This is a genomic window from Rhizobium aureum, assembly GCF_030182495.1.
GTDB lineage: Bacteria > Pseudomonadota > Alphaproteobacteria > Rhizobiales > Rhizobiaceae > Rhizobium > Rhizobium tropici_C.
This window is the reverse complement of record NZ_JAQJCI010000012.1, coordinates 112841-170511: the sequence shown is the minus strand read 5'-3', so window position 1 is coordinate 170511 and position 57671 is coordinate 112841. Positions and strand designations below refer to the sequence as shown.

Annotated in this window: 50 protein-coding genes and 1 tRNA gene (1 of these 51 cut by a window edge); 36 read left to right on the top strand and 15 right to left on the bottom strand. The window is 60.6% G+C overall.

The features are described 5' to 3' along the window. Positions 1 to 17 precede the first annotated feature (17 nt). The 5 genes from PH552_RS24005 to PH552_RS23985 all read left to right on the top strand — a co-directional run bounded on the left by PH552_RS24005 (position 18) and on the right by PH552_RS23985 (position 5635). The gene (locus PH552_RS24005) at positions 18 to 1034 is read left to right on the top strand and encodes a carbohydrate ABC transporter permease (RefSeq protein ID WP_183763207.1); all 1017 of its coding nucleotides are present in this window, start codon (positions 18 to 20) and stop codon (positions 1032 to 1034) included. A 1-nt stretch (position 1035) separates the two neighbouring features. Continuing rightward, entirely contained in the window at positions 1036 to 2190 is a 1155-nt protein-coding gene (locus PH552_RS24000) for a carbohydrate ABC transporter permease (RefSeq protein ID WP_112344320.1), read from the top strand. 34 nt (positions 2191 to 2224) lie between these two features. Further along, positions 2225 to 3877, top strand: a complete 1653-nt coding sequence (gene bglA, locus PH552_RS23995; RefSeq protein ID WP_113250984.1) for a beta-galactosidase BglA — start codon at positions 2225 to 2227, stop codon at positions 3875 to 3877. A gap of 21 nt (positions 3878 to 3898) precedes the next feature. After that, on the top strand, positions 3899 to 4987 hold the full coding sequence (locus tag PH552_RS23990) for an ABC transporter ATP-binding protein (protein ID WP_112344322.1): 1089 nt from the start codon (positions 3899 to 3901) through the stop codon (positions 4985 to 4987). Positions 4988 to 5281: 294 nt separating this feature from the next. Next, the gene (locus tag PH552_RS23985; RefSeq protein ID WP_112344408.1) at positions 5282 to 5635 is read left to right on the top strand and encodes a hypothetical protein; all 354 of its coding nucleotides are present in this window, start codon (positions 5282 to 5284) and stop codon (positions 5633 to 5635) included. A gap of 47 nt (positions 5636 to 5682) precedes the next feature. On the opposite strand, the gene PH552_RS23980 is transcribed toward PH552_RS23985, so the two are convergent. Next, positions 5683 to 6279, bottom strand: a complete 597-nt coding sequence (locus tag PH552_RS23980; RefSeq protein ID WP_112344323.1) for a TetR/AcrR family transcriptional regulator — start codon at positions 6277 to 6279, stop codon at positions 5683 to 5685. A 204-nt stretch (positions 6280 to 6483) separates the two neighbouring features. On the opposite strand from PH552_RS23980, the gene PH552_RS23975 reads away from it, so the two are divergent. Then, complete coding sequence (locus tag PH552_RS23975) at positions 6484 to 7404, top strand: DUF3313 domain-containing protein (RefSeq protein ID WP_183763209.1); 921 nt, start codon at positions 6484 to 6486, stop codon at positions 7402 to 7404. Between the two features lie 41 nt (positions 7405 to 7445). Here the strand turns inward: PH552_RS23975 and edd are convergent, their stop codons facing one another. The 5 genes from edd to PH552_RS23950 form a co-directional block, all read right to left on the bottom strand. Next, positions 7446 to 9269: a phosphogluconate dehydratase gene (gene edd, locus PH552_RS23970; RefSeq protein WP_183763211.1), complete on the bottom strand. Its 1824-nt coding sequence runs from the start codon at positions 9267 to 9269 to the stop codon at positions 7446 to 7448. Between the two features lie 169 nt (positions 9270 to 9438). Continuing rightward, positions 9439 to 10137: a 6-phosphogluconolactonase gene (gene pgl, locus PH552_RS23965; protein ID WP_112344326.1), complete on the bottom strand. Its 699-nt coding sequence runs from the start codon at positions 10135 to 10137 to the stop codon at positions 9439 to 9441. Positions 10138 to 10152: 15 nt separating this feature from the next. Next, complete coding sequence (gene zwf, locus PH552_RS23960) at positions 10153 to 11628, bottom strand: glucose-6-phosphate dehydrogenase (protein ID WP_112344327.1); 1476 nt, start codon at positions 11626 to 11628, stop codon at positions 10153 to 10155. Between the two features lie 131 nt (positions 11629 to 11759). Continuing rightward, positions 11760 to 13058 (bottom strand): NAD(P)/FAD-dependent oxidoreductase, encoded by a 1299-nt coding sequence (locus PH552_RS23955; protein WP_285166319.1) that lies wholly within the window; start codon positions 13056 to 13058, stop codon positions 11760 to 11762. Between the two features lie 11 nt (positions 13059 to 13069). Next, complete coding sequence (locus tag PH552_RS23950) at positions 13070 to 14506, bottom strand: glutamine synthetase family protein (RefSeq protein ID WP_112344329.1); 1437 nt, start codon at positions 14504 to 14506, stop codon at positions 13070 to 13072. A gap of 137 nt (positions 14507 to 14643) precedes the next feature. Here PH552_RS23950 and PH552_RS23945 point away from each other — a divergent pair, with 137 nt between their 5' ends. From PH552_RS23945 to PH552_RS23930, 4 genes are all read left to right on the top strand, one after another. Continuing rightward, complete coding sequence (locus PH552_RS23945) at positions 14644 to 15825, top strand: BaiN/RdsA family NAD(P)/FAD-dependent oxidoreductase (RefSeq protein WP_183763216.1); 1182 nt, start codon at positions 14644 to 14646, stop codon at positions 15823 to 15825. Between the two features lie 72 nt (positions 15826 to 15897). After that, positions 15898 to 16410: an ankyrin repeat domain-containing protein gene (locus PH552_RS23940; RefSeq protein ID WP_112344331.1), complete on the top strand. Its 513-nt coding sequence runs from the start codon at positions 15898 to 15900 to the stop codon at positions 16408 to 16410. A gap of 153 nt (positions 16411 to 16563) precedes the next feature. Continuing rightward, positions 16564 to 16707, top strand: coding sequence for a hypothetical protein (locus tag PH552_RS23935; RefSeq protein WP_183763219.1), 144 nt, complete (start codon positions 16564 to 16566; stop codon positions 16705 to 16707). Positions 16708 to 17035: 328 nt separating this feature from the next. After that, the gene (locus tag PH552_RS23930; protein WP_183763222.1) at positions 17036 to 19573 is read left to right on the top strand and encodes a methyl-accepting chemotaxis protein; all 2538 of its coding nucleotides are present in this window, start codon (positions 17036 to 17038) and stop codon (positions 19571 to 19573) included. On the opposite strand, the gene PH552_RS23925 is transcribed toward PH552_RS23930, so the two are convergent. Further along, positions 19549 to 19806, bottom strand: a complete 258-nt coding sequence (locus PH552_RS23925; protein ID WP_112344333.1) for a hypothetical protein — start codon at positions 19804 to 19806, stop codon at positions 19549 to 19551. The two genes, PH552_RS23930 and PH552_RS23925, sit on opposite strands and share 25 nt — an antisense overlap. A gap of 87 nt (positions 19807 to 19893) precedes the next feature. On the opposite strand from PH552_RS23925, the gene PH552_RS23920 reads away from it, so the two are divergent. The 5 genes from PH552_RS23920 (at position 19894) to PH552_RS23900 (ending at position 25046) form a co-directional block, all read left to right on the top strand. Further along, the gene (locus PH552_RS23920; protein WP_113250979.1) at positions 19894 to 20766 is read left to right on the top strand and encodes a LysR family transcriptional regulator; all 873 of its coding nucleotides are present in this window, start codon (positions 19894 to 19896) and stop codon (positions 20764 to 20766) included. A gap of 193 nt (positions 20767 to 20959) precedes the next feature. Then, positions 20960 to 22048, top strand: coding sequence for a polyamine ABC transporter substrate-binding protein (locus PH552_RS23915; RefSeq protein ID WP_245430451.1), 1089 nt, complete (start codon positions 20960 to 20962; stop codon positions 22046 to 22048). A gap of 122 nt (positions 22049 to 22170) precedes the next feature. After that, on the top strand, positions 22171 to 23313 hold the full coding sequence (locus tag PH552_RS23910; protein WP_112344336.1) for an ABC transporter ATP-binding protein: 1143 nt from the start codon (positions 22171 to 22173) through the stop codon (positions 23311 to 23313). A 2-nt stretch (positions 23314 to 23315) separates the two neighbouring features. Continuing rightward, positions 23316 to 24227, top strand: coding sequence for an ABC transporter permease subunit (locus PH552_RS23905; RefSeq protein WP_112344337.1), 912 nt, complete (start codon positions 23316 to 23318; stop codon positions 24225 to 24227). 3 nt (positions 24228 to 24230) lie between these two features. Further along, positions 24231 to 25046: an ABC transporter permease subunit gene (locus PH552_RS23900; protein ID WP_112344338.1), complete on the top strand. Its 816-nt coding sequence runs from the start codon at positions 24231 to 24233 to the stop codon at positions 25044 to 25046. 28 nt (positions 25047 to 25074) lie between these two features. Here the strand turns inward: PH552_RS23900 and PH552_RS23895 are convergent, their stop codons facing one another. Further along, the gene (locus PH552_RS23895) at positions 25075 to 26979 is read right to left on the bottom strand and encodes an AsmA family protein (RefSeq protein WP_112344409.1); all 1905 of its coding nucleotides are present in this window, start codon (positions 26977 to 26979) and stop codon (positions 25075 to 25077) included. Between the two features lie 166 nt (positions 26980 to 27145). On the opposite strand from PH552_RS23895, the gene PH552_RS23890 reads away from it, so the two are divergent. Together PH552_RS23890 and PH552_RS23885 are read left to right on the top strand one after the other, a co-directional pair. Beyond that, positions 27146 to 29098, top strand: coding sequence for an acetoacetate--CoA ligase (locus tag PH552_RS23890; RefSeq protein ID WP_285166318.1), 1953 nt, complete (start codon positions 27146 to 27148; stop codon positions 29096 to 29098). Between the two features lie 354 nt (positions 29099 to 29452). Next, positions 29453 to 31372: a DEAD/DEAH box helicase gene (locus tag PH552_RS23885; protein WP_112344410.1), complete on the top strand. Its 1920-nt coding sequence runs from the start codon at positions 29453 to 29455 to the stop codon at positions 31370 to 31372. Positions 31373 to 31458: 86 nt separating this feature from the next. Here the strand turns inward: PH552_RS23885 and PH552_RS23880 are convergent, their stop codons facing one another. Next, complete coding sequence (locus PH552_RS23880; protein WP_112344340.1) at positions 31459 to 32481, bottom strand: class I SAM-dependent methyltransferase; 1023 nt, start codon at positions 32479 to 32481, stop codon at positions 31459 to 31461. Positions 32482 to 32817: 336 nt separating this feature from the next. Here PH552_RS23880 and PH552_RS23875 point away from each other — a divergent pair, with 336 nt between their 5' ends. The 3 genes from PH552_RS23875 to PH552_RS23865 all read left to right on the top strand — a co-directional run bounded on the left by PH552_RS23875 (position 32818) and on the right by PH552_RS23865 (position 35568). After that, on the top strand, positions 32818 to 33630 hold the full coding sequence (locus PH552_RS23875; protein ID WP_112344341.1) for a chromate resistance protein ChrB domain-containing protein: 813 nt from the start codon (positions 32818 to 32820) through the stop codon (positions 33628 to 33630). A 6-nt stretch (positions 33631 to 33636) separates the two neighbouring features. Next, entirely contained in the window at positions 33637 to 35040 is a 1404-nt protein-coding gene (chrA, locus tag PH552_RS23870) for a chromate efflux transporter (RefSeq protein ID WP_112344342.1), read from the top strand. Between the two features lie 126 nt (positions 35041 to 35166). Next, complete coding sequence (locus PH552_RS23865; protein ID WP_112344343.1) at positions 35167 to 35568, top strand: GFA family protein; 402 nt, start codon at positions 35167 to 35169, stop codon at positions 35566 to 35568. A gap of 20 nt (positions 35569 to 35588) precedes the next feature. On the opposite strand, the gene PH552_RS23860 is transcribed toward PH552_RS23865, so the two are convergent. After that, positions 35589 to 39242, bottom strand: coding sequence for an ATP-binding protein (locus PH552_RS23860; RefSeq protein ID WP_112344344.1), 3654 nt, complete (start codon positions 39240 to 39242; stop codon positions 35589 to 35591). A gap of 223 nt (positions 39243 to 39465) precedes the next feature. Here PH552_RS23860 and PH552_RS23855 point away from each other — a divergent pair, with 223 nt between their 5' ends. After that, positions 39466 to 39912, top strand: a complete 447-nt coding sequence (locus PH552_RS23855) for a phasin (protein WP_112344345.1) — start codon at positions 39466 to 39468, stop codon at positions 39910 to 39912. A gap of 221 nt (positions 39913 to 40133) precedes the next feature. After that, positions 40134 to 40210: transfer RNA gene (locus PH552_RS23850), tRNA-His, on the top strand. 47 nt (positions 40211 to 40257) lie between these two features. Here the strand turns inward: PH552_RS23850 and PH552_RS23845 are convergent. Continuing rightward, positions 40258 to 40404, bottom strand: coding sequence for a hypothetical protein (locus tag PH552_RS23845; RefSeq protein WP_169643943.1), 147 nt, complete (start codon positions 40402 to 40404; stop codon positions 40258 to 40260). A gap of 194 nt (positions 40405 to 40598) precedes the next feature. Here PH552_RS23845 and PH552_RS23840 point away from each other — a divergent pair, with 194 nt between their 5' ends. After that, positions 40599 to 40808: a hypothetical protein gene (locus PH552_RS23840; protein ID WP_113250977.1), complete on the top strand. Its 210-nt coding sequence runs from the start codon at positions 40599 to 40601 to the stop codon at positions 40806 to 40808. 12 nt (positions 40809 to 40820) lie between these two features. Here the strand turns inward: PH552_RS23840 and PH552_RS23835 are convergent, their stop codons facing one another. Then, a complete protein-coding gene (locus tag PH552_RS23835) occupies positions 40821 to 41702 on the bottom strand; it encodes a LysR family transcriptional regulator (RefSeq protein WP_112344347.1) in 882 nt (293 codons plus the stop codon). Positions 41703 to 41827: 125 nt separating this feature from the next. Between PH552_RS23835 and PH552_RS23830 the strand changes: the two genes are divergently transcribed. The 11 genes from PH552_RS23830 (at position 41828) to PH552_RS23780 (ending at position 53301) form a co-directional block, all read left to right on the top strand. Continuing rightward, on the top strand, positions 41828 to 43324 hold the full coding sequence (locus PH552_RS23830; protein ID WP_112344348.1) for a CoA-acylating methylmalonate-semialdehyde dehydrogenase: 1497 nt from the start codon (positions 41828 to 41830) through the stop codon (positions 43322 to 43324). Between the two features lie 143 nt (positions 43325 to 43467). Then, entirely contained in the window at positions 43468 to 43815 is a 348-nt protein-coding gene (locus tag PH552_RS23825; protein WP_112344411.1) for a VOC family protein, read from the top strand. A gap of 227 nt (positions 43816 to 44042) precedes the next feature. Beyond that, a complete protein-coding gene (locus PH552_RS23820; RefSeq protein ID WP_112344349.1) occupies positions 44043 to 45104 on the top strand; it encodes a YjgN family protein in 1062 nt (353 codons plus the stop codon). Further along, the gene (locus tag PH552_RS23815; protein ID WP_162737040.1) at positions 45094 to 46179 is read left to right on the top strand and encodes a M48 family metallopeptidase; all 1086 of its coding nucleotides are present in this window, start codon (positions 45094 to 45096) and stop codon (positions 46177 to 46179) included. The genes PH552_RS23820 and PH552_RS23815 overlap by 11 nt, the downstream gene beginning before the upstream one ends. A gap of 117 nt (positions 46180 to 46296) precedes the next feature. Then, positions 46297 to 46785 carry an iron-responsive transcriptional regulator RirA gene (gene rirA, locus PH552_RS23810; RefSeq protein ID WP_112344350.1) on the top strand — a complete coding sequence of 163 codons (489 nt, stop codon included), beginning with the start codon at positions 46297 to 46299 and terminating at the stop codon, positions 46783 to 46785. A gap of 339 nt (positions 46786 to 47124) precedes the next feature. Further along, complete coding sequence (locus tag PH552_RS23805) at positions 47125 to 48720, top strand: ABC transporter substrate-binding protein (RefSeq protein ID WP_113250976.1); 1596 nt, start codon at positions 47125 to 47127, stop codon at positions 48718 to 48720. Between the two features lie 89 nt (positions 48721 to 48809). Further along, positions 48810 to 49814, top strand: coding sequence for an ABC transporter permease subunit (locus tag PH552_RS23800; protein ID WP_112344352.1), 1005 nt, complete (start codon positions 48810 to 48812; stop codon positions 49812 to 49814). 10 nt (positions 49815 to 49824) lie between these two features. After that, on the top strand, positions 49825 to 50733 hold the full coding sequence (locus PH552_RS23795; RefSeq protein WP_112344353.1) for an ABC transporter permease subunit: 909 nt from the start codon (positions 49825 to 49827) through the stop codon (positions 50731 to 50733). Further along, entirely contained in the window at positions 50733 to 51749 is a 1017-nt protein-coding gene (locus tag PH552_RS23790) for an ABC transporter ATP-binding protein (RefSeq protein ID WP_112344354.1), read from the top strand. The genes PH552_RS23795 and PH552_RS23790 overlap by 1 nt, the downstream gene beginning before the upstream one ends. Further along, a complete protein-coding gene (locus tag PH552_RS23785) occupies positions 51746 to 52699 on the top strand; it encodes a peptide ABC transporter ATP-binding protein (protein ID WP_112344355.1) in 954 nt (317 codons plus the stop codon). The genes PH552_RS23790 and PH552_RS23785 overlap by 4 nt, the downstream gene beginning before the upstream one ends. 74 nt (positions 52700 to 52773) lie before the next feature. Next, on the top strand, positions 52774 to 53301 hold the full coding sequence (locus PH552_RS23780; protein ID WP_113250975.1) for a gluconokinase: 528 nt from the start codon (positions 52774 to 52776) through the stop codon (positions 53299 to 53301). A 9-nt stretch (positions 53302 to 53310) separates the two neighbouring features. Here PH552_RS23780 and PH552_RS23775 read toward each other — a convergent pair whose 3' ends face one another. From PH552_RS23775 to PH552_RS23765, 3 genes are all read right to left on the bottom strand, one after another. After that, on the bottom strand, positions 53311 to 54558 hold the full coding sequence (locus tag PH552_RS23775) for an NAD(P)/FAD-dependent oxidoreductase (RefSeq protein ID WP_112344357.1): 1248 nt from the start codon (positions 54556 to 54558) through the stop codon (positions 53311 to 53313). A gap of 131 nt (positions 54559 to 54689) precedes the next feature. Beyond that, positions 54690 to 55187 carry an isoprenylcysteine carboxyl methyltransferase family protein gene (locus PH552_RS23770; protein ID WP_112344358.1) on the bottom strand — a complete coding sequence of 166 codons (498 nt, stop codon included), beginning with the start codon at positions 55185 to 55187 and terminating at the stop codon, positions 54690 to 54692. Beyond that, positions 55187 to 56239 (bottom strand): type III polyketide synthase, encoded by a 1053-nt coding sequence (locus PH552_RS23765; RefSeq protein WP_112344359.1) that lies wholly within the window; start codon positions 56237 to 56239, stop codon positions 55187 to 55189. The genes PH552_RS23770 and PH552_RS23765 overlap by 1 nt, the downstream gene beginning before the upstream one ends. Positions 56240 to 56437: 198 nt before the next feature. On the opposite strand from PH552_RS23765, the gene PH552_RS23760 reads away from it, so the two are divergent. Together PH552_RS23760 and PH552_RS23755 are read left to right on the top strand one after the other, a co-directional pair. Continuing rightward, entirely contained in the window at positions 56438 to 56980 is a 543-nt protein-coding gene (locus PH552_RS23760) for a tetratricopeptide repeat protein (RefSeq protein ID WP_112344360.1), read from the top strand. Positions 56981 to 57042: 62 nt separating this feature from the next. Then, positions 57043 to 57671 carry the 5' portion of an RNA polymerase sigma factor gene (locus PH552_RS23755; RefSeq protein ID WP_112344413.1) on the top strand. 16 nt of this gene lie beyond the right edge of the window, so the window shows 629 of its 645 coding nt (coding positions 1-629); its start codon is at positions 57043 to 57045; its stop codon lies beyond the right edge, outside the window.

Here is a 57671-nt window from a genome sequence, read left to right as displayed (position 1 = left end):
ATTCGGGGAGGGAATGGATGTTTTCGCAGATCGTATCGGCGATTGGCGCCATGATATTCGGCGTTGCCATTTGCGCCGCTTATTTCTGGTTCTCCAACAAGCTCTTGGACTTGATCTTTCCGGCAAGGGAGGGAGACGACGTCCATCAGGCAGCCGTCAACCTTCGACGCCGCGGTCTGATCCGCCCCTGGCTGTTTTTAGGCCCGGCGTTGTTCCTGCTGGTCGTCTATCTCGTCTATCCTGTCGTGGCGACCTTCATCCTGTCCTTCTATGGACCGGACGGCAATAAGTTCGTCGGCGGTGCCAATTACCTGTGGGCGCTCAACGACACCGAATTCCGCCAGTCGATTTTCAACAACATCCTCTGGCTCGCCGTCGTGCCGGCCGCCTGCACCCTCTTCGGCCTGGTCATCGCCGTCATGACCGACCGCATCTGGTGGGGCAATATCGCCAAGGCGGTCATCTTCATGCCAATGGCGATTTCCTTCGTCGGCGCCTCGGTCATCTGGAAATTCATCTACGAATATCGCGGCGGCACCGATACGCAGATCGGTCTTCTGAACGCCGTCGTCCAGCTTTTCGGCGGTACGCCGGAAGTCTGGATCACCATTCCGTTCTGGAACAATTTCTTCCTGATGGTGATGCTGATCTGGATTCAGACCGGTTTTGCCATGGTCATCCTCTCGGCTGCATTGCGCGGCATTCCCGAAGAAACCATCGAAGCCGCCGTCATCGACGGCGCCAATGGCTGGCAGATCTTCTGGAAGATCATGGTGCCGCAGGTCTGGGGCACGATCGCCACCGTCTGGACCACCATCACCATCCTCGTCCTCAAGGTTTTCGATATCGTTCTCACGATGACCAATGGTCAGTGGAACACGATGGTGCTTGCCAACCTGATGTTCAATTGGATGTTCCGCGGCGGCGGCGACAGCGGCCGAAGCGCCGTCATCGCGCTCGTCATCATGGTTGCGGTCACGCCGATCATGATCTGGAACATCCGCCGCGCAAACGCTGAGACGAAGGGGCGCTGACATGGTTGGAAATCTCGGTCGTATCGGTCCCGCCCGCATCTTCGTTCATGCCGCGGTGCTGCTCATCGTCATCATCTGGCTTTTGCCGACGCTCGGCATCTTCGTGACCGCACTGCGCGACAGGGACCAGATCGTCGCGTCCGGTTGGTGGACGGCGTTTGCCGGCTCCTCGCGCACGACGGCCGCACGTCTCGACGGTCCGGACAAGGCAAAGCCGGACGGCGCGAATTTCGTCATCGCAGGTAGGCTCAATGTGGAAGGCGGCGGCAAGATCCAGTCCTTCGGTCTGCGCGTGCAGGAGCCGGCAGCCTACAAGGCTGGCTCGCCTGCTCAACTGGAGAACGGCGAAACGCTGACCATCGATGCCGACGGCAGCTACCGCTATCAGAAGAGTGGCCCGTTTGAAGCCGATGCGCGCGCCAAGCGGGTCTACTTGACTGTTGCCACACCGCCGCAATTCACGCTCGACAACTATCGCAACGTGCTCGGCGGGGAGGGTATCGGCCAGTCCTTCATCAATTCGCTGACGGTGACGATCCCCGCGACCGTCATCCCGATCCTGATCGCCGCCTTCGCCGCCTATGCGCTTGCCTGGATGGAGTTTCCGGGCCGCGCGATCCTGATCGCGCTCGTCGTCGGCCTCATCGTCGTGCCGCTGCAGATGTCGCTGATCCCGCTTTTGCGCATCTATAACGAGATCGGCCAGTTGTTCGGCGTGCCGTCGAAGACCTATCCCGGCATTTGGCTGGCGCATACGGCCTTCGGTCTGCCGCTCGCCATCTATCTCCTGCGCAATTACATTGCCGGCCTGCCGAAGGAGATCATCGAATCCGCCCGCGTCGACGGCGCAAGCGATTTCGATATCTTCGTCAAGATCATCCTGCCGCTATCCTTCCCGGCGCTGGCCTCCTTCGCGATCTTCCAGTTCCTCTGGGTCTGGAATGACCTTCTGATCGCCATGGTGTTCCTCGGCACCGATAAGGACCACCTGGTCCTGACCGCCGCCCTCAACGCGCTGCTCGGCTCGCGCGGCGGCAACTGGGAAATCCTGACGGCGTCGGCCTTCGTCACCATCCTTATTCCGCTCCTCGTCTTCTTCGGTTTGCAGCGCTATCTCGTGCGCGGTCTGCTCGCCGGGTCGGTGAAGGGGGGCTGATCCAAAACACAGACTCACACAGGACCCATTCAGCATGAGCATTGCTCCTCAATCGGATTCGGAAGTTGACAAGGACTGGTGGCGCGGCGCCGTGATCTATCAGATCTATCCGCGTTCCTATCAGGACTCCAACGGCGACGGCATCGGCGATCTCAAGGGTATCGCCGTCCGTCTGCCGCATGTCGCAGCGCTCGGTGTCGATGCAATCTGGATTTCGCCGTTCTTCACCTCGCCGATGCGCGATTTCGGCTATGACGTCTCCGATTACGAGGACGTCGATCCGATCTTCGGCTCGCTCGCCGATTTCGATGCGATGGTGACGGAGGCCCATCGTCTCGGCATCAAGGTGATGATCGATCTGGTGCTGTCGCACAGCTCGGATCGTCATCCGTGGTTCGTCGAAAGCCGTTCGAGCAAGAATAATCCCAAGGCTGACTGGTATGTCTGGGCCGATGCCAAGCCGGATGGCACGCCGCCCAGCAACTGGCTGTCGATCTTCGGCGGCTCGGCCTGGGCGTGGGATCCGACCCGCATGCAATACTACCTGCACAACTTCCTGACCTCGCAGCCGGATATGAACCTGCATAATCCCGAAGTGCAGGAGCGCTTGCTGGATGTCGTGCGTTTCTGGCTCGACCGCGGCGTCGATGGCTTCCGCCTCGATACGATCAACTTCTACTTCCACGACAAGGAGCTGCGCGACAACCCGGCGCTGGAGCCCGCGCGCCGCAACGCCTCCACTGCCCCGGCGGTCAATCCCTATAATTTCCAGGAGCATCTCTACGACAAGAACCGGCCCGAGAACTTGGAATTCCTGAAGCGTTTCCGCGCGGTGCTTGACGAATATCCGGCGATCGCCGCCGTCGGCGAAGTGGGTGACAGCCAGCGCGGTCTCGAGATCGTCGGCGAATACACCTCCGGCGGCGACAAGATGCACATGTGCTACGCCTTCGAATTCCTCGCGCCGGACGCCCTGTCGCCGGATCGCGTCGAAGAAGTCATGAAGGATTTCGCCGCCGCCGCTCCCGAAGGCTGGGCCTGCTGGGCCTTCTCCAATCATGATGTCGTGCGCCATGTCAGCCGCTGGGGCAATCTGGTCGCCGACCGCGATGCCTTCGCCAAGCTTTATGCGGCGCTGCTGCTGACGCTGCGCGGTTCGGTCTGCCTCTATCAGGGCGAGGAACTGGCGCTCACGGAAGCCGATCTCGCCTATCAGGATCTGCAGGATCCCTACGGCATCCAGTTCTGGCCGGAGTTCAAGGGCCGCGATGGCTGCCGCACGCCGATGGTCTGGGACAGCCAGGTTACGCAGGGCGGCTTTTCCACCGTCAAGCCCTGGCTGCCGGTGCCGGTCGAACATATCCTGCGCGCTGTCAGCGTCCAGCAGGGTGACGAAACTTCGGTGTTGGAGCAGTACCGCCGCTTCCTCGCCTTTCGCAAACAGCATCCGGCCTTCGCCAAGGGCGAGATCGCGTTTTCGGAGCCGCAGGGCGACGTACTCATCTACAGCCGCGCTTACGCTGGCGAGACCATTCTTTGTGCCTTCAACATGAGCCCGGTCGAAGCGATGGTGGTCCTGCCTGATGGGAACTGGCAGGCGTTGACGGGACACGGCTTCGCCAGCAACAACTACGGCAACAAGATCGATATTCCGGCCTGGGGCGCTTACTTCGCGCATCTTGCCTGACCTTTGGGAGGAGGGAGCATAATGACGGGACTTGTTCTGAAGGATATCAAGAAATCCTACGGCAGCGTGCATGTGCTGCACGGCATCGATCTGGAGATCAACGAGGGCGAATTCATCGTCTTCGTCGGTCCGTCCGGCTGCGGCAAATCCACCTTGCTGCGCATGATCGCCGGGCTGGAAAGCATCACCTCGGGCGACATGATGATTGCCGGGCAGAAGGTGAACGAGGTACCGCCGTCACGGCGCGGCATCGCCATGGTCTTCCAGTCCTACGCGCTCTACCCGCATATGACGGTCTACGACAACATGGCCTTCGGCATGCGCATCGCCGGCGAAAGCAAGCAGGAGATCGACCGCCGCGTGCGTGCTGCCGCAGCAAGTCTGCAGCTCACCCAATATCTGGAACGCCTGCCCAAGGCGCTTTCGGGTGGTCAGCGGCAGCGTGTCGCCATCGGCCGCGCCATCTGCCGCAACCCCAAGGTCTTCCTCTTCGACGAACCGCTGTCGAATCTCGATGCCGCCCTGCGCGTCGCGACCCGTATCGAGATTGCCAAACTCAGCGATTCCATGCCCGAGACGACGATGATCTACGTCACCCACGACCAGGTGGAAGCCATGACGCTTGCCGACCGTATCGTCGTGCTGTCGGCCGGCCGCGTGGAACAGGTCGGAGCTCCCCTCGAACTCTACGAGCGCCCGGCCAACCTGTTCGTCGCCAAGTTCATCGGCTCGCCGGCCATGAACATCATCCCCGCTACTGTGACCGAAACCGGTGCGACGACGACCGTGACGCTGACCGGCGGCAAGTCGGTGACGCTCGACGTGCCGACGGCAGCCTCCGAAAAAGGCAGGACTGCGAGCTTCGGCGTGCGCCCGGAAGATCTTCGTCTTGCGACCGGTGACGACTATCTCTTCGAAGGCGAGGTCTCCATCGTCGAGGCGCTTGGCGAAGTGACGCAGCTCTATATCGAAGGCCTGGTCGATGGCGAGCCGATCATCGTGAAAATTCCCGGTATCGCCGATATCCACCGCGGCCAGAAGATGCGCTTTGCCGCCGACCGGCAGAAGCTGCATCTCTTCGACGCCGAGGGCCATTCCTATCGCAAGTAGGCGCTCATGGGACGACGCCGGCTCAAGCTGGAGCGTTTCCGCTTCTCTTCGAATCGCGGAAACGCTACGGCCTTTGTTTCTACGCAATTCCGAACGGAAAACCGCTCTGCACTTTTTCCTGAAATTGCATCTCAGATGCACAACAAAATTCAACTTGGGCTGGCGCGTTCAAACCTTCTGTTAAATACCAGCTGGTAGTCTCCCCATCATAATATACTTCAGGGATCTACCAAGATGGCCGCGTTCGGCAGAACTAATTCAGGTCAGCATTTTCTCAACAAAGAAGAATCCTTCATGTATGACCGCGAAGTGCGGTTCCGCATGGAAGACACGATGAACGCGGCGCGGCTCGAATACACCGAAAAGGGCGTGATGAACCTTGCGTCCCGTCGATGCGATATTATCCGCATCTCGCAGAGCAGCGCGGTGCTTGCGATCCTGACGCAGTATAATCTGCCGAAGCAATTCTATCTGGACATTCCCGACGCCCGCATCTCCAAGATCGGTTGCGTCCTCATGAAGGTATTCCCCAACAATACGGTGGAAGTCCGTTTCCTGCGGCTCCTCACGGAGAAGGAAATGAACAAGATCTTCGTCTACAGTACGCATCCCGCCCACAAGAACCGCGTGCTCGACATCAGGGCCTGATCAGCGACCATAGGAAGCAGGCCAGCCCGATCCATACGGCTGACCGATCAGATTTCGGTCCGCCATTTCCGTAGGGCATCCTCAAGATACGCAATCAGCGGCAGCCTGCCGTTTTCCTGCAGCCATTTGTTGACCGAGAGGCGGAGCGGGCTCACTGCGATCATTGAAACCAGCTGCAGACCGTCGCGATCCCTCGTCGGAAACAATTCGCACAGGGCTTGATAGGCGATTTGTTCGAGCTGCAGCGAGTTACCCCGTGAGCGGGCGCGCAGGGTTTCGCTTTGCCGCAAAAGCCTGGCCGTCTCAAGAAGCCGAGGTGCTTCCGCCTCGAGGCGGGCCGCAAGTCCCAGCGTTGCCTGATGGACAACCTCGAGCGGTCGCCCGGCTGACGCATTCTCCATGATGCTAGTCCGTAGCGCGTCCATATAACGGCGCTGGTGTGCCAGAAGAATATCGTCCTTGCTTTTGAAGTAATAAAAGAAGGTCCGGCGGGAAATGCCGGCCGCTGCCGCAATCTCCTCGATCGTGGTTTCCTGATAGCCTTTCGCCAGAAAGGATTTCATTCCGACGTCCGCTATCCGTTGAAAGGTCAGGCGGCGCTTGCATTCGCGCAGGCCTTCCGGCTTTGAGGGTGCATCTTGCATCCGATCATTTTGGCATGAGTCGCAATGCCACTCAAATTATCGGCACGCCCCGCGACCCCATTCTCATACTCTCAATTTCTGGTGAAGGATTCATTCGCTTCGCTCGCAGATTGCCGCAAAGTAGCCAACATTAATTTTTACACCAAGTGCGATATTAATGCTGATGCTGAATGTTCATAACCGGGTGCAGGAGCACAAACATCAATGCCAGCCAATGCAATCTCAAATGACGATGGAAGTAAGACCTATGATCCATATGCCGCCGAAAGCCATCGGAGGCGCGATATTTGCTCGATGGCTCTGCTGTTGAGCGTGCTCGGGGGCTGCGCCGCCGCGCCGCTGGATCGGGCGGGATCCCTGCGGTCCTATGACGGCCTGACCCGATCGGACGGGCTGGTCGCGCACTCGCTTCTTCGGGTAAGCAGGGACGACGTTCTTGCGGCGAAGACCGTGAAGATCATTCCCACAGCCTTTTCGATGCGCGCCGAAAGCGCGGCCTTTACACCTAAACAGCGCGATCTCGTCACCAATGCCGTTAACAGGGCGCTTTGCTCCGGATTGAGCGAACGCTTCGTCGTCGTCGGTCTGTCCGAGCCGGCGGATCTGACCATTCGCGCCGTCGTGACACAGGTCAGGGCAACCAATGCGACCGCCGTCGGCGTCTCGAAAGTTGCCTCCGTGGGCAAGAGCGTATTGCTCCCGGGTGTACCCGTGCCCGTCCCCCGCATTCCAATCGGCATGGGCAGCCTCTCGCTCGAGGCGGAAGCTTTCAACCCACAGGGCGTGCAGAAGGCAGTCATGATCTGGGGGCGTGGTGCAAACGCATTCTTTGATTCAGGCACCATCGCCAGGGAAGGGGATGCCTATAGCCTCGCCGCCAAATTCGGCGGCGATTTCAGCAAGATGCTGGTCAAGGGCAAGACGCCGTTCGGAGCGACGCCCTCCTTCCCATCCAGAGCAAAACTGGCAACCCTCGTCGGCCGCGCACCCAAATATGAGGCCTGCAAGGCATTCGGGAAGTCCCCTGGTGTGACGGGCTTCGTCGGAGCACGCCTCGGCCTTCCGCCTGCCTGGACGGACAAGGCTCCGGCGCATCCGGAAACAATGGCATCGAAGGCTCCTTGATCAGCTTTCGATGCCGTCCTGCCGAAATCCGGCGGACGATCTCAGTGGCGGAACAGGACGCTCGCGCCCTGATCCGCCGGTCCCGCGGCGTGGCGGAACGGCGCGAAGAGCTCCCGGCCCATGCCGAATTCATTCTCCGAAAGATCGGCTACGACCGGCTCGCGCTCCGCCATGTCGGCGGCATCGACCAGCACTTCCAGCGTGCCGGCGATCGCATCGATGCGGATGATGTCGCCTTCCCGGATGCGGGCAATCGGACCGCCGTCGACGGCCTCCGGCGTCACATGAATGGCGGCCGGGACCTTGCCCGATGCACCCGACATGCGGCCGTCGGTCAAGAGCGCTACGCGGAAGCCGCGATCCTGCAGCACGCCGAGCGCCGGCGTCAGCTTGTGCAGCTCAGGCATACCGTTGGCTTTCGGTCCCTGGAAGCGGACGACGGCAACGAAATCGCGGTTCAGCTTGCCATCCTTGAAGGCCTGCTGCATCTCGAGCTGGTCGTGGAAGATAACGGCCGGCGCTTCGATGATGTGGCGTTCCGGCTTGACGGCGGAAATCTTGATGACCGCCTTGCCGATATTGCCGCGCAGCATCTTCAGGCCGCCATTGCTCTGGAAGGGCTTGTCGATGCTTGCCAGGACCTTCGGGTCGTGGCTTTTATCCGGGGCAGGCTCGCGCACCACATTGCCGTCGGCGCCGAGCTTGACGTCGATGGAGTAGCCGCCGAGGCCCTGGCCGTAGACGGTGCGCACGTCGTCATGCAGCAACCCCTTCTTCAGGAGTTCCTTGATGAGGAAGCCCATGCCGCCGGCGGCATGGAAATGGTTCACGTCGGCAAGCCCGTTCGGATAGACGCGGGCAAGCAGTGGAATGATGTCGGAAAGCTCGGAAATATCCTGCCAGGTGAGCACGATGCCCGCCGCACGCGCCATGGCGACGATATGCATCGTGTGGTTTGTCGAGCCGCCGGTCGCATGCAGACCGACGACGCCGTTGACGATCGAACGCTCGTCGATCATCTCGCCGGCCGGCGTGAACTCATTGCCCATGGCGGTGATTGCGAGCGCGCGCTTGGTCGCCTCGCGCGTCAGGGCTTCGCGCAGCGGCGTGCCGGGGTTGACGAAGGAGGCACCCGGCATATGGAAGCCCATGATCTCCATCAGCATCTGGTTCGAATTCGCCGTGCCGTAGAAAGTGCAGGTGCCGGGACCGTGATAGGACTTCGATTCCGCCTCCAGCAGTTCGGCGCGGCCGACCTTGCCTTCGGCATAGAGCTGGCGCACGCGCGACTTCTCGTCGTTGGGCAGGCCCGAAGTCATCGGTCCGGCTGGGATGAAGACGGCAGGGAGATGGCCGAAGGAGAGGGCGGCGATGACGAGGCCGGGCACGATCTTGTCGCAGACGCCGAGGAAGACGGCCGCATCGAACATATTGTGCGACAGGCCGACGGCGGCCGACATGGCAATCAGATCGCGCGAGAAGAGCGAGAGTTCCATGCCTGGCTGGCCCTGCGTGACGCCGTCGCACATGGCTGGCACGCCGCCGGCAACCTGGGCGATGCCGCCCGCTTCGGCCGCCGCCTCGCGGATGATCGCAGGATAGGTCTCGAACGGCTGATGCGCCGAGAGCATGTCGTTGTAGGAGGTGATGATCCCGAGATTGGGCACCTGGTCTCCCGCCAGTGCGTCCTTCTCGGAGGGGGAACAGATGGCGAAGCCATGCGCAAGGTTGGCACAGCCAAGCACGGAGCGTTGCGCTCCTTTGCTTGCGGCGCTGCGCAGGCGGTCCAGATAGCGCTCGCGCGTCGGCTTTGAGCGCTCGACGATACGTGCGGTAATCGCTGATATGCGGGCGTCAGCGGCCATGGTCGATCTGCCTCCGTCTGTTCTGCGCGATGCCCGTGAGATCTGTTTCGGTAAAGGGCGCGGCGCGGGATCCAAAAGTCAATGCTCTGCCGCTGCACCCGCAAGGGCACATGGCGCAGCATAGGTTGCTGTGTCATTCAGGGTTCGATGACGAGGCCTTGCGACCGTGTCAGGGAGCCCAATAAATCTCGACCGGGGAAGCCGCCCGGCGCAGCATGGCGCGGATCGGCATCTCGGTTTCTTCGCCCGGCGCTTCGGCCTTTGCCAAAACGTCCTTCTTTCCTTCTCCCTCGATATGGAGCACCAGCAATCGGGCATCCTGAAGGCTGGAGAAAGTGAACGTCAGCCGCGGCTCGCCCGCACCTTCCGCTTCCATCGTGATGATGCCGCGCGGGGTGTTCGGATCGAGTGCGGTCTTGAGATTGCTGCCACCCGGAAAGAAAGAGGCCGTGTGGCCGTCATTGCCCATGCCGAGGATGGCAATATCGAAGGGATGGCCGATAGAATTGGTCTTTTCGGTGGCAATGACCGCAGCCTCCTCGACGGAAGCCGCGGCCTGATAGAGCGGAAGGAAATTGGCGGCCGCCGCCTTGTCCTTCAGCAGGTTTTCCTGAACGAGCAGGTGGTTCGAGCGCGGATTGTCCGCCGGCACGAACCGCTCATCGACGAGGGCGACCGTCACCTTGGGCCAGTCGATCGAGCGCGATGACAGCGCCTGGAAGAAGGCCTTCGGCGTCGAGCCGCCGGAGACCGCGATGCTTGCGGAGCCGCGGGCGGTAATCGCAGCCGAAAGGGTCTCGGCCACCTTGTCCGCGAGCTTGCCGGCGAGTTCGGCACCATTGGCAAAAGCATGCATGTTGGCTGTCATCGTTGTCGTCCCGGTTTAGATATCGTCGTGCCAGGTGCGGCCGTCACGCTCGATGAGCGCGATGGCCTGGCTCGGGCCCCAAGTGCCGGCCGTATAGCCCTGTACCTGCTGGCCGGCTTGTTCCCAACCCTTGAGGATCGGGTCCACCCACTTCCACGCGGCTTCCACTTCGTCGCGGCGCATGAACAGCGTCTGGTTGGAACGGATGACGTCCATCAGCAGGCGCTCGTAGGCATCCGGATTGCGGACGTTAAAGGCAGAGGCGAAGCTCATGTCGAGCGAGACGTTGCGCAGGCGCATGCCGCCAGGACCCGGGTCCTTGATCATCAGCGACTGCTTGACGCCTTCATCCGGCTGCAGGCGGATGATGAGCTGATTGGCGACGATGCGGCCGGCGGCCTGGTCGAAGATGGTGTGCGGAATGTGCTTGAAGGTGATGACGATCTCCGACATGCGGCCGGCAAGGCGCTTGCCGGTGCGGATGTAGAAGGGAACGCCAGCCCAGCGCCAGTTGCCGATCTCGGCCTTGATGGCGACGAAGGTTTCGGTGTTGGAGACGCCGCCTTCCAGCTCGTCGAGATAGCCCTTGACCGGGCCGCCTGCCGAAGCGCCGGCGCGATATTGGCCGCGAACCGTCGCCTGCTCGACGTTGGAAGCGTCAATCGGCTTCAGCGCGCGCAGCACCTTCAGCTTCTCGTCGCGAACAGCTTCCGAATCCATCGAGGAGGGGATTTCCATCGCGGTCAAGCAGAGGAGCTGCAGGATGTGGTTCTGCACCATGTCGCGCAGGGCACCGGCCGTGTCGTAATAGCCGGCGCGGCCTTCGAGACCGACCGATTCAGCGACGGTGATCTGCACGTGGTCGATATGATTGGCGTTCCAGAGCGGCTCGTAGAGCGCATTGGCAAAGCGCAGCGCCATCAGGTTCTGCACGGTTTCCTTGCCGAGATAGTGGTCGATGCGGAAGATCTGCTCTTCCTTGAAGACCTTGCCGATCGTGTCGTTCAGCTGCAGGGCGGAAGCGAGGTCGCGGCCGATCGGCTTTTCGACGACGATACGGGTCTGCTTGGTAATCAGCTTGTGATCGTGGATCTTCTGCGAGATGTCGCCGAAGATGCCCGGAGCGACGGCGAGATAGAAGGCGCGCACGCGCTCCTTGCCTTCGTCCAGGATCTTCTTGAGCTGATCCCAGCCGGCGTCGCTGCGCGCGTCGACGGGTACGTAGAACAGGCGAGCCAGGAACTTCTTGACCTCGGCGTCGTCATATTCGCCCTTCTTCAGATGTTCCTTGAGGGCGGCGTCGGCGAATTTGCGATATTCTTCGTTGGAAAGAGCGCTGCGCGAAGCGCCGATAATGCGAGTCGGCTCGGAAAACTGGCCTTCGATCTGGCGATGATAAAGGGCGGGAAGGAGCTTGCGCTCCGCAAGGTCGCCACTGCCGCCGAAAACGACATAATCAAATGGTTCAACAGGAATGATTTGGCTGCTCATGAGCTATCTCTCAATCGGTCTTGGTTGAGGCCCCTTTTAATCTAATCGATTTAAAAAGGCCAGTGTGCATCGCAAAATTCAGATGCGCTTTTTAGAGCGGATTGCCGGCGGAAGAAATCATCTTCCGGTTTTTAAAACCTGTCGCGCAACGCAAACCACGTGAGCGCCAGGAACAGCAGAGGCGCCCGCATGCGCGCACCGCCGGGGAAGGGCGGAATGTTCAGCTCCTTGAAGAGGTGAAGTTCATCCGCATTCCCGAGTACCGTTTTCGCATAGAGTTTACCGCAATAATTTGACAGCATAACCCCATGGCCGGAATAACCACCGATCGAGGTGACACCCGGCATGACGTCGCGCACGAACGGTTGGCGCGGCATGGTGATGCCGACCGAGCCGCCCCAGGCATAATCGATCTTGATATCGCCGAGAGCTGGATAGATTTCCGTAATCTGCCGGCGGATGTGCTGCGTTATGTCGCGCGGATTGTCTGATGTGTAAGCCTCGCGCCCGCCGAACAGCAGGCGTCCATCCCTGGATTTGCGGAAATAGCGCACGACGAATCGCGAATCGGCGACGGCCTCGTTGCCGGGAAGAACCTGCGGAAAGCGGTCCAGCGGTTGCGTTGCGCCGATGAAGGAGCGGATCGGCATGACGTGGCTCGCCGTCACCGGCTCGAGATTGCCGATATAGCCGTTGCAGGCGATCAGCACCCGGTCGGCGGTGATCTCGCCGCTATCCGTCTCGACAATGGTCTTGCCGCCGGATTGCCGAAAACCTTTCGCTTTCGTCATTTCAAAGAGCGAAGCGCCGGCTTCGGCCGCGACGCGGGCAAGGCCGATGAGAAGCTTCAGCGGGTGGATATGGCCCGTGCCCATGTCCCGGACGCCATAGAGATAGAATTGCGAACCCAGCCGTTCCTGAGTTTCGGCCTGATCCATGAACGTCATGTGCGGATAGCTGTAGCGGGTCGCCGCGATTTCCGCACTGTCCATGTAATCGTGCTTGTAGCCGCGCTTATGCGTGACATTCATCTGGCCGGGCAGGAAATCGATATCGATGCCATGCTCGGATGCGAAATCGAGAAGATGCCGCTTGGCATCCTCGGCAAGGTCGAAGAGGGCCTTGGAGCGCTCATAGCCGATCTTCTCTTCCATCTCCTCCGGCCACCAGCGCTGGCCGGTGCCGAGCTGGCCGCCATTGCGGCCGGAGGCGCCGTCGCCGAGGCGGTTGGCGTCGATCAAGACAACCTCAGCGCCACCCTTGGCGAGGTTATACGCGGCCTGCAGGCCGGTATAGCCGCCGCCGACGATTGCGACGTCGGCCCGGCGCGAACCGTCGAGCCTTGGATAGCTCGCACGCGGGCCGACAGTCGCCTGGTAGAAGGAAAGGCCCGGCGCAATCGGGCTCTGCCATGTTTCCTGCAATGTCATGGCGATCTCCCTCACACGTTAAGCAGAAGGAATTCCCGCTCCCACGGGCTGATCACCTGCATGAAGGTCTCGAACTCACCGCGTTTGACGCCGGCATAGATGTCGATGAAATCCTTGCCGAGGACCTCCTCGAAAGCCGGTTCGTCCTCCATCAAGGCAATGGCCTCAAGCAGGCCGCGCGGCAGATCGATGGAGCCTTCATTCGCGGAATCCTCGGTCGGCGCCGTCGGCTCAACCTGCTTCATGATTCCGAGCAGGCCGGAGGCGAGCGAGGCGGCGAGTGCCAGATAGGGATTGGCATCCGAACTCGGCAGCCGGTTTTCCACGCGCCGCGCCTGTGGATCGGAAACCGGTACGCGGAAGGCCGTGGTGCGATTGTCGTAGCCCCAGGCATTGTTGACCGGGCAGGACATGTTCGGCGCCAGCCGGCGATAGGAATTCACATAGGGCGCGAGCATGGCGAGCGCATTCGGCACGAAGCGCTGCATGCCGCCGATGAAGTGAAAGAATTCCCGTGACGGGCTGCCGTCCGGATTGGTGAAGACATTCTTGCCGGTCTCGATATCCACGACCGACTGATGGATATGCATTGCCGAGCCGGGCTGGCTCTGCATCGGCTTGGCCATGAAGGTCGCATAGATGCCATGCTTCAGCGCCGCCTCGCGGATCGTGCGCTTAAACAGGAAGACTTGGTCGGCCAGCTCGATCGGATCGCCATGGCGCAGGTTGATCTCGAGCTGCGCCGGACCCTCTTCATGGATCAGTGTATCGATCTCGAGACCCTGCTTTTCCGAGAAGTGATAGATGTCGTCGATCAGCTCGTCGAACTCGTTGATGCCGGCGATCGAATAGCCCTGGCCGCCGAGGATCGAGCGGCCCGAACGGCCTTTCGGCGGATGCAGCGGATAGTCCGGATCGTCGTTCTTGGCGACGAGATAGAATTCGATCTCGGGTGCTACCACCGGCTTCCAGCCACGGTCGCGATAGAGTCCCATGATGCGCTTCAAGACGTTGCGCGGCGTGTAGGAGACTTCCTGTCCCTCGGAGTTGACGATATCGCAGATAACCTGCGCCGTCGGATCGCTCTCCCAGGGCACGACCGAAAGCGTCGAAAGGTCGGGCACCAGCTTCAGATCGCTGTCGCGCGGCTCGTAGCGGAAGCTTTCGGTCTCTTCCGGATATTCGCCGGAAATCGTATGCCGATAGATCGCGGAGGGCAGCGCCAGCGATGTATTGGAGGTGAATTTCGACGTCGGCATCATCTTGCCGCGCGGTACGCCGGCAAGGTCCGGCGTGATGCATTCTATGTCTTCGATCCCGCGCGCCCGCAGCCATTGGGCTGCCTCTTTCCAGTTTGCCACGCCGCGTGCCGATCTCAGACTGGGAGGAACCGTAGGGGTTTTCGAGACAGGCACGGAAGCTTTCAGCGGGGTCTTTCTCGCGGGCATAAAACACCGTATTTGGGTTGATCGGTGATCGCATCATAACTGCAGTTTGCCAATTGGCGAGGGGGAAAACCGCTCGGACTTTCGCCGTATGATGGAAAAAGATGAGAGAGCGCGGCGAAGATATGAAGGGCTGAAGCGTGGTCGCCAGATATGATGTAATCGTCCTCGGTGCGGGCGCGGCAGGCATGATGTGCGCTGTCCGGGCCGGCCAGCGCGGGCGCTCCGTCGTCGTGCTCGATCATGCCGCCGCACCCGGCGAAAAAATCCGCATTTCCGGCGGCGGCCGCTGCAATTTCACCAATATCCATGCCGGTCCGAAGAACTTCCTATCCGCTAATCAGCATTTCGCCAAATCGGCGCTCGCCCGTTTCACACCGCAGGATTTCATCGCCATCGTCGAACGCCATGGCATTGCGTGGCACGAGAAAACGCTCGGCCAGCTCTTCTGCGACAACAGCGCCAAGGACATTATCCGCATGCTGACCGACGAGATGCGCGCAGCCGGGGCGCAACTTCGGTTGCGAACCGAGGTCGGCGGCATCGAACAAAGTGATGGCGGCTATCGCATCAGCACCTCCGAAGGCATTTTCGAAGCAACCTCGCTGGTCGTGGCGACGGGCGGCAAGTCGATCCCCAAGATGGGGGCTACCGGCTTTGCCTATCGCCTCGCCGAGCAATTCGACTTGCCTATTGTCGAGACCCGGCCGGGCCTCGTGCCGCTGACGCTCGATCCGCAATTGCTTCAGCACCTGGCGCCGCTGTCGGGTATCGCTGTCCCCGCCGAGATCCGCCACGGCAAGACGGCATTCCGCGAGGCTCTTCTCTTCACCCATCGCGGCCTCAGCGGCCCCGCCATCCTGCAGATTTCCTCCTATTGGCGGGAGGGTGAGGATATCTCCGTCGTGATCGAGCCTGATATCGACCTGTTCGAGCTTCTCAAGAAGGCCAAGCAGGTGAATGGTCGGCAATCCGCGCAGACGGCCCTTGCCGAAATCCTGCCGAAACGGCTGGCACAGCATTTCGTCGAGAACGAAGGCATATCAGGCAATATGGCCGATCAGTCCGACAAGCGCCTGCAGCAACTCGCATCGGCAATCCAATCCTGGTCGGTCAAGCCGTCGGGCTCCGAAGGCTACCGCACAGCGGAAGTGACGCTTGGCGGCATCGATACGGACTGCCTCGATTCGCGGACGATGCAGGTGAAAACCGTCCCCGGTCTCTTCTTCATCGGTGAATGCGTCGACGTCACGGGCTGGCTCGGCGGCTATAATTTCCAATGGGCTTGGGCTTCCGGCCATGTCGCCGGCGAGGCTGCTTGAATTGACCTTGCCAACTGGTCCTGGAACGGGCAAAGAGCATCTCCAGCGCGAAGATACTCGATGGAGACAATCATGACGATTAAAACCCTGACATTCCGCGGTGCAGTTCTTTCAGGCATCGTTGCGGCCATGACGATGTCGCTTGGCATGCTTGCCGTCACCGCGTCCGATGCGAGCGCTGCTTCCACCCAATGCAAGAAGCTGGATCCGAACGGCCGGGATGCGGGCGGCGATACGAATTTCGCCATTGCGATCCGCGACAAGAAAGGCGATGTCGTCAAGAAGATGCTGGCCTGCGGCGCCAAGCTGGACATGAAGACGACGGAGGGCTGGTATCCGCTGCATACCGCCGCCTATTACGGCCCCGCCGACATGATCGATCTTCTGGTTTCCAAGGGTGCCGACGTCAACGCGCGCGGCGACTATGATGGTTGGACGCCTTTGCACATGGCGAGCCAGCAGGATGATCCGGCCGTCGTCAAGGCATTGTTGAAGGATGGCGCCGACAAGACCATCAAGTCTGCCTCCGGCAAGACTGCCGCCGAAATTACGACCGATCCCGCCATCGCGGCATTGCTGAGGTAGCGCGCGGTCTCCGCCAATGTGATGGTCGCGCCGCCTGGCACCTAACCTCTGGTTTTGACGTTTTCTTTTCCTATATTTCTATTTTGTATATTGCCTGTTGCGGGAACGGCCTTTTGCCGGTTATCGTGTCAGTGCGAAAATGGGAATATGCTCATGAACAGAACAAAGCGCCGTGCTTGCGCCATTGCAATCGCTCAGACCCAAGACAGTGCCAAGCTCCTGGCGGCAAGGCTTCTGATGTTGACGACCGGCGTCACAGCCGTCTGCATCGCTTATCTCGCGGCACGCGGCTTCTGAGCCCTTAGCCGCTTCATTATTCTTGGCCGTCGCCGGAACGACGGCCCTTGCTCGCGTACAAATATAGGCTTTGCCGTCCGCTTCTCAGCGTTTGATTGTATGTTGCGAGCCCACACAACGTCCTTATCTGAAAATTAATTAATCAGACCGACAATTCCCGACGATTTCATGGGGCGCTCTACTGCATGATAGAGCCGAAGCAATGATTGCTTCCCGAGATTATACTCGGTAGCCCCGCCTGCGGATATTTCAAGAACGATGGTTATACATCCGGTCAGCGCCGAGGTGGCGTCGACGGGGGAGCGGCATGTGAGAGGTCTGAGCCACTATGTTCATTGATAAGATATTGTCGCGTTTCAAGATCAAGACGAAGGTCCTCATATTCGTCCTGCCGTTCGTCATCAGCATTTCCGCCGTTGGCCTCACCGGGCTTTACGCGTCGGGACTGCTCCAGGGACGCATGGAGATTTCCAACAGCGTCTTGCAGTCGCTGACCGGCTTCAAGAACCTCTACGGCTCCATGGACGACTTCCTGCGCATCACCAATACGCAGCAGCGCGACAAACTCTACCAGGATATCAAGTCGCAGCAGGGCGTGCTGAATGCCACTCTCGGCCAGCTCGGTGCGGATGCGGATGGGCGTGACAATCTGACTGACGCCACCGCCAAGACCGCCGATATGGCAAATCTCGTAGGCCGGCTATGGACATTGCATGAGCAGGAGGTCTCGCTTCGTAAGACGATCGATGACGCCCAGAGGGCATTGATCAGTGCCCGCTTCAACGTCAATTTCAACAGCCAGCAGCTGGAAGATCGGATGCGCCAGGATCAGGCGGACGCGACCTCCACACTGCGTTCCGCCGACCGTCTGCTGAAGGGTGGCGATATGCTGGCCTCCGTTGCGGAAGATTTCAACAAGGCGGCGACGCCGGCCGACAAGGTCAAGCTCCTGAAAGACCGGCTGTCGGATCTGAACAAGGCACAACGTTCCATCGATCTTGCATTGCCGCAGAACCAGAAGAGCGTGGTTCAGTCGCTGGTGAGCACGATCAAGGATCTTGCCGCCTTCACGGAAAGCACCGACGTGCCGACAGACGATACTATCGCAGCCATCAGCCGGCTGCTGTCACGTTTCCGTCAGACCTCGACCTACACGCAGCTGGCGGCAACGCAGATGATGCGCCAGGCAACCACGACCTTCGTCTCCCTCGACGCCCGCGTCGCGCAGACCAATTCGGTCCTTCAGGACACGCGACGCCTCGAGGATTCGGTCTATTCGCTGCAGCTCGTTCTGGCGGATTTCGACGCGAATACGAACAAGGACAATCTCGTCCGCCTGCGCCAGGAAATCTCCAAGCTCGGCGGTGATATCGATACGCTGAACCAGAGCGCCAAGAGCATGGATTTCGCCAGCGACATTGACTCGGCCATCCGTCCGGCGATCAAGTCGATGGATGAAGCCGGCGGCAAGCTGGTCGACATCATCACGCAGCGCATCACCGAATATGCCAGCGCCCGCCAGCAGCTCGATCAGGTTTGGGGCCAGCTCACCGCCTTCGCCGAAACGCAGAAGCAGAGCGCGGGCACCGAGCGCAGTCAGGCGAATTACATCTCCATTCTGGCAACCGCCCTTGGCATCATCCTCTCGGTTGCTGGTGGCATCGCGCTCGTCCTGACACTGCAACGCCCGATCGGCCAGATCACCGCCGCCATGCGCCGCATCGCCGACGGCATGCTGGAGACTGCGATCTCCGGCGAACAGCGCCGTGACGAAATCGGCGACATGGCCCGCGCGCTTGGCATCTTCAAAGACAACGCCATCTCGAAGATCCGCATCGAGGAGCAGAGCGACGAGGAGCGCGCCGCCGCGGAACATGAGCGCCAGCGCAACGACGCTGAAAAGCGCGAACTCGACCGCCAGATCGACCATGCCGTCAGCGAGCTTGCGGCCGGCCTGGAACGTCTTGCCCAGGGTGACATCTCCGCGACGATCGACAGGCCTTTCATCGGTCGTCTCGAGCAACTGCGCCAGGATTTCAACAGTTCGCTGTCGCGCCTGCAGCAGACGCTGAGCCAGGTCCGCAGCAATGTCGAGATGATCCAGAGCAACGGCGCCCAGATGGCCGCCTCCGCCGAGGACCTGTCGAAGCGTACAGAGCAGCAGGCGGCTTCGCTGGAGCAGACCGCCGCCGCCGTCGACCAAATCACCAACACGGTCCGCTCCTCCGCCGAACGCGCCAAGGATGCGGATGCGATCGTGCGCGAGGCCAAGCGCAGCGCCGATGACAGCTCCATCGTCGTCGGCAACGCCATCGATGCGATGTCGCGCATCGAAGACGCTTCCCGCCGGATCGAGCAGATCATCGGCGTCATCGATGAGATCGCCTTCCAGACCAATCTTCTGGCGCTCAATGCCGGCATCGAAGCCGCCCGCGCCGGCGACGCCGGTAAAGGTTTCGCCGTGGTCGCCATGGAGGTGCGCGAGCTGGCACAGCGCTCGGCCGCTGCCGCCAAGGAAATCAAGGGGCTGATCAACAAGTCGACCGAGGAGGTCGCCTCCGGTTCGCAGTTCGTGCAGGAGGCCGGCTCGGTGCTGGCGCAGATCAGCAGCCAGATCGTGACGATCAGCCAGCATGTGGAGATGATCGCCCATGCCAGCCACGATCAGGCAAGCGCGCTGCAGGAGGTCAATTCCTCGGTCAATCACATGGACCAGATGACGCAGCAGAATGCCGGCATGGTGGAGGAAACTACGGCAGCAAGCCGCGAGCTCGCCTCCGAAGCCGACGCCCTGTTGCACCTGATCCAGCAGTTCAAGATCGAAGCCGGATACAGCGTCGGCTATATTCGAGAGCAAGCAGCCTGACCGCCGCAACCGTTGCCATCACAGGCGGATCGGCCAATTTCCGGCCGGTCCGCCTTTTCTATCGGCTTGCGATGGGCGCTTAAGACGGCGATCATCCGTTCGATCCAGAGGAAGGGGCGCGGCGTTTCGCGCCCGTAGTCGAGGTAGAAGAGATCCTCCTTCTGGCGCCATTGCTCTTCACGCGCCTGGCTTTGTATTTCGATGGCCTTGGCCAAAGCGATGCTTTCCAGCATGAGACGTCTCCATGGTTTGGGCATCGCCTTAACTACTCATGAGAATTTGCTTTATAAACAGCCGTTTTCACCCTATGTTTTTCAATTATGAAAAACGCTACATGGGATTCCTATCAGCTCTTTCTCGATGTCGCCCGCGGCGGTGGACTGACCGGAGCGGTCGCTTCGAGCGGCCTGAGCCCGGCAACGATCGGTCGGCGGATGCTGGAGCTGGAGGGGCGCATCGGTCGGCCCCTCTTCGAGCGCAGCCAGGCCGGCTACACGCTGACCGGTGACGGCCAGGCCCTGTTCGATCAGCTGCTGGAAATGGAAGCTGCCGCCCGCAAGGTTGACGGCTGGCGGCGCGACGGGCAGGGCATGTCCGTCGTCCGCATCGCCGCCGGCACATGGGTCGGCTGGCTGCTCAGCCAGAACATGCCGACGATCTGTTCGGAGCGGGACGGATTCCGCATCGATCTGCATCTCGGCGAGCGTCGGGCCAGCCTTGCCCATCGCGAGAGCGATATCGGCATCCGCGCCTTCGAGCCGGAGGAAACCAATCTCGCAGCCATCAAGATCGGTGACGTCGCCTATGCCGCCTATCAGGCCCGCAACATGCGCTTTGCCGGTCCGCAGCGCTGGATCGCGGTAGCGGAGGAGGAGGCGGTATCGGCCTATCTGCGCTGGCCCTATCAAAACAGGCGGGAGGAGATCGCCTTCACGGTCAGCCGGCCGCGCTCGCTTCATGATCTCGTGCTCGCCGGATCCGGTATCGCGGTTCTGCCCTGCTTTGTCGGCGATCAGGAGCCGAGGCTGGAACGAGTCGGCGAGGAAATCCCGTCTCTCCGCCACCGGCAATGGATCGTCATGAACAATGCCGACCGGCACCGAAGGGAAATCCGCACCGTGGTCGACCGCATGGCCAAGCTCTTGAAAAGCCATGCCGAGCTTTTTGCGGGCAAGCGCCCGACCTATGCGTAACGCATCGCCGCGATATCTGCTTTCCCGTGGGCGAGCGTGTCTTGCGGACGATGGATGGCAAAGATGCGAAAGAGTGTGAGCCCACGCTTTTCCCCTTGTCGCCTTCAGATTTCCTTTCTAGTCTAACGGGAAAAACAGAGGGTTGGGTGTCGTCTGGATGCCCTTGAACAAAACAGGAGAGACTATGAAGTCCATGTTCGCACGGCTTGCAGCGACGGCATTCGCTGTCGTTTCGCTGGCAACGGTCGCTCAGGCAGAAGACAAGGTCGTCAATATCTACAACTGGTCGGATTACATCGATAATTCGATCCTGGCGGATTTCACCAAGGAAACCGGCATCAAGGTCGTCTACGATACCTTCGACCAGAACGAGACCCTGGAGACCAAGCTGCTTGCGGGCAAGACCGGCTACGATATTGTCGTGCCTACGGCTTACTTCCTGCAACGCCAGATCAAGGCCGGCGTCTTCCAGAAGCTCGACAAATCCAAGCTGCCGAACATCTCCAACATGTGGGATACGGTGCAGAAGCGCATCGCCACCTATGACCCCGGCAACCAGTACGCCATCGACTATATGTGGGGCACCACTGGCGTCGGCTACAATGTCGACAAGGTGAAGCAGATCCTCGGCACCGACGAGGCGCCTGATATCGACGTGATTTTCGATCCCAAGCTTGCCGCCAAGTTCAAGGATTGCGGCATCTACATGCTGGATTCGCCAACCGACGCCATTCCGGCGGCTCTGCGCTATCTGGGTCTCGATCCGAACTCAACCAAGCAGGAAGACTTCAAGAAGGCCGAAGAGCTTTTGACGTCGATCCGGCCGTTCGTGCGCAAGTTCCACTCTTCCGAATACATCAATGCGCTCGCCAACGGCGATATCTGCCTTGCTTTCGGCTATTCCGGCGACGTGCTGCAGGCCCGCAACCGAGCTGCTGAGGCCAAGAACGGCGTGAATATCAGCTATTCGATCCCAAAGAAGGGTGCGCAGATGTGGTTCGACGTCATGGCGATCCCCGCCGATGCACCGCATGTCGAAGAGGCGCACATCTTCCTCAATTACATCATGAAGCCGGAAGTCATCGCCAAAGCGAGCAACTTCACTACCTATGCCAACGGCAACAAGGCGTCGCAGGAATTCGTGAGCAAGGACGTGCTGGAGGATCCGGCCGTCTATCCGACCGATGCGGTCCGCGAGAAGCTGTTCACACTGACCCCGTGGGACTCGAAAACGCAGCGCTTGGGAACGCGCTTGTGGACAAAGGTCACCACTGGCCAATAAATCGAAGCGGCCCGGACGGCAACGTCCGGGCCTTTCCTTATAAAGCAAAAATCGCGAGCGTGCCGGGATGGGGAAGAGCTGGCACCACGAAAGCTCGCCCGATATCCATTTGGGGATAGATAATGAAGTCACTCGGTAATATCCGGCGTTCCTTTGCTCCTTGGACCGACCCTTCGGCCAAGCCTTACATTTCCTTCAAGAACGTGACGAAGAAGTTCGGTGATTTCACCGCCGTCGATAATCTCTCCCTGAATATCTACAATCGCGAATTCTTCGCTCTTCTGGGTGCTTCGGGTTGCGGCAAGTCCACGCTTTTGCGCATGCTCGCCGGCTTCGAGCAGCCGACGACGGGCGAAATCGTGCTCGACGGCCAGGATCTTGCCGGCACGCCGCCCTATCGCCGCCCCGTCAACATGATGTTCCAGTCCTATGCGCTGTTTCCGCATATGTCGGTGGAAAAGAATATCGCCTTCGGCCTGCGCCAGGACGGCATGCCGAAAGCGGAGATCGACGATCGCGTCGCGCAAATGCTGAAGCTCGTCAAGCTGGAGCAATTCGCCAGGCGCAAGCCCAACCAGCTTTCCGGCGGCCAGCGCCAGCGCGTGGCTTTGGCGCGCTCGCTTGCCAAACGGCCGAAGGTGCTGCTGCTCGACGAACCACTCGGCGCGCTCGACAAGAAGCTGCGCGAAGAAACCCAGTTCGAACTCATGGATCTGCAGCAGAGCCTGGGGTTGACCTTCGTCGTCGTCACCCACGATCAGGAAGAGGCGATGACCATGGCGGACCGCATCGCGGTCATGAGCCACGGCAAGGTGGTACAGGTGGCAACGCCGGCCGAGATCTACGAGGCGCCCAATTGCCGCTTCGTCGCCGACTTCATCGGTGACGTGAACATCCTCGACGGCAACGTCACCTCGGCGCAGTCGGGCATCGTCGAGATATCGGTCGATTCCGGCTTCACGGTGCGCACCGCTTCCGGCGGCGCACAGTCGGCGGGAAGCCGCGCGAGCCTCGCCATCCGCCCGGAAAAGCTTCGGGTAACACCACGCCCGCCGGCCAATGCCTCGGTCAATGCCGCCGAAGGCGAGATATGGGATATCGCCTATCTCGGCGACATGACCGTTTTCCACGTCAAGCTGAAGGGGGGGCAGGTGGTCAAGGCCTCGTCGCTGAACGCCGTGCGCGCGGTGGAGGAGCCCTTCGCCTACGACCAGAACGTTTGGGTCTCCTTCGACGAAAATGCCGGCGTCTTGCTGAAGGATTGATCATGAGAGCGCTCGGTTCCCTAATCTATCAGCGCCTCGTGATCATCGTTCCCTATGCCTGGTTGCTGGTCTTTTTCCTTGCGCCGTTCCTCATCGTCTTCCGCATCTCGCTGTCGACCAAGGCGCTGTCGGTCCCGCCCTATGATCCATCCTTCGCCTGGAGCGACAGCTTCGGCGACTGGTGGGACAAGCTGCAGACCATGTCGTTCGACAATTACACATGGCTGACCGGCGATCCCCTTTACATGAGCGCCTACATTCAGAGCCTGCAGATCGCCGGCATCTCGACGCTCCTGACCCTCATCATTGCCTATCCTATCGCCTACGGCATGGCGCAGGCGCCGCGCACGATCCGGCCGACTTTGCTGATGCTGGTTATCCTGCCCTTCTGGACGAGCTTCCTGATCCGCGTCTATTCATGGATGTCGATCCTCAGCACCACGGGTCTCTTGAACCAGCTATTGATGGGGCTCGGCATCATCCACCAGCCGCTTGTCATCCTGAACACCAATACCGCCGTCTATATCGGCATGGTCTATTCCTATCTGCCCTTCATGGTGCTGCCACTCTATTCGGCGCTGGAAAAGATGGACGGCACGCTGATAGAGGCGGCGCAGGATCTCGGCTGCACGGCGATCGGCGCTTTCTGGCGCGTCACCTTTCCGCTCTCGCTTCCTGGTGTTATCGCCGGCTGCATGCTGGTCTTCATCCCCGCTGTCGGCGAGTTCGTCATTCCCGACCTGCTCGGTGGCTCCGAAACCCTGATGATCGGCAAGGTGCTCTGGACGGAGTTCTACAGCAACACCGACTGGCCGCTGGCCTCGGCGGTGGCGACCATCCTGCTTCTGGTGCTGGTCATCCCCATCGTCTTCTTCCAGCATTTCCAGGCCAAGGCCGACGAGAAGGGGAGATAATTCATGACCCGCTGGTCCCGCTTCAACATCGTCTCCGTCACGCTCGGCCTGGCTTTCCTTTACCTGCCGATCCTGCTGCTGGTGATCTATTCCTTCAACAGTTCCAGGCTGGTCACGGTCTGGGGCGGTTTCTCGACGCAATGGTACGTGCACCTCTTCAGCAACGACACCATGCTGAATGCCGCCTGGCTGACGGTGCGCATCGCGCTCCTGTCGGCGACCATTGCCACGGTGCTCGGCACCTTCGCGGCAATTACGCTTGTGCGCTACACGCGGTTCCGCGGGCGCATCCTGTTTTCGGGCATGATCTATGCGCCGCTGGTCATGCCTGATGTCATCACCGGCCTGTCGCTGCTGCTGCTCTTCGTTACCTCTGGTGTCGATCGCGGCTTCTGGACGATCGTCATGGCGCATACGACGCTGACCATGTGCTTCGTCGCCGTCGTCGTTCAGTCCCGCCTGCTGACCTTCGATCGCTCGATCGAGGAGGCGGCGATGGATCTCGGCGCGCCGCCCGTGCGCACCTTCTTCGAGGTGACGCTGCCGATCATCGCGCCGGCCGTCTTTTCCGGCTGGGTACTGGCCCTGACGCTGTCGCTCGATGATCTGGTGATTGCGACCTTTGCTTCGGGTGCAGGCGCGAAAACGCTGCCGATGCTGATCTACAGCCAGGTCAAGCTCGGCGTGACGCCGGAGATCAACGCCATCTGCACGATCCTCATCGGTGTCGTCGCCGTCGGCGTCATCTGCGCTTCCATCGTCACCAAGCGCCGCGAAGTGCAGCGCCAGAGAGACGAGCAGGCAGCCGCCGCGGCCTGAGGCGCGACGGCCGAAATAATCCCGGAGATTATTGCTGCTGCAGCGGCTGTACCGGCTTCTGCAGCAGCGTCGCGACCGGAGAAACGACCGGGTTTGGCCAGCTGCCTCCGATGAAGAAAGGCAGCATCGGCAACTCGTCCGCATCGGAGGGCGATGTCGCCTCGATCGCGCCGGAAAGAGCAAGGCCATTGGTGCGGAAGGGAACGACGCCGTTGAACGTGATCGTTTCGTTGCGTCCGGCGATCGAGGCATTCTTCACTTCGGCGGATCCCTTCGCAAAACTTGCGTCGACATTGATGCTGTCGAAGTCGAAGGATGCATTGGCGATGTCGCTCATCCGGAAGAAGGTTTTTTCAGCTGCAAGCGTCCGGAAGCCGGAAATGTCGAACTCGCGGAACGTGCCTGCCGTCGAACTGAAATGCAGCGTGCCGGCGACATCGCTGAGGGTTGCGACCCAGATCGGTTTGGAGGTGCCGAGCGACAGATCCAGCGACCCCGACGTCGGCATCGGCAGCGGGCCTATCAGCTTCAGCCGGGTGAAGAGACCGCCGAAATCTGCATTTCTGATTGAAATCTGCAATTTGCCGCCGCCGTCGAAATCGCCGGGGGCGACCTCAAGGTGAGCGGTCAGCGAACCGCTCTCGAAGCCGCTGTCGCCGATATCGAATTTCGCCTTGCCGCCCGCCACAAGCAGGCTGGCGCCGATATTTTCAAACTGGAAGGGACCGAGTGCCGCCTTGTTCGACGATAGGCGCAGATCGAGGTCGAGCCGCTGCAGCGGATTGCCGTTGAGCAGCGCATCGATGGCGGTCTCGGCGGCAAGACGCATGGAGAAGGCGGCGAGGAACGGATTGAGATTCATCTGGTCGAAGGCGAGCGTGCCGGAGATCTTCGGCTTGCCTGCCGTCGTATAATTCAGATCCATGATGCCGGACGCCGTGGAATCATTGACCTTGAAACTGAGATTATTGAAGCGCAGGCCCTTCTCGATCGCCGCAATATCGGCGCTGAGCGAAACATTCTTGAGGGCATCGGCCGCTGGCAGGTGCTGTCCGCTCCAGGCCAGGAACGAGGGCACATTCGGAACGCTGAGCTCCAGATTGCCCGCAAAGGCTGAAAAGTCAGACAGGCTGGTGACGCCGGAATAGGTTCCGCTGATCAGCGATGAGGCAAGGCTCGTCTTCGCGTCGACGCTCTTGCCGGCGAAGAACAGCAGAGGCTGAGCGGAATCGAAATTGAGCTTGATGTCCTGGCCGTTGAAGCGCGCGAGAATGACGGCAGCCATCGCCTGCGAGAGCCGCGGCCATGAAATATCGGCATTGACGCCATTCAGCCGGTAGATATTGCCGCTGCGTTCATCGGTCATCTCGACGCTGCCATCCTCGATGGTCAGCATGCCGATGGCTGCATCCTGGTCCTTGCGCATCGATATGCCCTGGCCGGAAGACGCTTCCGCCTGGGCGATGGCCTTGGAAAGACGGCCTTCATTCGTCCAGTCGATCAGGCCGTTATCGTCACGGCGGATATAGAGGATCGGGCGCAGGAAATGAAACTCATGAAAGCGTGCATGGCCGCGAATGGCCGACCAGAGCGAGAAATCAGCGGAAAGACTGTCGACATGGCCGAGAACCTTGCCGTTCCGCGTCGGCTCGCGGATGGTCACGCCATTGAGCGTGACGCGCGCCGTCGGCCAGAATTCCAGCGTCGGATCGCCGTCGATCTGGGCGCGATATCCCGTCCATTCCGACAGTGCCTTCTCGATACCGGAGCGCACCAGCCCGCTGGAAATCAGGAAAGGCGCAGTCGCTCTGAAGACAGCGAACACAATGAGAATCGTGAGAAGAATGATGCCGGTTGTGCGGGCAACGGCAGGCAGCCAGCGCGAAGCCGATCGCATCGTAAACCACCATTTATTGTTTTTCGAAGCTCTCATGATCCCGTGGAGACTCGCGAACTGAAAGGGATAATCTGCCTGCGTTTGCCGGATATAGGAAATGTTTGCCGGATGCAAACATCACACACTGGCAATACCCGCAGCACCATGATTTTATAATGCGCTGCAGCATCGCTATATCAAGCGAAAAGCGGGAGGGAGAAATATGCAGGATCAGCAGCCGCTTTGGACGCCGTCGGAAGAGTTCCGCAGCCAGAGCCCGATGTTTACCTTCATGGAACAATGCAACCGGCGTTTTGGCCTTTCGATGTCGGATTTCGCCGGGCTTCACGCCTGGTCCATTGCCGAACGAGAAAAATTCTGGACCGAAGTCTGGGATTTCTGCGGTTTGAAGGGCAAGCGGGGAGAGAGGGCGCTGATCGACGGCGACATCATGCTCGAGGCGCGCTTCTTTCCCGATGCCGAGCTGAATTTCGCCGAAAACCTGCTGTCGAGGAGCGGCGAGGGTGATGCGCTGGTATTCTGGGGCGAGGACAAGGTGCGTGATCGCTGGTCATGGGACCGGTTGGCCGCGATGGTATCGCGCCTGCAGCAGGCCTATCGTGCCCTGGGCATCGGCAAGGGCGACCGTGTGGCGGCGATGATGCCGAACATGCCGGAGACCATTGCCTGCATGCTGGCCGCCGCCTCGATCGGCGCGATCTGGTCTTCCTGTTCTCCGGATTTCGGCGAGCAGGGCGTCATGGATCGTTTCGGCCAGATCGAGCCGAAGCTCTTCATCGCCTGCAGCGGCTATTGGTATGGCGGCAAGCTGCAGGACGTCACTACGAAGGTCAGCGCCATCGCGCAGCGCCTGAAAGCGCCCACCGTCATTGTGCCCTACGCCGGCAATGCCGCCGCGATAGTCGCGGCTACGCCGAATGCGCAAACTCTTGAGGATATGGTCGCGCCCTTCGAGGTGAAGGCCGTCGAATTTGTGCCTGTAGCGTTCTCCCACCCGCTGTTCATCCTGTTTTCCTCCGGCACCACGGGCGTTCCGAAGTGCATCGTGCATTCCACCGGCGGCGCACTGCTGCAGCTGATCAAGGAACACCGCCTGCATTGCGGCGTCGTGCCGGGCGAGAAGGTCTTCTACTTCACCACCTGCGGCTGGATGATGTGGAACTGGCTGGCGACCGGCCTTGCCGCCGGCGCGACGCTCTGCCTCTACGACGGATCGCCCTTCGCGCCCGACGGTAACGTCCTGTTCGACTACGCGCAGGAAGAAAAATTCGCAGTCTTCGGTACCTCGGCCAAATATATCGACGCAGTTCACAAGAGCGGCCTTACGCCGAAGACGTCGCATGACCTTTCGAGCCTGCGATTGATGACCTCTACCGGCTCGCCGCTATCGCCCGAGGGCTTCACCTTCGTCTATGAGGGGATCAAGGACGATATCCAGCTGGCCTCGATTTCCGGTGGCACGGATATCGTCTCCTGTTTCGTGCTCGGCAATCCCCTGCAGCCCGTCTGGCGCGGCGAGATCCAAGGGCCGGGGCTTGGCCTCGCCGTCGATGTCTGGAACGACGAAGGCAAGCCGGTGCGTGGCGAAAAGGGCGAACTCGTCTGCACGAAGGCCTTCCCCTCCATGCCGGTCATGTTCTGGAACGATCCGGAGCGCGCCAAATATCGCGCCGCCTATTTCGAGCGTTTCGACAATATCTGGTACCACGGCGATTTCGCCGAATGGACCGTTCATGGCGGCCTCATCATCCATGGCCGCTCGGATGCGACACTCAATCCCGGCGGCGTGCGCATCGGCACCGCCGAGATCTACAATCAGGTCGAGCAGATCCCCGAAGTTCTGGAAGCGCTGTGCATCGGCCAGGATTGGGACGACGATGTCCGTGTCGTGCTCTTCGTACGGCTTGCTGCGGGCGTGTCGCTGACGGAGGATCTCGTCAAGGCGATGAAGACCCGCATCCGCACCGGCGCTTCGCCGCGTCATGTGCCGGCCAAGATCATCGCCGTTGCCGATATTCCGCGCACGAAATCCGGCAAGATCGTCGAGCTTGCCGTGCGCGAGGTGGTGCATGGCCGCCCGGTCAAGAACAAGGAGGCGCTCGCCAATCCGGAAGCGCTGGATCTCTTTGCCGGGCTGGAAGAACTCAAAAGCTGAGCTCGTCCCTAAAATTGAGGGGCAAACGATGACCCTCCGCTGGTAACCCCGTGTTAAGAAAGCTTGGTCAAAGGTAAAGGCCAACTTGAGACCGTTCGCATGAGCTGGAGCGGATTGGAGCCGCCCTGGCTCCCGAGACATGAAGTTCACCGACTCGAGCTTGCTTTAGACAGCATCAACTTCAAAGGCAGCGCGGTTCGCTGCCTTTTTTTCGTTTCACCGTGCAGGAAAGCGCCTCTGCTCTGTACATCGGCCTGCCGAACAAGTATGTGCAGGCCTGAAGAAGAGGTTCGCGACGTGCGAACCACGATGATCGCCGCCTGAGGGTGTGCGAAGAATTCCGAAAGACAGATGATGACTGATTTCGAAGGCATCGCTCCTGCGATTGCCGAGGCTTTGTCGAAGCGTGGTTATGAAACGCTGACGCCGGTACAGAAGGCGATGCTCGATCCCGGCCTCGCCGGCAAGGATGCCCTTGTCTCGGCTCAGACCGGTTCAGGCAAGACGGTTGCCTTTGGTCTGGCGTTGGCGCCCGGCCTGCTCGACGGTGCCGAACGCTTCGGCCGCGCCGGCGCTCCGTTGGCGCTGGCGATCGCGCCGACCCGCGAACTGGCGCTGCAGGTCCAGCGCGAGCTGGAATGGCTCTACGGCCTGACGGGGGCGACGATCGCCTCCTGCGTCGGCGGCATGGACATGCGTACGGAGCGGCGGACATTGGAACGCGGTGCCCATATCGTCGTAGGCACGCCGGGGCGTCTCTGCGATCATATTCGCCGCAATTCGCTCGATATCTCCGAACTGAAGGCCGTCGTGCTTGATGAAGCCGACGAGATGCTCGATCTCGGTTTCCGCGAAGATCTGGAGTTCATTCTGGAAGCAGCACCCTCCGAGCGCCGCACCCTGATGTTTTCCGCAACCGTGCCGCGCTCGATCGCCAAGCTTGCCGAAAACTACCAGCGCGATGCCGTCCGCATCGCCACCGCCTCCGAGGCCAAGCAGCATGTCGATATCGACTATCGCGCGCTGACCGTGGTACCGAGCGACAGGGAAAACGCCATCATCAACGTGCTGCGCTACTATGAGGCGCGCAACGCCATCGTCTTCTGCTCGACGCGCGCTGCCGTCAATCATCTGACGGCGCGGTTCAACAATCGCGGCTTTTCGGTCGTAGCCCTGTCGGGTGAGCTCAGCCAGAACGAGCGCACGCACGCCCTGCAGGCCATGCGCGACGGCCGCGCCCGCGTCTGTATCGCAACGGACGTCGCGGCCCGCGGTATCGATCTGCCGGGGCTGGAACTGGTCATTCATGCCGATCTGCCGACCAATCCGGAAACGCTGCTGCATCGCAGCGGCCGCACCGGCCGCGCCGGCAACAAGGGCGTCAGCGCCATGATCGTGCCGCTGAGTGCCCGTCGTCGCACCGAACGCCTGCTGGAAGCCGCCCGCATCCGCGCCACCTGGGCAAAGCCGCCGTCGGCCGACGAGGTGAGCCAGCGTGACGACGAGCGTCTTCTCGCCGATCCCGTCTTTACTGCTGCGCTTGCCGAAGACGAGCAGTCGATCGTGCAGCAGCTGCTGCAGCGCCATGGCGCCGAGCAGGTCGCCGCCGCGTTCCTGCGGCAATACCGCGCCGGTCACTCCGCGCCCGAGGAATTGCAGGACGTGCCGGCAGAAGGCGAGCGCAGAAAGCCGCGTCGGGATGACTTTCCGGTCACGCCTCGCGATGAGGGCTCGTCTGCGGGACGCAACGATTTCACCGATGGAGCCTGGGTATCGCTCTCTGTCGGACGCAAGCAGAATGCCGAGCCGCGCTGGCTGATTCCCATGCTCTGCCGCAACGGCAACCTGACCAAGCGCGACATCGGTGCCATCAAGATGCAGCCCGAGGAGACTTTCGTCGAGCTCTCTCAGGAGAGTTTCGAGCGCTTCCTCGCGGCCATCGGCCCGGACAAGACGCTGGAGCGCGGTATCCGCGTCAAGCCGCTTGCCGGCATGCCGGATTTCCAGCAGGCCAAGCGGGAAGGCGGCTTCGCAAAGAAGAAGCCCTTCGCCGACAAGGGACCGCGTTCGAATGACGGCCCGAAGCCGAAATGGAAGTCCGACCGCAAACCGGAGCGGGCGCATGCAGGCGAGGGCGGCGTTTCCGAGCGCTCCGACAAGAAGCCCTGGGCGAAAAAGCCCGGCAAGCCGGGCTTCGCCAAGAACGACGGCCCGCCAGCAGGCAAACCGAATTCAAGGGCCAAGCGCAAGGCCGAGCGGGCGCAGGGAAATTAATTTCTATCTCCGTGTTCAAGGGGGCGGCCACCCCCTTGGCGCTGTCTCCACATCTCCCGGCAAGAGGAGACCGGTGTTCCGGCCTGCTACTCGAAGAAGATCAGGCTTGCCGGCGATGGTGGTAGCGGCTTTATCCTCACATTATGAAAACCGGCGCGCCTAGCCATCTCGGCCAGGTCCTTCTGCGTGTAGGCCTCGCCTCTTGGCGTACTCGCCAGCATCTCCCATGAGAAAGCGGCTGGGAAGGGCGGCGATATGAGATCGTCGTTCGGCACGAAGTCCACCGCAACCACCTTGCCCTCGGCGCTCAGGGTAGCCCGGCTCTTCCTGAGCAATCCGGCGCAGGTTTCCAGGTCGAAGTGATGAAGGAAGTTCGGCAGCAGGATAAGATCATAGTCCGTGCCCCAGTCGACTTCGAATGCGCTGCCCGGAACGAGCTTGTAGCGTTCGGCAACGCCAAATTGCTGCGCGTTTTGTTTGGCCAATTCCAGAACGGAGCCCCAATCGACTGCAACGATCTCGGCCGAAGGAAAAGCCTTCGCCATCTCGATCCCGAAAAGTCCGTGCCCTGCGGCAATATCAAGTATCTTCCTTGGCTGTATGGGCAAGTTGGCCATTTCGGCGGCGAGGCCGATCGCGCTGCCGCCTATGAACGAGCCCATGCCGCGAGCAAATTTCACCCACACCGGATTGTCCGGAGACATGTTTGCCAATCCAATGGACCCGCCATTGCGGACATAAGAAGCCGGATCGCCCAGGATCTGCCTGAGGATTTCCGGTGCGGCCAGGAACTCGATGGCCGCGCCCATATAGGCCGGCGAATGCCGGTCGAGGAAGGCTCGGCTGGATGGTGTCAGAGCGTATTGATTGCCTGTTTTCGTGAGAAAGCCGTTCACAACGAGATAGTCGCACAGAATGCGCACGCCTCTTTCAGCTGCATTTGTTGCGGCCGCCAAGGATGCCGCATTGCTGCCGTCACCGATCAGAGTAAAAAGATCGAGTTCTATGGCGGCTACGATGGCAGCCGTCTTTCGGCACGCAAACATCGCATCGACCACCAGATTAGGTGAAACTTCGCCCACGTCTGCTTCTACTGCCGTCGTTGACATTGGATCCCCCCTTATGTGCCCAATGACCGACCGGAATAGTCGGTCGCAATGATGAGTTATCTCACAAAAGGCGACTGAGTTTAAGTTTGTCGTCGCTAATACTGCCGAGACACATCAGATATTCTGGCGGCACGGCCGAAGTCATTCATGCGGCCCCAGCATCACTGGCAGGCCTATGAACATCGTCCATGGTTCGGAAAACAGCGGCAGCAAGCGGTTATCCGGCTTGACATTTGGATAATGTCGAGCAGAAAATTAATTATGGGGTTGCGATCACCCCACGAGGCTACGGCTGAAGAATCGCGTCCGTGAAACCGAGCCAACGGAGGACGCGCTATGCCGTCATTTCTGGAAATTACACCTGACAAGCTGAACCGTATTATCGGCACGCCCAACCTGCCGACGATCATCGACGTCCGCACCGACGAGGATTTCGCTGCCGATCCCCGTCTCATTCCCGGCTCGATTCGTCGCGACTATCGGACGGTCACCGACTGGGCGAGCGAATTGGCTGGGCCAGCCATCGTCCTCTGCCAGAAAGGACAGAAACTCGGTCACGGGGTTGCCGCTTATCTCCGGATCTTCGGAAAGGAAGCGGAGGTTCTTGAAGGCGGTTTCGAGGCATGGCGGAGCGCAAGAGGCGCGCTGATCCCCGAAGAGAAACTGCCCCCTCGCGATGACAAAGGGCGGACCGTATGGGTAACAAGGGCGCGGCCGAAGATCGATCGCATTGCTTGCCCATGGCTGATCCGGCGCTTCGTCGATCCCTCAGCGATCTTCCTGTTCGTTCCGGCGGTCGAAGTTACGGCTGTCGCTGATCGCTTCAAGGCGGTACCCTTCGACATCGAGGATGTCTTCTGGAGCCATCGCGGCGAGTTGTGCACCTTCGATGTCATGGTCGAAGAGTTCGGCCTCGGCACCGAGCCTCTTCTTCACCTTGCGACCATCGTTCGTGCCGCGGACACATCTCGGCCCGAATTGGCGCCTGAAGCACCCGGACTGCTTGCAGCCTCGCTCGGGCTTTCGCGGATGTTCAACGACGACTTGGAGCAACTGGAGGCCGGCATGACATTGTATGACGCCTTCTATCGTTGGTGCCGCGACGCGACGGAAGAGACGCACAATTGGCCCAACCCGAGGAAGGCATAAGAGACCATGACGGACCTCATAAAGAACACGGCCGCGCGACCAAGCGCGGCTGAACAGGATATCGTTCCCCTCAGCGAAGCCATAAAGGTCTGGACCCGTGTAGCCGCCCTAAGTTTCGGCGGACCGGCTGGGCAGATCGCCGTCATGCACCGCATCGTCGTCGATGAAAAGAAATGGGTAGGAGAGCATAGGTTCCTTCATGCCCTGAACTACTGCATGTTGCTGCCGGGTCCGGAAGCGCATCAGCTTGCCATCTATATAGGCTGGCTGCTGAACAGGACCCTGGGCGGCATGATCGCGGGTATTCTATTCGTGCTGCCGGGCTTCCTGGCGATCCTCGCGCTCAGTTATGTCTACGTCCTGTTCGGGAACCTGACCTTCATCGAGGGGATGTTCTTCGGGCTCAAATGCGCCGTGCTGGCGGTCGTAATCCAGGCCGTCTTCCGCATCGGCAGCCGAGCCCTCAAAAACAACGTTATGGTTGCATTGGCCGCCGTAGCTTTCGTGGCGATCTTCTTTCTGCACGTTCCGTTTCCGCTCATCATCGTTGGGGCCGGACTTATCGGCTATCTCGCCTCTCGCGGAGGGATCGCTGCTTTCAGGATAGGTGGCGGACACAAGTCGGGCTCCGGGACGATCCTCGAGGATAGCGACTCCGTTCTTGGCGAGGAGATCCCCTTGCACGCTCGACCGAACCTCGCATGGTCTCTGAAGACGTCAGGTGCATTGGCGGTCGCCTGGCTCATTCCGGTTGCGGCCCTCCTGCTAACCCTCGGTCCCGATAACGTTTTTTCCAAGATCGGCATATTCTTCAGCGAAATGGCAGTCGTAACCTTCGGCGGCGCCTACGCCGTGCTGGCCTATGTCGCGCAGGAGGCCGTGCAGCAGTTGGGCTGGCTGCGGCCGGGCGAGATGCTGGACGGACTGGGAATGGCGGAAACGACCCCTGGACCGCTGATCATGGTCACGCAGTTCGTTGGGTTCCTGGCGGGTTATCGCAGTCCCGGTACCCTCAACCCTCTCGCGGCAGCAACCTTTGCCGCCTTGCTGACGACATGGGTCACCTTCCTGCCGAGCTTCCTTTGGATTTTCGCGGGCGCGCCATTCATCGAGAAGATGCGTGGGAATGTCGCGCTGACCGGCGCCATGTCGGCGATAACGGCGGCGGTAGTGGGCGTCATCCTCAATCTCGCGATTTGGTTCGGGCTCCATGTGCTGTTCCGTGAGACAGCAAGTTTCACCTATGGTTCATGGACGATGGACGTGCCCGTCCTGACGTCGCTTTCACCGCCCTCGCTCATGCTGACCCTGTTGGCAGCGATGGCCATCTTTCGCTTGAAGATGTCAGTGATATCGACCTTATTGGCATCCGCCGCTTTGGGCGTCGGCTGGACTGTCTTCGTTTCCTGACGGCAGAGACACTCACCGCGCTAGTGGCCCGGAGTGGAGATTCGTCTCCTCCCGGTAATTTGCAGGGATCTCGCGACTGAGGCAGAATGCAGCCTTCGACCAGGGAGTGAATGGAGTGGCGTGCCCATGCTGATCGGCTCATGTCATTGCGGCAAGACGGGCTGGAGGCTCGAAGGCGATCCAGGCTCGATTACGGCCTGCAACTGCACGCTCTGCCGGCGCTACGGCACGCTGTGGGCCTATGATTACGAAGGAGAGCGGGTCTCCGTCACTGGCCGGACCGCCTCCTACACCCGCGTCGGCAAAGACAAGCCATCCCTCGAAATATTGTTCTGCCCATCCTGCGCCTGCGTCGTGAGCTGGCGCGGCCTGCGGCTGCAAAAGGATGGTCGCCGGCGCATGGCCGTCAACGTGCGGCTGGCGCCGCCGGATCTCGTCGCCGACCTGCCGATCGATCATTTCGATGGGCTCGACACGTTTGAAGACTTGCCTTCCGACGGGCGATGCGTGCGCGATCTCTGGTTCTGATAGGGGGTAGGCGATCTCTCTCAGTTCGCCAACACCCTCGGCGATGGGAAGGTGATCTCGACCAGCGTGCCCTCGTTCGGAGCTGAGTTGATCGCGAAGGTCGCCCGATTGGCATCGACCATGGCCTTGGTCAGCGGCAGGCCGAGGCCCGTGCCGTCGCCGCGCTTGCGGGCATTGGTGGAGACCTGCCGGAACGGCTTCATGGCCTGCTCGAGCTCCGAGCGCGTCATGCCGACACCGGTATCCCTGATCCGCATCACGACACTGCCATTGCCTTCATAGGCGGTCGACACCACGATCTGACCGCCAGACGGCGTGAAGCGGATGGCGTTGGAAAGGATGTTGAGCGCGATCTGCTTGATCGAGCGCAGGTCGGCAACGACATTCGGCACCGATTGCGACAACGCCGTGCGGATGATGACGCGCTGGCTATTGGCTTGCGGCTGCACGAGCGACACCGCTTCGGTGATCGCCTCGTTAAGGCCGACGGAGGCGAAATCCAGGTCCATCTCGCCCGCCTCGATCTTGGAGATATCGAGAAGATCGTTGACGATGTCGAGCACATGGCGGCCGGAACGGCCGATATCGGTCGCATATTCGATATAGCGCGAGTGACCGATCGGCCCGAAGCGTTCGCCGGCCATCATGTCGGAAAAGCCGATGATGGCATTGAGCGGCGTGCGGATTTCATGGCTGACGCGCGCCAGGAAATCCGTCTTGTGGGCATTGGCGGTTTCGGCGGCACGCTTGGCGTTGCGCAGTTCCTCTTCCGTGCGCTTCCATTGCGTGATGTCGCGGATGACGGCGCAGTAGCCGTTCGAGGAGTTGAGGCGCCCCATGGTCATGAACAGCGGCACGAAGCCGCCGGAGGCCTCGCGGCCGATCACTTCGCGGCCGTCATTGAGTACGCTAGCGACGCCATGGCCCGAAAGACCGCCGAGATAATCGAGCACAGCCTTCTGGCTCTCATGGGCAAACAGCATAACGAAGGGTTTGCCGCGCGTTTCCTGATCGTCATAATTGAAGAGGGCGCTTGCCGACCGATTCATCGAGCGGATCTCGCCCTCCTGGCCGATAATGATCACGCCGTCCGTTGCCGTCTCCAGCGTCGAGCGCAGCTCCTCGATCTCCACCTGCAACTTCGCGACTTTCTCGACGATGCGCTCGTGGCGTGCCTCTTCGGGAATGGACTGCGGCGGCGGTGCCGGCGGCTCGCTTCTTTCCACTGGCATCAGCGCCAGCATCAATGCCGTACCATCTTCCCAGCGGATCGACTGCAAGCGTGCCGTAACCGGCACCAGTGCATCGTCGGCGCGCACGACCATCATCGTACCGGGCTGTTCGGTCTTGCCTTCCAGGTCGTTGCGCTGCAGCAGCGCGTCCAGCCCGCCGATCTGCTCGAGATCGTCTAGGTTCTCGTAGCCGGTCAGCCGCAGGAATTCCGGATTGCCGTGGATCAGGCGATCGCCGGCATGGATAAGGATCGCGAGCGGCAACTGATCGACGATCTCGGAAGACAGGCCCGTGCGCATCTTCACGCGCGGCGGAATGGCGGTGTTCAGGACGTCAAGCGGATCGAAATCCTCCTCCGGCTCGGCGGAAGCGGCCGGATTTTCGGCCTGAGCGCCGTCGACGGTCCCAAGGCTGTCGCCATCCGTGGTTTCGGCCAGCTTCTCGAGCGGATTGGATGCATCCTCCCCAGCCTCTGGAGCCGTTGTCTGCCCGTCCTGGACGTGGTCGCTTCCCTCAGTCGGCTCCTCCATATCCGACAGGATCTCGTCGGCCGCATTCGGCTGCGGGGCGATATCGGCATCGTCTTCGTGCCGTTCGTCGTGCGGCTGCTCCGTAGGCGGTTCCGTGCGCTTGCCAAAGGGCTCCAGCTGTCGCGCGATCTCCCGGAAGGCGGCCTGCTCGCTGAGCGAAAGGCCGGCCTGCGTCAAGGTCCGGCGCTCGTGCAGGCGAACCACCTTGTCCGATTCACGCCGGTTCGGAGTTTCGGAAATCCGCAGGGCAGGCGGTTCGTGGTGCTCGGCGGCAGCATCTTCCGCCGTATCCTGCGCCAGGCTCTCCGCCTCTTCCGTCGCGACCGGAGCCTCGGGCGCGGAAGCCGGTTGCTCCTCGGAAACCACCTCGACTTCCGCTAAAGGATCGGTGGCACGTGCCGCATCCTTGTCATCCTGATGGCCGAGATCCATGCCGCGTTTCATCGGATCGTCGATCGCGTCCGCCAAGCGTACGACGCCGAAGCCGCGGAAACCGTCGAATTCGCGGCTGCGGGTATAGGTCGGTAGCGCCGCCAGATCGACCGGCACCATCAGGCTCGTGCCTTCTACCGGCCAGTAGATCGTCCGGCCAGACCATGTATCGCGCCGCGCGAGCAATTCCGCAATCTTGCGGTCCGGATCGAGATTGAAGCGCTGGGCGACATCGGCGAAGGCCTCGCCCGCAATCTGGGCCGCATGGGGACCGACCGCGTCGGCGAATTCGCGGGAAACCTCGCTGAACCGGCCAGCCGCATCGATCTTCCACACGAAACGTGTGGCGCGCCCATTGCGCTGGAAGGTAAAGCCTTCGACAGGATGATTCTCGGCGGACGAACTTTCCGATGAAGGCTGTTCAACACGCGTTTCCGCCGGAGCATCCTTGGCCGGCTCTTCGTCGCTGGTTGCCGCCTGTTCCTGCGGCGTCCCGTTATGAAGGGCGGCTTCGTCCTCCGCCGCGTCGGCGCCATTCGCCAGCACCGGCGCATGCATATCCTTGTCCGTGCTTTCCGAATACGGCGGCGCTTCTTGCTGCTCGTCGGAGCGATATTCCGACGGCTCGTCCAGTTCCTCGATATCGGCCACGGCCTCGATGACATCGCCGAAAGGCACGTCCTCGACAGGCTTTGCAGTCTCATCCGCCGCCGCCTCGAGCTCCTCGCGTACCCCTTCCGTCTGCGGTTCAACCACGGCAGATACGGTGGAGCCTGCCTTTTCGGTGCGGTCCTCCGCCGGATCGAGGCGGCCCATCGCGGCCTCGACGACAAATAGCAGATGCAAGGCTGGAATTTCCGACAGCTTGCCGATCGCGGCAGGCAAATAGCCATGACCGGTCGAGATCGGCCGCTTGATCAGCCGGTCGGGCTGGGCGCCAGCCATGGTCGTCAGCATCCGTGCCGTCTGCGGCGTCACGCCGAGTGCGCCGAAGCCGGCGGAAGCGGCAATGATATCGCCGTCGCGGCCGATGACCGCCATGTGGGTATCGGGATCGTCGAACCCGTCGATCATGCGCCTGGCGCATTCGGCCGATGCGAGCGGCTTCGATGAGACCGGAGAAGAAAACAGGACCGCCTCTTCGCCGGCCTGGATGCGGATGAGCTCGACGGCCGCATTGACAACAGCCCGCTGGAAGCCCGAGGCCATGCGGATCAGGAATGTGCGCTGGTCGCCGACCGCACCGAGGCCGCGCGCCGTTGCCTCGATCTGACGGAACGAGACGTCGCCGGGCTTCGGTCCTTGTTCGACAAAATCATAGATGACGTCATAGCCGAAGAGGTTGGCGCCGGCACCATTGGCCCAGAGCACGCGGTCCATGCCGGTCGAGAACATGACCATGGCTTCGCCGCGTGCGAAACGTTCCCGGACGCGGGGATGCACGGCAATGTCAATGAACGGATATTGAATTGCGGGCATTTTCCAACCTGTTTTGCGGGCGTAATCGCCTCTCTTGCTTTAATGGTTTATTAATAACGGCGCGCCGCTTTTCGGTCCAGCGAAGGGCCCATTTTTCGGCCGGAAAGGTTAACGCCTTGTGCGCCGCACAAAATATATTGCACTGCACAATTTTTTATATTATATAGGCCTCACACAAGTTCACGACGGGCACCTCAGAGAGGACCCTTTTAGGAGCGTAATCATGGCTACTGTAAAGAAAGACGACGTTTTTTCAACGGCGGCATTCGATCCGTCCAAGTTCTCCGAAACCTTCCGCGACTTCGCTGAAAAGGGCGCTGCCCAGTCCAAGGAAGCCTTCGCGAAGCTGAAGGCTGCGACCGAGGAAGCAGGCAAGACGGTTGAGGCAACCGTGCAGACCGCGCAGTCCGGTTCCGTGGAAATCGGCCTCAAGGCGATCGACGTTCTGCGTACCAATGCCGAAAGCTCGCTGGCTCACATGGAAGCCCTGCTTCGCGTCAAGTCCGTTGCCGAACTCTTCGAACTTCAGACCGCCTTCATCCGCAAGCAGGCCGAAGTCACCGTCGAGCAGGCCAAGTCCATCCAGGACACCACCAAGAAGGTTGCCGAGAAGCTGGCAAAGCCCGCTAAGGACGCCGCTGAAAAGGCAATGGCCTCCTTCAAGGCCTGATCATTTTCCGACAATAAGCCTCCCAAGGCGCGAACGTCCCGTTCCCAGGTGCAAGCCTGGGGCGGGGCTTTTTATTTCCGGCATAAGCCGGCTTGCCCGGTATTCCGCCGGGCTTCATCATTGGGATATCTGCAAAGCTTTTTTATATTGCGGGGAGATAGGACTTGAAATAATTTTAAAGTCCTCGTATGTCACCCCCGTTCGCGGCGACGCGGGCATGTGCGGTTGTAGCTCAGTTGGTTAGAGCGCAGGTTTGTGGCACCTGAGGTCAGTGGTTCGACCCCACTCAACCGTACCATTCTCTCCTCTGTTCATCTTGTACAGCTGACCCGTCAGCCACAGAGCCTATTTCTTATCTTCAGGCTTCTTCGAGACGTGACCGGGCGATATCGGATCGCTCGCGGGAAAAGTCTCCTCCAGCGCTTCCTCCAGGTAATCGTCCTGTTCCTTGCGCTCCTTCTCGCTCAGTTTCTGCTGCTTCTTGTCGCTCATCATCGTAGCTCCCTGGCTCAGGTCTGAAATACTAGGCTTTGAGAGCGCGTTGTCCAGCACCGGCGATTTCGGATAATGCCGGTGTGTGCTGGTGGATGGCGATGCGCTTGCCGATATCACGACATTAATCTTGGAACCCCGCCGGCCTCCCATCGTTCTGTCCTTATCAGCAACGAGACGAAAGGATCAGGCCGATGTCGGTGCCGAACGAGCCGATCCCCGAAAAGCCGCCGATGCCCGGCCCCGGATGGACGCCGGAGCCGCCGGTCGAAGAGCCGGAGCCCGACAGGCTGCCGGACGAGATTCCCGTTCCCAATCCCGACGAGAACGAAGAGCCGCCGAAGCATGCCGCAGCCGAGGCTCCGCCGCATCCTCCATGCTGGTGGAACAGCTTGCTGCCGTAACGCGTGCGGGCGTTACAAGAAGATCCGCCGCTCTTCGCTCACCAGTTCCTGCAGGAAATCCACGACGGTGCGCACGCGCACGAGGTCGCGGGCACTTTCATGATAGGTCGTCCAGTAGGCCCGCTTGATGGAGACATCGGGCAGGATACGGTTGAGCTCGGGAAACTGCCTGGCGATATAATCGTGCAGGATGCCGATGCCGGCGCCGGAGCGAACCGCTTCCGTCTGGCCGATGGCGGTGGAGATCTCGAAGGAGGCATCCCAGCTGCGCATGATTTCGCCGGAGAAATTCAGTGACGCCGTGAAGATCAGATCCTCGACATAGCCGATGCGGGGATGCAGCTTCAGCGCCTCGACGCTGTCGGGTAGTCCCGCCTGGGCCAGATAGGCTTTCGAGGCGTAGAGACCGAGCGTGTAGTCCGTGAGCTTGGACGAGACCAGCCGGCCCTGCTCGGGGCGCTCCAGCGTGATCGCGATATCGGCCTCGCGCTGCGACAGCGAAAAGGAGCGGGGAACGGGCACGAGCTGGATACGCAGCTCCGGATACCGGGCGATCAGCCGCCCGAGACGCGGCGCGAGAAATGAGACGCCGAAACCGTCGGGCGCGCCGATCCGCACCGTCCCTGTTATGGCGCTGTCGAGATGGCCGACGCTTGCCTGCGCGCGCAGCATCTCCGTTTCCATGCGCTCCGCCGCGTGCAGAAAAATCTCGCCTTCCGCCGTCAGGTCACAGCCATTGGTACGCCGCACCAGCAACCGCGTCTTCAGCCGCTCCTCCAGCGTCGTCACACGGCGGGAGAGGGTCGCGTGGTTGACACCCAGCCGTTTCGAAGCCGCCAGAATCTGCCCGGTTCGCGCGACGGCGAGAAACATGCGGACATCATCCCAATCCATTCACATATCCAATTTGCACATCGAGGGCTTTAATTTTTGCACAACGGTTGCTTATATCAGCTCATTGATTTGTGCAAATTGAAGTGCGATCCTGTCAGCATCGAAGAAAACGAGGAGGCACATCCATGCGTGAGATCGGTCATTTCATCGGCGGCAAGCATGTCGCCGGCACGAGCGGGCGCATCAGCAAGGTCTGCAACCCGGCAACCGGCGAAATGCAGGCGACCGTCGCGCTCGCCAGTGTCGAGGAAATCCGCGCCGCGGTTGAGAATGCCAAGGCCGCGCAGCCCAAATGGGCGGCTACCAATCCGCAGCGCCGCGCACGCGTCTTCTTCAAATTCGTCGAGCTGCTGAACAAGAACATGGATGAGCTCGCCACGCTTCTTTCCAAGGAGCACGGCAAGACGGTCGAAGATTCCAAGGGCGATATTGTTCGCGGCCTGGAAGTCTGCGAATTCGTCTGCGGCATCCCGCATCTGCAGAAGGGTGAGTTTACCGAAGGCGCCGGCCCGGCGATCGACATGTACTCCATCCGCCAGCCGGTCGGCGTCGGCGCGGGCATCACGCCGTTCAACTTCCCGGCGATGATCCCGATGTGGATGTTTGCGCCAGCGATCGCCTGCGGCAATGCCTTCATCCTGAAGCCGTCCGAGCGCGATCCGTCCGTGCCGCTCCGCCTGGCCGAACTGATGATCGAAGCCGGCCTGCCGGCAGGCATCCTCAACGTCGTCAATGGTGACAAGGCCGCGGTAGACGCCATCCTGACAGATCCGGATATCGCTGCCGTTTCCTTCGTCGGCTCCACGCCGATCGCCCGCTACGTCTATGGCACCGCCGCCATGAACGGCAAGCGCGCCCAGTGCTTCGGCGGCGCCAAGAACCACATGATCATCATGCCTGACGCCGATATGGACCAGGCCGTCAACGCCCTGATGGGCGCCGGCTACGGTTCGGCCGGCGAGCGCTGCATGGCGGTATCGGTTGCGGTTCCGGTCGGCGAAGACACGGCCAACCGTCTCGTCGAGAAGCTGGTGCCGAAGATCGAATCCCTGCGCATCGGCCCTTATACCGATGACAAGGCCGACATGGGCCCGCTCGTCACCAAGGATGCCTATAACCGCGTCAACGGCCTGATCGATCGCGGCGTCGAAGAAGGCGCCAAGCTGGTCGTCGACGGCCGCGGCTTCAAGCTGCAGGGCTATGAAGATGGCTATTTCGTCGGCGGCACGCTGTTCGACCATGTCAAGCCCGAGATGGACATCTACAAGACCGAGATCTTCGGACCGGTTCTCTCGGTCGTCCGCGCCAAGAATTACGAAGAAGCGCTCGACCTGCCGATGAAGCACGAATACGGCAACGGCGTCGCCATCTATACCCGCGACGGTGATGCGGCCCGCGATTTCGCCTCGCGCATCAACATAGGCATGATCGGCGTCAACGTTCCGATCCCGGTTCCGCTCGCCTATCACTCCTTTGGCGGCTGGAAGGCCTCGAGCTTCGGCGATCTCAACCAGCACGGCACGGACTCGATCAAGTTCTGGACGCGCACGAAGACGATCACCGCCCGCTGGCCGTCCGGCATCAAGGATGGCGCCGAATTCGTCATGCCGACGATGAAGTAAGTATCGCCACCATTGGTATTATCGGCCGCCGCCCGGCACGTTTCGGGCGGCGGTTTTTTGTTGCACCCGTTTTCGATAGAGTGATCTTGTCTGTGTCATCGTTTTGGTCTAGAACAAAACGAGAACAATTGGAGGGCCGCACTGTGCCTGTGACCTATCAGATCGACTATCTCGAATTTCCATCGAAAGACGGCCTGAAAACCCGGCGCTTCTTCGAGGAAGCCTTCGATTGGAGTTTTGTCAGCTATGGGCCGACCTATCATGTCATCGAGGCGGCCGGTATAGATGCCGGCATAGACGGGGACGCGGGGGAGGCCGCCGGCACGCCCTTGCCCGTCGTGCGCGCCACCGATCTGGAAGCGGCCCAGCGCGCCGTCGAATTCGCCGGTGGCGTCATCACCCGGCCCGCCTTTGATTTCCCAGGCGGCCGCCGATTCCATTTTCGCGAGCCGGGCGGCTGCGAAATGGCGGTCTGGGTTGCGACGCCCTGAGCATCCAAGTCGGCATGTCATTCAGGTTGCATCTGCCTGAGCTGGTTGCTCTTTCGCGGGCCGAATGCCGCCGGCTGATATTTTTCCATTGATCGGCGCTCGATTTCCTGCTTTCAAGTGCAACGGTAAGGCGAGTTGTGTGTGGCGCAACACACCTCCGGGCTGATCGTGTTCATATGGCATGCTTCCGGGGAACGCTCGTCCTCTTGTGGGGTGGGGACTACTGTATGGCAGTTGTTGAGCAAAGCTATCCGTTGGACGGAAGGCCCTTTTTCCAGAGGGCTTCCTTTACGGGCAACGCCTCCGAATATTTCGGCATCTGGATCGTCAATATTCTGCTGACGATTGTTACGCTGGGTATTTATTCGGCCTGGGCGAAGGTACGCCGGAACCGGTATTTCTATGGGAACACGGTCCTGCTGGGACATAGTTTCGAATATCACGCCAGGGGCAAGCAGATACTGATTGGACGGTTGATCGTTTTCGGCCTTTTGATCGTGCTGAACATATTTTCACATGTGGCGCCGTTGGCAGTCTTGGCAATCTGGCCTGTCATGCTGGTGATATTTCCATGGTTTCTCATGCGTGGCCTTCGCTTCAACGCGCGCGTGACGAGCTATCGCAATGTGCGCTTCGATTTCGTCGGGACCTATGGCGGTGCATTCAAGGCGATCTTTTTGGGCGCTCTTATAACGGTGATATCGCTCGGGCTATTGTCTCCGATCGCAAGCCGCTGGTTCTACAAATATATCTTCGATAATCTGCGCTATGGTGATCGACCGTTCTCGACCGAGCCGCCACTGGGTGCGCTCTATAGGGCTTTCGGAGGCATGATCGCAATTGCCATCGGCGGAGGCTTAGTGCTCGGCTTTGTTGCCGCCATTGGTCTCCACGGCCTTGTGGCAAATTCAGCCGGTGCCGGCCTCAGTTCGGCTCATGTGGGAGCTGCCGCTGGCCTGCTCGCATATATATTTGCCGGCCTCTACTATCGGGCGTCGATCCGCAACATCGTCTGGTCGGCGGCTACGATTGATGGCCGCCATCAGCTCCGCAGCAATCTTGGTCGCCGGCAATATATTTGGGTCGTGATTGTCAATACGGTGCTGACGCTTATAACGCTGGGCTTGATGCGCCCATGGGCTGCGGTGCAGATGCAGCGCTTCTTGGCGGAGCACACAGCGATCAGTGTCGATGGCGAAATCGGCGTCGTGTTCGACCAGATCCGCTCGACCGGAAGCGCGATCAGCGCGGAATATCTCGATGTTGATGGATTCGACTTTGGCTTCTGATCCGAAGACGATCGCGACGGGCGTTTGGCATCCGCCGCATTCCAGCCGGGAGGTTCCGTCCCGGCTGATGGATATCGGCGGGTCGCTCATTGTGATCTCATCTGAAGAGGATACGGAAGATAAGCGGCTTGCCTGGGGTATCCGGTCGGATATCGAAGTGAGCCAGCGTGTCGGCTCCATTCCGCGTCGCATCACGTTCGGGAATGAATCGGTTTTTGAAACCCGTGATAATGATGCCGTCGATGCTTACCTGTGGAGCCGAGGCGAGGGACGCAGTGGTTTCATTCATGGGCTTGAGAGCGTTCGGCCGCGGCTGGTCGCCTTTGCTTTTGCGACGATCATCCTTGCTTCGGTCATTTATCGCTATGCCCTGCCGGTCCTGGTGGAGGTTGCGGTGCTGATGACGCCGCCCGTGATGCCGGAGATGATGTCGGCAGGGACGCTGAAGACATTGGACCAGGTGACCTTCGGCCCCAGCAAGCTGCCGGCGGCACAGCAGACGGAAATTCGCGATGATTTCGCCACGATAGCCGCAAACGCGGAAGGTGGTGCCAGCCGCTACCATCTGAATTTCCGCGATGGCGGCCTCATCGGTCCGAACGCCTTCGCGCTGCCGGACGGAAACCTCGTTCTGACCGATCAACTGGTCGAACTCGCCGGCGGCGACAAGGAAGTGATGACTGCCGTACTCGGCCATGAGATCGGTCACGTCGAATATAAGCACAGCCTGCGCCAGCTTTACCGCGCGGCGGGTGTTGCAGGTCTCGTGCTGTTGATAGCCGGCGACGTAGGCTCCGGCATTCAGGATCTATTGACCCAAGGGGGCGGCCTGCTTGCGCTTTCCTATTCTCGCGAGGCCGAGGCTCAGGCCGATCGCCGCTCTGTGGAGCTGATGCAGGCGGCGGGCATGGATCCGACGGCCCTCTCACGCTTCTTCGATATCCTCGAAACGAAACTTGGCGATCATGGCAACACCAGCATGCTCTCAACCCATCCGGGGACACCCGAGCGCAAGCAGGCAATCCTTGATTACGCCAGGGAGCTGAAGGAGAAGGGGGCGAAGCCGAACGGGTGAGGAGCTCAGGTTTCGAATAACGTGAATATGAATTTCATATTTTGGAATTGTTCAAAACTAAGAAAGCCACTATATACGGGTCCAGCCCCTAAGCAGCCTTGATTCCAGGAGATCGGCATGCGTTTGACGAAACAGACCAATTACGCGGTGCGCATGCTGATGTATTGTGCCGCCAATGAAGGCCATCTGAGCCGCATCCCGGAGATTGCCAGGGCCTATAGCGTGTCCGAGCTGTTTCTCTTCAAGATCCTGCAGCCGCTGACGAAGGCGGGTCTTGTCGAAACCGTGCGTGGCCGCAATGGTGGCGTGCGTCTTGGCAAGCCCGCGACCGATATCAGCCTTTTCGACGTGGTTCGCGTTACCGAAGACAGTTTCGCCATGGCGGAATGTTTCGAAGATGGCGTGGTGGAATGTCCGCTGGTCGATAGCTGCGGTCTCAATTCCGCACTGCGCAAGGCGCTGAACGCCTTCTTCGATGTTTTGACCGAATATTCCATCGATGATCTGGTCAAGGCCCGGCCGCAGATCAACTTCCTTCTCGGCCTGACCGATGCGGATCACAAGGCGATCGCCAAGAAGCCTGCGATCTCGGCGCCGGCTGCCTGATCACTCGTCCGAGTTCGATTGATTTTGTCCGCAGCTGCCGCCGGTAGCTGCGGATTTTCGTTTATATTGCCTCCTATACGGGCAATAAACGGTTAGCGAAGTGCGGACGGAAAACATCAAATCATTCTGAATATGCTAAAACCGTGCAAAATTTTGCCAGAATATTACCAATTCAAAGGCATTTTCGTCCAAAAATTTCCAAACTCTGCAAATTGGAAAAATTTTAGGCGGCGCTTGTTGCTTTCAAACTTAAAATAAAGTTCCATCGGCGCGATCCGGATGGGAACCTCTGGTGGTGTCCACGGCTTCAGAAGAATAACAAACCTGGGAAACGATATCATGAAAAAGATTTCTGTCCTGCTGGCAGTGACAGCCTTGACTTCTGTCATGGCGACGTCCGCCTGGTCGAAAACGCTTGTCTATTGCTCGGAAGGTTCGCCGGAAGGTTTCGATCCCGGCATCTATACCGCCGGCACCACATTTGATGCTTCCTCGCGTGCGGTTTATAGCCGTCTCGTCGAATTCAAGCACGGCAGCACCGAGATCGAACCCGGCCTCGCCGAAAGCTGGACCGTTTCCCCCGACGGCAAGGAATACACCTTCAAGCTTCGCAAGGGCGTGAAGTTCCAGACGACCGATTTCTTCACCCCGACGCGTGATCTCAATGCCGACGACGTCATTTTCTCGATCGGCCGTCAGCTCGGTACGGACAATCCGTGGGCCAAGTATGTTGCCGGCGGTTCCTATGAATATGCCGACGGCATGGGCTTCCCGAAGCTCATCAAGTCGATCGACAAGGTCGATGACCTCACCGTCAAGTTCGTCCTGAACCGTCCGGAAGCGCCGTTCCTTGCCGACCTCGCCATGGACTTCGCCTCGATCCTGTCGAAGGAATATGCAGACAAGCTGCAGGCCGACAAGAAGATGGAGCAGATGAACCAGCAGCCGCTCGGCACCGGCGCGTTCACCTTCGTCGCCTACCAGCCGGATGCCGTCATCCGCTACAAGGCAAACGAGACCTACTTCAAGGGCAAGGAAAAGATCGACGATCTCGTCTTCGCGATCACGCCGGATGCATCCGTCCGCGCGCAGAAGCTGAAGTCCGGCGAATGTAACCTCATGCCTTACCCGAACGCAGCCGACATCAAGGACCTGAAGGCTCACAAGAACCTCAAGGTTCTCGAACAGGCCGGCCTGAACGTTTCCTACCTCGCCTACAACACGCTCGTTGCGCCGTTCGACAAGGTCGAAGTTCGCAAGGCGATCAACATGGCCGTCAACAAGCAGGCCATCGTCGACGCCGTCTTCCAGGGCTCCGGCAAGGTTGCGACCAACCCGATCCCGCCGACCATGTGGTCCTACAACAAGGACGTGAAGGACGACGCCTACAATCCGGAAGAAGCCAAGAAGCTGCTTGAAAAGGCTGGCGTCAAGGATCTCAGCATGAAGATCTGGGCAATGCCGGTTTCGCGTCCGTACATGCTGAACGCGCGCCGTGCCGCCGAACTCATGCAGGCAGACCTCGCCAAGATCGGCGTCAAGGTCGAGATCGTCACCTATGACTGGGCTCAGTACCTGAAGCTCTCCTCCGCCAAGGACCGCGATGGCGCGGCCATCCTCGGCTGGACCGGTGACAATGGCGATCCGGACAACTTCCTTGACACGCTGCTCGGCTGCGATGCTGTCGGCGGCAACAACCGCGCGCAGTGGTGCAACAAGGAATTCGACGATCTCGTGAAGAAGGCCAAGCAGACCGCCGACGTGAAGGAGCGCACCAAGCTCTACGAACAGGCTCAGGTCGTCTTCAAGCGCGAAGCTCCCTGGATGACCATCGACCATTCGGAAGAGTTCATCCCGATGACGAAGAATGTCTCCGGCTACTTCCAGGATCCGGTCGGCGTTCATCGCTTCGACGGCGTCGATATCGCCGAATAACGAAAAATCTGTGAGAATGCCCGGCTAAGACCGGGCGACCCGGCGGTCAGACACCCTGTCTGACCGCCGGAAAAATTTGGACATCTGCCATGTTGCGATTTCTTCTCAGCCGGCTAGCGGTGCTGATCCCGACATTCCTCGGCGTATCGATCGTCGCCTTCTCCTTCATCCGCCTGCTTCCCGGCGATCCTGTCATGCTGCTGTCGGGCGAACGCGTTATGTCGCCGGAACGCCATGCGCAGATATCCCACGATCTCGGCTACGACCAGCCGATGATCGTTCAGTACGGCCGATATATCTGGAACGCCCTGCATGGCGACCTCGGTACCTCGATCACCACCAAGCGCGACGTACTGACCGACTTCCTGACCTTCTTCCCGGCAACGCTCGAACTGTCGATCTGCGCCATGATCCTCGCGATCTGTCTTGGCATTCCGGCCGGCGTCTTCGCCGCCGTCAAACGCGGCACATGGTTCGATCAAAGCGTCATGGGCGTGGCTCTTGTCGGCTATTCCATGCCGATCTTCTGGTGGGGCCTGCTGCTGATCATCGTCTTCAACGGCTATCTGCATTGGACACCGGTTTCCGGCCGCATCGGCCTCATCTATTTCTTCAAGCCGATTACCGGCTTCATGCTGATCGACAGCCTTCTGTCCGGTCAGAAGGGCGCCTTCTGGTCCGCTTTGAATTCGCTGATCCTGCCGACCATCGTGCTCGGCACCATTCCGCTCGCCGTCATCGCGCGCCAGACGCGCTCCGCCATGCTGGAGGTGCTGGGCGAGGATTATGTGCGCACGGCCCGTTCCAAGGGTCTGTCGCCGCTGCGCGTCGTTTCAGTACATGCGTTGCGCAATGCGATGATCCCCGTCGTCACCACGATCGGCCTGCAGGTCGGCGTGCTGCTCGGCGGCGCTATCCTCACGGAAAGCATCTTCTCCTGGCCGGGCATCGGCAAATGGATGATCGACGCCGTCTTCAAGCGCGACTATCCGGTCGTGCAGGGTGGCCTGTTGCTGATCGCCGGCATCGTCATGCTCGTCAATCTTGCTGTCGACCTGCTCTACGGCTTCGTCAATCCACGCATTCGTCACTAGGAGCGGCCCCATGAGCACGGTTAGCGTCAAAACGGTTAGTGTCAAATCCGACCGTCCTTCCGCTCTTGCGGAGTTCTGGTATTACTTCTCTCGCAACAAGGGCGCCGTCATCGGCCTCGCGATCTTCCTCTTCGTCCTGTTTCTGGCAATCTTTGCCGGCCTCGTGGCGCCTCACAATCCCGATGCCGCTTACGGCAGCGACATGCAGCGCCTGCCGCCAGCCTGGGCGGAAGGCAGCAACAGCAGCTTCCTGCTCGGCACCGATGCCAATGGTCGCGATCTTCTGTCGCGCCTCATCTACGGCACGCGGTTCTCGCTGTTCATCGGCTTGGTCGTCGCTTCACTTTCGGCCATCGCCGGCATCCTGATCGGCCTTGTCGCCGGCTATGTTCGTGGCCGCACCGATACGATCATCATGCGTATCATGGACATCATTCTTGCCATCCCGTCATTGCTGCTTGCCCTGGTGCTGGTGGCAATCCTCGGCCCAGGCCTGACCAATGCGATGATTGCGATCTCCATCGTCAACCAGCCACATTTCGTTCGTCTCACGCGGGCATCCGTCATGTCCGAGCGCGACAAGGAATATGTCATCGCTTCACGTGTTGCCGGCGCCGGTCCGCTGCGGCTGATGTTCAAGACGATCCTGCCGAATTGCCTTGGTCCCCTGATCGTGCAGGCGACGCTCGCCTTCTCGGCCGCCATTCTCGATGCCGCAGCCCTCGGCTTCCTAGGCCAGGGCGCGCAGCCGCCGACGCCGGAATGGGGCACGATGCTCGCGGATTCGCGTGAATTCTTCCAGAGCAACCCTTGGCTCGTTACTTTCCCCGGTCTCTGCATCCTGATCACGGTGCTCGCCATCAATCTGATGGGCGACGGCCTGCGCGATGCGTTCGACCCGAAGCTGAAGAGGTCGTAATGGCACTCCTCGATATTGAAAACCTCTCCGTTGAATTCCAGACATCGTCGGGCCTGTTCCGGGCGGTCGATGGCGTTTCGCTCACCTGCGACAAGGGAGAAATCCTGTCGATCGTCGGTGAATCCGGTTCCGGGAAGTCGGTCTCCATGCTCGCCATGATGGGGCTTCTGCCCTGGACGGCGAAGATCACCGCCGACCGCATGATGTTCGATGGCAAGGATCTGCGCGGCATCTCCTCGCGCCAGCGCCGCAAGATCATCGGCAAGGACATGGCGATGATCTTCCAGGAGCCCATGTCGAGCCTCAATCCGTGCTTCACGGTCGGCTTCCAACTCGGCGAGACCTTGCGCATCCACATGGGGCTCGACCGCAAGGCGCGTCGCGAGCGCGCGATCGAGCTTCTGAATCTGGTCGGCATTCCCGCGCCCGAGGATCGGCTGTCGAACTTCCCGCATCAGATGTCCGGCGGCATGAGCCAGCGCGTCATGATCGCCATGGCGCTTGCCTGCAATCCGAAGCTTTTGATCGCCGATGAGCCCACGACCGCGCTTGACGTGACGATCCAGGCGCAGATCCTCGATCTGCTCGTGCGCCTGCAGCGGGAGCAGGGCATGGCGCTCGTGCTCATCACCCATGACATGGGCGTCGTTGCCGAAACGGCAGAGCGCGTGCAGGTGCAGTATGCCGGCCAAAAGGTCGAGGAGCAGCCCGTCAAGGAGCTGTTCCGCGATCCGCATCATCCCTATACGGCAGCCCTTCTATCGGCTCTGCCGGAGCGTGCCGAAGTCGGCGAGCGCCTGCCGTCGATTGCCGGTGTGGTTCCTGGCCAGCATGATCGTCCCAGAGGCTGTCTCTTTGCGCCCCGTTGCTCCTTCGCAACGCCGGAATGCGACAAGGGCGTCAAGCGTCAGGGCGCCGAACTCGGCCTGACCCTTTGCAACTATCCGCTGGAACATGGCAAGCCGCTCGGCCATCCCGGCATTGCCCCCACGCAAAAAGCAGGAGGTGCCGCATGACCGGCGCTGTTCTCGAAGGGCGCGATCTCGCCCGGTTCTACACCGTCAAGCGCGGCAGCTTCAAACCGGAGGCGACCGTCAAGGCATTGAACGGCGTCAGCTTCAGCCTGCAGTCGGGGCGCACGCTTGCGGTCGTGGGCGAATCCGGCTGCGGCAAGTCGACGCTTGCCCGGCTGGTGACGATGATCGAAAATCCGACGGCTGGTGAGCTGCTGATCGACGGCAAGCCCGCCAAGCTCGGCGACCGTAGCCTGCGCAGTGCCGTGCAGATCGTATTCCAGAACCCTTATGGCTCGCTCAATCCGCGCCAGAAGGTCGGCTCCATCCTGGAGGAGCCACTGAAGATCAACACCGACGACGATGCCGCCACCCGCCGCCGCAAGGCGGAGGAAATGATGGCGCGCGTCGGCCTTCGGCCCGAGCACTACGATCGCTACCCGCATATGTTCTCCGGCGGCCAGCGCCAGCGTATCGCCATTGCACGCGCCCTCATGCTGCGGCCGAAGGTGCTTGTGCTCGACGAACCGGTCTCAGCGCTCGATCTGTCGATCCAGGCGCAGGTTCTGAACCTTTTGATGGACCTGCAGAAGGAGATGGGGCTTGCCTATCTCTTCATCTCGCATGGCCTCTCCGTCGTGCGCCATATCGCCGACGACGTGATGGTGATGTATCTCGGCCGCCCGGTCGAAACCGGCACGGCGGAAGAAGTCTTCAACAGGCCGCGCCATCCCTACACCGCAGCCCTTCTGTCGGCGACGCCGATCGCCGATCCGGAGCGCGAGAAGAACCGCATCCGCCTGCAGGGCGAGCTGCCGTCGCCGCTCAATCCGCCGAAGGGATGCCACTTCAACCCGCGTTGCTGGCGTGCCCAGGACAAATGCCGGCAGGTCGAACCGGAACTGGCGGGCGAGGGAACGCATAAATTTTCCTGTTTCTTTCCGCTGGATTGATCCAAGTTGTGAGTCGGGCACGGCTGGCGAGACCGGTCGTGCCCGGTTCAAGTCAATCATTCCGGACAGGCCTTATGCGCGATAATCAAGACATTCCCCTTGCCATCATCGTCATGGGTGTCAGCGGCAGCGGCAAATCCTCGATCGGCGAGGGTGTCGCGGCCAAGCTTGGCATCCATTTCATCGAAGGCGATGCGCTGCATCCGGCCGCCAATGTCGAGAAGATGAGCAAGGGCATTCCGCTGACCGATGAGGATCGCTGGCCCTGGCTGGAAAAGATCGGCCAGGAAATATCGGCAAGCCTTGCGAAAGGCGAAGGCGTTGTCGTTACCTGCTCGGCGCTGAAGCGCGTCTATCGCGAACGCCTGCGGGCGTCTGCCGGCGGCCATCTCTATTTCATCTATCTCGCAGGCTCGAAGGAGCTGCTGACGAAGCGCATGGGCGAGCGCAAGGGGCATTTCATGCCGACGTCATTGCTCGAAAGCCAGCTGCAGACGCTGGAAGTGCCGACCGGCGAAGCCGGTGTCGTGACTGTCGATATCGACGATACGATCGAAGGCATTGTCGAAGCTTCCGTCAAAAGCCTCCGGACAATCCTCTAAGCCAAAGGCTCAAGGGGCAAATCGGTCCGGCGCATAGGCGGAAATATCGATGAAGGGCTTCTCGCCGGTGATGAGTTCGGCGAGCACGCGGCCCGTCACCGGCCCGAGCGTTAGTCCGTGATGCGCGTGGCCGAAGGCGAACCACAGACCATTGTGGCGCGGGGCCTTGCCGATAATCGGCATCATGTCGGGCGTACAGGGGCGGGCGCCCATCCAGGGTTCCGGGTCCAGTCGTTCGCCAAGCGGGAAGGTGGCACGCGCGACGGCCTCGGCGCGATCGAGCTGGACCGGTGTCTTGGGTGCATCGCGCAGGGCGAATTCGGCACCGGTTGTCAACCGGATGCCGCGGCTCATCGGCGCCAGCAGATAGCCGCGCTCGGCATCGAGTGTCCAGTTGTTGAGGACGGCGTTGCCCTCGGTGGCGTAATGCATGTGGTAGCCGCGCTTGACGCCGAGCGGGAAGGCATAGCCGAAGCGTTTCGTCACGATATCGGCCCACGGGCCGAGTGCGACGACGACATCCTCCGCCTCGATCGATCCTTCCGCCGTCACCATTCGCCAGCCTGAGCCGGCCATTCCGAGCGAGACGGCATCCCCGGTCGTCACGCGGCCGCCAATGCTTTCGAAATATCGCCGATAGGCTGCTGTCAGCCCGTGCGGGTCGAGCACTGACCAGGGATCGCGCCAGCGCAGGGCGCCGGCAAAGCTGCCCCTCAGATGCGGCTCCGCTGCTGCGACCTCCGGACCGCTCAAAGCGTCGTAGCCGATCCCGAATTCGCGGTTTAGGCGCTCGGCCTCGGCAAATTCCGCGTCACGCTTCTCGTTCGAACGGAACAGTTCCACCCAGCCGTTCTTGCGAATGAGCTCCTCTGCATGCGAGGCTTCGATGAGATCGTTATGCTCGCTGACGGAATGTTCGATCAGCGGCGCGTAGGCGCGCGAAATCATCTCATGGCGTTTCGTATTGGAATTCCACCAATAGCGGGCGAGGAAGGCGATCTGCGCCGGCAGGGCGCGCAGATGATAATGGGCGTCGATGCGATTGTTGAAAGCATAGCGCAGCAGCAGGCCGAATTGCTGCGGAAAGCCGTAGGGCACCACGCCCTCGCGCTGGATGAGGCCGGCATTGCCGAAGGATGTTCCCTGGCCCGGCGGCTGGCGGTCGACGAGGACGACTTGCCGTCCCCGCCGCTGCAGATGGATTGCCGTCGAAACACCGACGATGCCCGCACCGAGAACGATTGCGTCCTTTGTCATCTTATCCTGCTATCCGCATGCCTATTGCATTGCCGCGCGACCTTCAAAGGCAGTGAATGCCAGTGCCCGGCGCGCGATCTAAGCATCGAAAATGCCTGCCAAATTTCAGCGGCGCAATTGAAAAATGCGGGTCAGGCCGCACTCTGTTTCAGGCAGGCGTTTTCGGCGCGGATGCGGATGGCGAGAATGATGCCGTTCAGCAGCGAAAAGATTGCGGCAAAGACAGGCAAACCGAAGGCGAGGGGCAGTACTGCGATCTCGCCGATGACGATCGCATAGTTCGGATGGCTGAGGAAGCGATAGGGTCCGCTGGTCACGAGAGCGGCGCCCGGCAATATGATGATGCGCGTCGTCCATCGTCCCTTCAACGTCGCCAGCACCCAGATACGCAGTCCCTGCAACAGCATGAAGAGCAGGAACCAGCCGGGATCGATTGGCCGGCCGATGGCGAACAACCAAAGCCCGATCAGCCAGGCCGCATGCAGCGCCACCATGAAGGGATAGTGTTCCGAGGCATATTCCCTGGCGCCGCGGGCAAGCAGGGCGGCGGTATTGTGCCTTGCATAGATGAGTTCCGCCAGACGCTGCAGCGTCACGAAGGTCAGAAGCGCGATCGATAGCCACAGCATCAGGCGGCCCTCTTCAAGGTGATGCAGCTTGCCGAGAAGCCGGGACCCATGGCGAGCAATGCCGAGCGGGACGGAAGTCCGGCCGCGATCATGCGCTCCAGCACGAAGAGCACGGTGGGGGAGGACATATTGCCATAGTCGCCGATCACCTCGCGCTCGATATCGAGCGATCCCTCTTGGAGGCCGAGCGCCTTTTCGAGCGCTATCAGCACCTTGGCTCCGCCGGGATGGCAGATGAAGCGGTCGATATCCGAGATCAAAAGCCGCGATCGCTCCAGAATGCCGGCAACCGCACCCCTCAGATGTGTTTCGGCAAAGACCGGCAGCGATTGCTCCAGCACGATGCCGAAGCCGGTATCGTCGATCTTCCAGCCCATGATGCCGAGGCTGTCGGGAAAGAGATGTTCGCCCGTCGATTCGATCTCCGCGATGCCGCTTTCGCCGGCCCGCAGCACGCAGGCCGCCGCTCCATCGCCGAACAGCGCCGTGGCAATGATGTTGGGCCGCGTCAGCTCGTCCAGGCGGAAGGCGAGCGAGCAGAGTTCGATCGCGATGAAGAGCACGACGGCGCCCGGCCGACTTCTTGCCATCTTCGTCGCGACGGCAAGGCCGGATACGCCGGCTGCGCAACCGAGCCCGAAGATCGGCACGCGTTCGATATCGCCGCGGAAGCCCATCTCGCCGGCGAGCCGAGCCTCAAGGCTCGGCGTTGCAAGCCCGGTGGACGAGGCCGTGACGACGCAGTCGACCTCCCTGGCTTCAAGGCCGGCGCGTTGCAGCGCCGCAGTCGCTGTCCGGCGGAAAAGTTCGGAGGCCACCTCCGCATAGGCGGCCATGCGGTCCTGCCAGCCATGCGGCTGTTCGAACCAGGAAAGCGGCCGCGCCAGATGGCGCTGGCGAATGCCGGTGCTCTCAAACACGCGGGCGAGATATTTGAAATCCTGAAAGCGATCCGAGAACAGACGGCTCGCCGTCTCGGCGGCTTCCGTTTGAGGGATGATGTTGTCGGGTGTTGCTACGGCGAGGCTTAGAAGTTTGATGCTATCGGTCACGGGTTTCTCCTGTGCCCTTGAGGGGCATGTGGTGGAAACACGCAATGGCGACGGTCTATTCGATGCCGGAACAGTCACGAAAGAGTGACGGCGCTCGGCCCCAGGGATGATCAGAAAAAAATTCGCGCGCCCTCCGAATAAAATGTCCGGACGGTGTGTTCTCTCCTCGCAACGTTCATTTTGCCAAGGAGACAGTTCATGACGACCAAAGCATTTCGCCTGGCTTCCATCGCCCTCGGTGCAGGCCTGACCCTCGGCGCTTTCGCCGTTCCGGTTTTTGCGGCCGGCGACGATTCCAGCACGACGCCGACCTGCAAGAAGGGTGAGATCTACGATCAGAAGGCGAAGAAATGCGTCAAGCAGCAGAGCGCCAACGTCACCGATGAAAACCGCGCCGACTATGCCTATTCGCTGGCCAAGAAGGATCATCGCTACGAAGAAGCCCTGGCGGTTCTGGACACGATGAAGAACCCGAATACGGCCGAGGCGCTGAACTATCGCGGCTATGCCACCCGTAAGCTCGGACGCACGGACGAGGGCATTTCCTACTACCAGAAGTCCGTCGCCATGGACCCGAAGTACACGCTGGTTCGCGAGTATCTCGGTGAAGCCTACGTCATCAAGGGCCAGATGGATCTCGCCAAGGACCAACTGAGCACGATCAAGACGCTCTGCGGCAATACGAGCTGCGAGGAATATCGCGATCTTCATGCCGCGATCCTGAATCCGTCCAGCCTGTAACGGCGGGCCTGGGTCAACGATGAAGACGGTAAGCAGGGAGCTTTGCGAGAAATATGGGAGTGATGCCGGTCGCTCGTAGCGCAATTTCTGCTTATAGTCCGACAGTTGCGAGGCCGCCGAAAAGGTCGGCGGCTTCCGGACATGCGAATGCGGCGGAGGATGTCATAGCGAGCGAAGAGGATATCAGGACGGGCCTGTCCCAGCATTTGACGCGGCTATGGCGCTATGGCGTAGTGCTGTCGCGTCAGCGGGACGTGGCCGACGATCTCGTTCAGGCGACCTGCGTCAGGGCTCTGGAGCGGGCCGCTCAGTTCACATCGGGCACACGGCTCGATCGCTGGCTGTTCGCCATCCTCCATTCGATATGGCTGAACGAGGTCCGCTCGCGCCGTGTGCGAATGGGGCAAGGCTTCGTCGATGCCGACGAAACGTTGGTTTTCGACGGCGCGCAGGAAACCGAAACGCATATTTTGGCTGGGCAGGTATTGCAGCGCGTGCAGGCATTGCCGGAGGCGCAGCGCACCGCGGTATTTCTCGCCTATGTCGAGGGGCTTTCCTATCGTGAAGTGGCCGAGATTCTGGAGGTGCCGATCGGAACGGTCATGAGCCGGCTGGCGGCGGCGCGGGCAAAACTCGCTGATGGCATGGGGATGGTGGCTGACGGAAAATCTTCCGGAGGTGGGCGACTGGG

Excerpts from the sequence above, each read along its gene's own strand:
- PH552_RS24005 (WP_183763207.1), top strand. The coding sequence starts at position 18 with ATGTTTTCGCAGATCGTATCGGCGATTGGCGCCATGATATTCGGCGTT.
- PH552_RS24000 (WP_112344320.1), top strand. The coding sequence starts at position 1,036 with ATGGTTGGAAATCTCGGTCGTATCGGTCCCGCCCGCATCTTCGTTCAT.
- bglA (WP_113250984.1), top strand. The coding sequence starts at position 2,225 with ATGAGCATTGCTCCTCAATCGGATTCGGAAGTTGACAAGGACTGGTGG.
- PH552_RS23990 (WP_112344322.1), top strand. The coding sequence starts at position 3,899 with ATGACGGGACTTGTTCTGAAGGATATCAAGAAATCCTACGGCAGCGTG.
- PH552_RS23985 (WP_112344408.1), top strand. The coding sequence starts at position 5,282 with ATGTATGACCGCGAAGTGCGGTTCCGCATGGAAGACACGATGAACGCG.
- PH552_RS23980 (WP_112344323.1), bottom strand. The coding sequence starts at position 6,279 with ATGCAAGATGCACCCTCAAAGCCGGAAGGCCTGCGCGAATGCAAGCGC.
- PH552_RS23975 (WP_183763209.1), top strand. The coding sequence starts at position 6,484 with ATGCCAGCCAATGCAATCTCAAATGACGATGGAAGTAAGACCTATGAT.
- edd (WP_183763211.1), bottom strand. The coding sequence starts at position 9,269 with ATGGCCGCTGACGCCCGCATATCAGCGATTACCGCACGTATCGTCGAG.
- pgl (WP_112344326.1), bottom strand. The coding sequence starts at position 10,137 with ATGACAGCCAACATGCATGCTTTTGCCAATGGTGCCGAACTCGCCGGC.
- zwf (WP_112344327.1), bottom strand. The coding sequence starts at position 11,628 with ATGAGCAGCCAAATCATTCCTGTTGAACCATTTGATTATGTCGTTTTC.
- PH552_RS23955 (WP_285166319.1), bottom strand. The coding sequence starts at position 13,058 with ATGACATTGCAGGAAACATGGCAGAGCCCGATTGCGCCGGGCCTTTCC.
- PH552_RS23950 (WP_112344329.1), bottom strand. The coding sequence starts at position 14,506 with ATGCCCGCGAGAAAGACCCCGCTGAAAGCTTCCGTGCCTGTCTCGAAA.
- PH552_RS23940 (WP_112344331.1), top strand. The coding sequence starts at position 15,898 with ATGACGATTAAAACCCTGACATTCCGCGGTGCAGTTCTTTCAGGCATC.
- PH552_RS23935 (WP_183763219.1), top strand. The coding sequence starts at position 16,564 with ATGAACAGAACAAAGCGCCGTGCTTGCGCCATTGCAATCGCTCAGACC.
- PH552_RS23930 (WP_183763222.1), top strand. The coding sequence starts at position 17,036 with ATGTTCATTGATAAGATATTGTCGCGTTTCAAGATCAAGACGAAGGTC.
- PH552_RS23925 (WP_112344333.1), bottom strand. The coding sequence starts at position 19,806 with ATGCTGGAAAGCATCGCTTTGGCCAAGGCCATCGAAATACAAAGCCAG.
- PH552_RS23920 (WP_113250979.1), top strand. The coding sequence starts at position 19,894 with ATGAAAAACGCTACATGGGATTCCTATCAGCTCTTTCTCGATGTCGCC.
- PH552_RS23915 (WP_245430451.1), top strand. The coding sequence starts at position 20,960 with ATGTTCGCACGGCTTGCAGCGACGGCATTCGCTGTCGTTTCGCTGGCA.
- PH552_RS23910 (WP_112344336.1), top strand. The coding sequence starts at position 22,171 with ATGAAGTCACTCGGTAATATCCGGCGTTCCTTTGCTCCTTGGACCGAC.
- PH552_RS23905 (WP_112344337.1), top strand. The coding sequence starts at position 23,316 with ATGAGAGCGCTCGGTTCCCTAATCTATCAGCGCCTCGTGATCATCGTT.
- PH552_RS23900 (WP_112344338.1), top strand. The coding sequence starts at position 24,231 with ATGACCCGCTGGTCCCGCTTCAACATCGTCTCCGTCACGCTCGGCCTG.
- PH552_RS23895 (WP_112344409.1), bottom strand. The coding sequence starts at position 26,979 with ATGAGAGCTTCGAAAAACAATAAATGGTGGTTTACGATGCGATCGGCT.
- PH552_RS23890 (WP_285166318.1), top strand. The coding sequence starts at position 27,146 with ATGCAGGATCAGCAGCCGCTTTGGACGCCGTCGGAAGAGTTCCGCAGC.
- PH552_RS23885 (WP_112344410.1), top strand. The coding sequence starts at position 29,453 with ATGACTGATTTCGAAGGCATCGCTCCTGCGATTGCCGAGGCTTTGTCG.
- PH552_RS23880 (WP_112344340.1), bottom strand. The coding sequence starts at position 32,481 with ATGTCAACGACGGCAGTAGAAGCAGACGTGGGCGAAGTTTCACCTAAT.
- PH552_RS23875 (WP_112344341.1), top strand. The coding sequence starts at position 32,818 with ATGCCGTCATTTCTGGAAATTACACCTGACAAGCTGAACCGTATTATC.
- chrA (WP_112344342.1), top strand. The coding sequence starts at position 33,637 with ATGACGGACCTCATAAAGAACACGGCCGCGCGACCAAGCGCGGCTGAA.
- PH552_RS23865 (WP_112344343.1), top strand. The coding sequence starts at position 35,167 with ATGCTGATCGGCTCATGTCATTGCGGCAAGACGGGCTGGAGGCTCGAA.
- PH552_RS23860 (WP_112344344.1), bottom strand. The coding sequence starts at position 39,242 with ATGCCCGCAATTCAATATCCGTTCATTGACATTGCCGTGCATCCCCGC.
- PH552_RS23855 (WP_112344345.1), top strand. The coding sequence starts at position 39,466 with ATGGCTACTGTAAAGAAAGACGACGTTTTTTCAACGGCGGCATTCGAT.
- PH552_RS23845 (WP_169643943.1), bottom strand. The coding sequence starts at position 40,404 with ATGAGCGACAAGAAGCAGCAGAAACTGAGCGAGAAGGAGCGCAAGGAA.
- PH552_RS23840 (WP_113250977.1), top strand. The coding sequence starts at position 40,599 with ATGTCGGTGCCGAACGAGCCGATCCCCGAAAAGCCGCCGATGCCCGGC.
- PH552_RS23835 (WP_112344347.1), bottom strand. The coding sequence starts at position 41,702 with ATGGATTGGGATGATGTCCGCATGTTTCTCGCCGTCGCGCGAACCGGG.
- PH552_RS23830 (WP_112344348.1), top strand. The coding sequence starts at position 41,828 with ATGCGTGAGATCGGTCATTTCATCGGCGGCAAGCATGTCGCCGGCACG.
- PH552_RS23820 (WP_112344349.1), top strand. The coding sequence starts at position 44,043 with ATGGCAGTTGTTGAGCAAAGCTATCCGTTGGACGGAAGGCCCTTTTTC.
- rirA (WP_112344350.1), top strand. The coding sequence starts at position 46,297 with ATGCGTTTGACGAAACAGACCAATTACGCGGTGCGCATGCTGATGTAT.
- PH552_RS23805 (WP_113250976.1), top strand. The coding sequence starts at position 47,125 with ATGAAAAAGATTTCTGTCCTGCTGGCAGTGACAGCCTTGACTTCTGTC.
- PH552_RS23800 (WP_112344352.1), top strand. The coding sequence starts at position 48,810 with ATGTTGCGATTTCTTCTCAGCCGGCTAGCGGTGCTGATCCCGACATTC.
- PH552_RS23795 (WP_112344353.1), top strand. The coding sequence starts at position 49,825 with ATGAGCACGGTTAGCGTCAAAACGGTTAGTGTCAAATCCGACCGTCCT.
- PH552_RS23790 (WP_112344354.1), top strand. The coding sequence starts at position 50,733 with ATGGCACTCCTCGATATTGAAAACCTCTCCGTTGAATTCCAGACATCG.
- PH552_RS23785 (WP_112344355.1), top strand. The coding sequence starts at position 51,746 with ATGACCGGCGCTGTTCTCGAAGGGCGCGATCTCGCCCGGTTCTACACC.
- PH552_RS23780 (WP_113250975.1), top strand. The coding sequence starts at position 52,774 with ATGCGCGATAATCAAGACATTCCCCTTGCCATCATCGTCATGGGTGTC.
- PH552_RS23775 (WP_112344357.1), bottom strand. The coding sequence starts at position 54,558 with ATGACAAAGGACGCAATCGTTCTCGGTGCGGGCATCGTCGGTGTTTCG.
- PH552_RS23770 (WP_112344358.1), bottom strand. The coding sequence starts at position 55,187 with ATGCTGTGGCTATCGATCGCGCTTCTGACCTTCGTGACGCTGCAGCGT.
- PH552_RS23760 (WP_112344360.1), top strand. The coding sequence starts at position 56,438 with ATGACGACCAAAGCATTTCGCCTGGCTTCCATCGCCCTCGGTGCAGGC.